The 57,671-nt window shown below is 60.6% G+C and carries 50 protein-coding genes and 4 pseudogenes (2 of these 54 only partly in view); 26 read left to right on the forward strand and 28 right to left on the reverse strand.

The window, feature by feature from the left end:
- Both O3W47_RS02090 and O3W47_RS02095 read left to right on the forward strand, forming a co-directional pair.
- Positions 1-524, forward strand: partial view of an iron ABC transporter permease gene (locus O3W47_RS02090; RefSeq protein WP_269312835.1) — the final stretch only. It extends 634 nt beyond the left edge of the window; only the last 524 of its 1,158 coding nucleotides appear in the window; the start codon falls outside the window, past its left edge; the stop codon is at positions 522-524.
- Positions 521-1,270 carry a siderophore-interacting protein gene (locus O3W47_RS02095; RefSeq protein WP_269312836.1) on the forward strand — a complete coding sequence of 250 codons (750 nt, stop codon included), beginning with the start codon at positions 521-523 and terminating at the stop codon, positions 1,268-1,270. Before O3W47_RS02090 ends, O3W47_RS02095 begins: the two co-directional genes overlap by 4 nt.
- A gap of 41 nt (positions 1,271-1,311) precedes the next feature.
- Here the strand turns inward: O3W47_RS02095 and purU are convergent, their stop codons facing one another.
- From purU to O3W47_RS02130, 7 genes are read right to left on the reverse strand one after another with little or no spacing between them, the layout of a single operon-like run.
- On the reverse strand, positions 1,312-2,196 hold the full coding sequence (purU, locus tag O3W47_RS02100; protein WP_137454354.1) for a formyltetrahydrofolate deformylase: 885 nt from the start codon (positions 2,194-2,196) through the stop codon (positions 1,312-1,314).
- Positions 2,197-2,217: 21 nt separating this feature from the next.
- On the reverse strand, positions 2,218-3,612 hold the full coding sequence (locus O3W47_RS02105) for an L-serine ammonia-lyase (protein WP_269312837.1): 1,395 nt from the start codon (positions 3,610-3,612) through the stop codon (positions 2,218-2,220).
- Positions 3,613-4,881, reverse strand: coding sequence for a serine hydroxymethyltransferase (glyA, locus tag O3W47_RS02110; protein ID WP_174024674.1), 1,269 nt, complete (start codon positions 4,879-4,881; stop codon positions 3,613-3,615). It abuts the gene before it with no gap.
- A 17-nt stretch (positions 4,882-4,898) separates the two neighbouring features.
- A complete protein-coding gene (locus tag O3W47_RS02115; RefSeq protein ID WP_269312838.1) occupies positions 4,899-5,453 on the reverse strand; it encodes a sarcosine oxidase subunit gamma in 555 nt (184 codons plus the stop codon).
- Positions 5,454-5,466: 13 nt separating this feature from the next.
- Entirely contained in the window at positions 5,467-8,457 is a 2,991-nt protein-coding gene (locus O3W47_RS02120) for a sarcosine oxidase subunit alpha (RefSeq protein ID WP_269312839.1), read from the reverse strand.
- A complete protein-coding gene (locus tag O3W47_RS02125) occupies positions 8,454-8,774 on the reverse strand; it encodes a sarcosine oxidase subunit delta (protein ID WP_137454359.1) in 321 nt (106 codons plus the stop codon). The genes O3W47_RS02120 and O3W47_RS02125 overlap by 4 nt, the downstream gene beginning before the upstream one ends.
- Positions 8,775-8,785: 11 nt before the next feature.
- Entirely contained in the window at positions 8,786-10,039 is a 1,254-nt protein-coding gene (locus O3W47_RS02130; protein ID WP_031234322.1) for a sarcosine oxidase subunit beta family protein, read from the reverse strand.
- Positions 10,040-10,140: 101 nt separating this feature from the next.
- Between O3W47_RS02130 and O3W47_RS02135 the strand changes: the two genes are divergently transcribed.
- The 10 genes and pseudogenes from O3W47_RS02135 to O3W47_RS02180 all read left to right on the forward strand — a co-directional run bounded on the left by O3W47_RS02135 (position 10,141) and on the right by O3W47_RS02180 (position 20,765).
- Positions 10,141-11,172, forward strand: a complete 1,032-nt coding sequence (locus O3W47_RS02135; protein WP_137454360.1) for a GlxA family transcriptional regulator — start codon at positions 10,141-10,143, stop codon at positions 11,170-11,172.
- Between the two features lie 283 nt (positions 11,173-11,455).
- Positions 11,456-12,166, forward strand: a complete 711-nt coding sequence (locus O3W47_RS02140; protein WP_059761131.1) for a GntR family transcriptional regulator — start codon at positions 11,456-11,458, stop codon at positions 12,164-12,166.
- Positions 12,163-13,074, forward strand: a complete 912-nt coding sequence (locus tag O3W47_RS02145; protein ID WP_269312840.1) for a dihydrodipicolinate synthase family protein — start codon at positions 12,163-12,165, stop codon at positions 13,072-13,074. The genes O3W47_RS02140 and O3W47_RS02145 overlap by 4 nt, the downstream gene beginning before the upstream one ends.
- Positions 13,067-14,584 carry an aldehyde dehydrogenase gene (locus tag O3W47_RS02150; protein ID WP_269312841.1) on the forward strand — a complete coding sequence of 506 codons (1,518 nt, stop codon included), beginning with the start codon at positions 13,067-13,069 and terminating at the stop codon, positions 14,582-14,584. The genes O3W47_RS02145 and O3W47_RS02150 overlap by 8 nt, the downstream gene beginning before the upstream one ends.
- On the forward strand, positions 14,581-15,927 hold the full coding sequence (locus O3W47_RS02155; protein WP_269312842.1) for an NAD(P)/FAD-dependent oxidoreductase: 1,347 nt from the start codon (positions 14,581-14,583) through the stop codon (positions 15,925-15,927). Before O3W47_RS02150 ends, O3W47_RS02155 begins: the two co-directional genes overlap by 4 nt.
- A gap of 78 nt (positions 15,928-16,005) precedes the next feature.
- Positions 16,006-16,856 (forward strand): annotated as a pseudogene (locus O3W47_RS02160) (glycine betaine ABC transporter substrate-binding protein).
- 97 nt (positions 16,857-16,953) lie between these two features.
- On the forward strand, positions 16,954-18,033 hold the full coding sequence (locus tag O3W47_RS02165) for a quaternary amine ABC transporter ATP-binding protein (RefSeq protein WP_442864600.1): 1,080 nt from the start codon (positions 16,954-16,956) through the stop codon (positions 18,031-18,033).
- Positions 18,034-18,047: 14 nt separating this feature from the next.
- Positions 18,048-18,896, forward strand: a complete 849-nt coding sequence (locus O3W47_RS02170; protein ID WP_269312844.1) for an ABC transporter permease — start codon at positions 18,048-18,050, stop codon at positions 18,894-18,896.
- Positions 18,893-19,755, forward strand: a pseudogene (locus O3W47_RS02175) (ABC transporter permease). Before O3W47_RS02170 ends, O3W47_RS02175 begins: the two are co-directional and overlap by 4 nt.
- An 11-nt stretch (positions 19,756-19,766) precedes the next feature.
- A complete protein-coding gene (locus tag O3W47_RS02180) occupies positions 19,767-20,765 on the forward strand; it encodes a 4-hydroxyproline epimerase (RefSeq protein WP_269312845.1) in 999 nt (332 codons plus the stop codon).
- Between the two features lie 28 nt (positions 20,766-20,793).
- On the opposite strand, the gene O3W47_RS02185 is transcribed toward O3W47_RS02180, so the two are convergent.
- From O3W47_RS02185 to O3W47_RS02215, 7 genes are all read right to left on the reverse strand, one after another.
- Positions 20,794-21,126 (reverse strand): cytochrome C oxidase subunit IV family protein, encoded by a 333-nt coding sequence (locus O3W47_RS02185; RefSeq protein WP_174024649.1) that lies wholly within the window; start codon positions 21,124-21,126, stop codon positions 20,794-20,796.
- A 14-nt stretch (positions 21,127-21,140) separates the two neighbouring features.
- Positions 21,141-21,866, reverse strand: a complete 726-nt coding sequence (locus O3W47_RS02190) for a heme-copper oxidase subunit III family protein (RefSeq protein ID WP_262532121.1) — start codon at positions 21,864-21,866, stop codon at positions 21,141-21,143.
- 12 nt (positions 21,867-21,878) lie between these two features.
- A complete protein-coding gene (locus tag O3W47_RS02195; protein WP_269312846.1) occupies positions 21,879-22,583 on the reverse strand; it encodes a cytochrome c oxidase subunit 3 in 705 nt (234 codons plus the stop codon).
- On the reverse strand, positions 22,580-24,358 hold the full coding sequence (locus O3W47_RS02200; RefSeq protein WP_269312847.1) for a cytochrome c oxidase subunit I: 1,779 nt from the start codon (positions 24,356-24,358) through the stop codon (positions 22,580-22,582). Before O3W47_RS02200 ends, O3W47_RS02195 begins: the two co-directional genes overlap by 4 nt.
- Before the next feature lie 54 nt (positions 24,359-24,412).
- On the reverse strand, positions 24,413-25,228 hold the full coding sequence (locus O3W47_RS02205) for a cytochrome c oxidase subunit II (RefSeq protein WP_137454372.1): 816 nt from the start codon (positions 25,226-25,228) through the stop codon (positions 24,413-24,415).
- 290 nt (positions 25,229-25,518) lie between these two features.
- The gene (locus O3W47_RS02210; RefSeq protein ID WP_137454373.1) at positions 25,519-26,334 is read right to left on the reverse strand and encodes a DUF2189 domain-containing protein; all 816 of its coding nucleotides are present in this window, start codon (positions 26,332-26,334) and stop codon (positions 25,519-25,521) included.
- Positions 26,335-26,983: 649 nt separating this feature from the next.
- Entirely contained in the window at positions 26,984-27,643 is a 660-nt protein-coding gene (locus tag O3W47_RS02215) for a hydrolase (protein WP_269312848.1), read from the reverse strand.
- Between the two features lie 150 nt (positions 27,644-27,793).
- Here O3W47_RS02215 and O3W47_RS02220 point away from each other — a divergent pair.
- A pseudogene (locus O3W47_RS02220) lies at positions 27,794-28,712 on the forward strand (LysR family transcriptional regulator).
- A gap of 35 nt (positions 28,713-28,747) precedes the next feature.
- Here O3W47_RS02220 and O3W47_RS02225 read toward each other — a convergent pair.
- Positions 28,748-29,101, reverse strand: a complete 354-nt coding sequence (locus O3W47_RS02225; protein WP_269313701.1) for an antibiotic biosynthesis monooxygenase — start codon at positions 29,099-29,101, stop codon at positions 28,748-28,750.
- 126 nt (positions 29,102-29,227) lie between these two features.
- On the opposite strand from O3W47_RS02225, the pseudogene O3W47_RS02230 reads away from it, so the two are divergent.
- Positions 29,228-30,112: pseudogene (locus tag O3W47_RS02230) on the forward strand (LysR family transcriptional regulator); the annotation flags it as partial.
- A 69-nt stretch (positions 30,113-30,181) separates the two neighbouring features.
- Here O3W47_RS02230 and O3W47_RS02235 read toward each other — a convergent pair.
- The 4 genes from O3W47_RS02235 to O3W47_RS02250 are packed head-to-tail and all read right to left on the reverse strand — an operon-like array spanning position 30,182 to position 32,772.
- A complete protein-coding gene (locus O3W47_RS02235) occupies positions 30,182-30,778 on the reverse strand; it encodes an NUDIX domain-containing protein (protein ID WP_269312849.1) in 597 nt (198 codons plus the stop codon).
- Positions 30,779-30,806: 28 nt separating this feature from the next.
- Positions 30,807-31,652 carry a PhzF family phenazine biosynthesis protein gene (locus tag O3W47_RS02240; protein WP_269312850.1) on the reverse strand — a complete coding sequence of 282 codons (846 nt, stop codon included), beginning with the start codon at positions 31,650-31,652 and terminating at the stop codon, positions 30,807-30,809.
- Between the two features lie 50 nt (positions 31,653-31,702).
- A complete protein-coding gene (locus O3W47_RS02245) occupies positions 31,703-32,332 on the reverse strand; it encodes a LysE family translocator (RefSeq protein ID WP_080820288.1) in 630 nt (209 codons plus the stop codon).
- A 35-nt stretch (positions 32,333-32,367) separates the two neighbouring features.
- Positions 32,368-32,772 carry a VOC family protein gene (locus O3W47_RS02250; RefSeq protein ID WP_269312851.1) on the reverse strand — a complete coding sequence of 135 codons (405 nt, stop codon included), beginning with the start codon at positions 32,770-32,772 and terminating at the stop codon, positions 32,368-32,370.
- Positions 32,773-32,908: 136 nt separating this feature from the next.
- Here O3W47_RS02250 and O3W47_RS02255 point away from each other — a divergent pair, with 136 nt between their 5' ends.
- The 11 genes from O3W47_RS02255 to O3W47_RS02305 all read left to right on the forward strand — a co-directional run bounded on the left by O3W47_RS02255 (position 32,909) and on the right by O3W47_RS02305 (position 46,754).
- Positions 32,909-34,255: an aminotransferase-like domain-containing protein gene (locus O3W47_RS02255; protein ID WP_269312852.1), complete on the forward strand. Its 1,347-nt coding sequence runs from the start codon at positions 32,909-32,911 to the stop codon at positions 34,253-34,255.
- A 51-nt stretch (positions 34,256-34,306) separates the two neighbouring features.
- On the forward strand, positions 34,307-34,927 hold the full coding sequence (locus O3W47_RS02260) for a nucleotidyltransferase domain-containing protein (protein ID WP_269312853.1): 621 nt from the start codon (positions 34,307-34,309) through the stop codon (positions 34,925-34,927).
- A 341-nt stretch (positions 34,928-35,268) separates the two neighbouring features.
- The gene (locus O3W47_RS02265) at positions 35,269-36,036 is read left to right on the forward strand and encodes an aspartate/glutamate racemase family protein (protein WP_269312854.1); all 768 of its coding nucleotides are present in this window, start codon (positions 35,269-35,271) and stop codon (positions 36,034-36,036) included.
- A 16-nt stretch (positions 36,037-36,052) separates the two neighbouring features.
- Positions 36,053-36,991 carry an ABC transporter permease gene (locus tag O3W47_RS02270; RefSeq protein ID WP_269312855.1) on the forward strand — a complete coding sequence of 313 codons (939 nt, stop codon included), beginning with the start codon at positions 36,053-36,055 and terminating at the stop codon, positions 36,989-36,991.
- Positions 36,991-37,794 (forward strand): ABC transporter permease, encoded by an 804-nt coding sequence (locus O3W47_RS02275; protein WP_080853733.1) that lies wholly within the window; start codon positions 36,991-36,993, stop codon positions 37,792-37,794. The genes O3W47_RS02270 and O3W47_RS02275 overlap by 1 nt, the downstream gene beginning before the upstream one ends.
- Positions 37,795-37,858: 64 nt before the next feature.
- Positions 37,859-38,962, forward strand: a complete 1,104-nt coding sequence (locus O3W47_RS02280) for an ABC transporter substrate-binding protein (RefSeq protein ID WP_269312856.1) — start codon at positions 37,859-37,861, stop codon at positions 38,960-38,962.
- 71 nt (positions 38,963-39,033) lie between these two features.
- Positions 39,034-40,092, forward strand: a complete 1,059-nt coding sequence (locus O3W47_RS02285) for an ABC transporter ATP-binding protein (RefSeq protein WP_137454385.1) — start codon at positions 39,034-39,036, stop codon at positions 40,090-40,092.
- A 96-nt stretch (positions 40,093-40,188) separates the two neighbouring features.
- Positions 40,189-41,730, forward strand: coding sequence for a hydantoinase/oxoprolinase N-terminal domain-containing protein (locus O3W47_RS02290; RefSeq protein WP_137454386.1), 1,542 nt, complete (start codon positions 40,189-40,191; stop codon positions 41,728-41,730).
- Between the two features lie 4 nt (positions 41,731-41,734).
- Positions 41,735-42,829: a DUF917 domain-containing protein gene (locus O3W47_RS02295; RefSeq protein ID WP_162936914.1), complete on the forward strand. Its 1,095-nt coding sequence runs from the start codon at positions 41,735-41,737 to the stop codon at positions 42,827-42,829.
- Position 42,830: 1 nt separating this feature from the next.
- On the forward strand, positions 42,831-43,919 hold the full coding sequence (locus tag O3W47_RS02300) for a DUF917 domain-containing protein (RefSeq protein ID WP_269312857.1): 1,089 nt from the start codon (positions 42,831-42,833) through the stop codon (positions 43,917-43,919).
- Between the two features lie 90 nt (positions 43,920-44,009).
- Positions 44,010-46,754: a LuxR C-terminal-related transcriptional regulator gene (locus O3W47_RS02305; protein ID WP_269312858.1), complete on the forward strand. Its 2,745-nt coding sequence runs from the start codon at positions 44,010-44,012 to the stop codon at positions 46,752-46,754.
- Between the two features lie 53 nt (positions 46,755-46,807).
- Here the strand turns inward: O3W47_RS02305 and O3W47_RS02310 are convergent, their stop codons facing one another.
- The 4 genes from O3W47_RS02310 to O3W47_RS02325 all read right to left on the reverse strand — a co-directional run bounded on the left by O3W47_RS02310 (position 46,808) and on the right by O3W47_RS02325 (position 51,726).
- The gene (locus O3W47_RS02310; protein WP_269312859.1) at positions 46,808-47,770 is read right to left on the reverse strand and encodes a hypothetical protein; all 963 of its coding nucleotides are present in this window, start codon (positions 47,768-47,770) and stop codon (positions 46,808-46,810) included.
- A gap of 81 nt (positions 47,771-47,851) precedes the next feature.
- Positions 47,852-49,537, reverse strand: coding sequence for an ABC transporter permease (locus O3W47_RS02315; RefSeq protein ID WP_269312860.1), 1,686 nt, complete (start codon positions 49,535-49,537; stop codon positions 47,852-47,854).
- Positions 49,534-50,631 (reverse strand): ABC transporter ATP-binding protein, encoded by a 1,098-nt coding sequence (locus tag O3W47_RS02320; protein ID WP_269312861.1) that lies wholly within the window; start codon positions 50,629-50,631, stop codon positions 49,534-49,536. Before O3W47_RS02320 ends, O3W47_RS02315 begins: the two co-directional genes overlap by 4 nt.
- 102 nt (positions 50,632-50,733) lie before the next feature.
- Positions 50,734-51,726 carry an ABC transporter substrate-binding protein gene (locus O3W47_RS02325; protein ID WP_142843072.1) on the reverse strand — a complete coding sequence of 331 codons (993 nt, stop codon included), beginning with the start codon at positions 51,724-51,726 and terminating at the stop codon, positions 50,734-50,736.
- Between the two features lie 291 nt (positions 51,727-52,017).
- Between O3W47_RS02325 and O3W47_RS02330 the strand changes: the two genes are divergently transcribed.
- On the forward strand, positions 52,018-53,151 hold the full coding sequence (locus O3W47_RS02330; protein WP_142843074.1) for an ROK family transcriptional regulator: 1,134 nt from the start codon (positions 52,018-52,020) through the stop codon (positions 53,149-53,151).
- A gap of 61 nt (positions 53,152-53,212) precedes the next feature.
- On the opposite strand, the gene O3W47_RS02335 is transcribed toward O3W47_RS02330, so the two are convergent.
- From O3W47_RS02335 to O3W47_RS02355, 5 genes are all read right to left on the reverse strand, one after another.
- The gene (locus tag O3W47_RS02335; RefSeq protein WP_137454392.1) at positions 53,213-54,136 is read right to left on the reverse strand and encodes a dihydrodipicolinate synthase family protein; all 924 of its coding nucleotides are present in this window, start codon (positions 54,134-54,136) and stop codon (positions 53,213-53,215) included.
- Positions 54,137-54,200: 64 nt separating this feature from the next.
- Positions 54,201-55,154 carry a phosphoglycerate dehydrogenase gene (locus O3W47_RS02340; protein WP_269312862.1) on the reverse strand — a complete coding sequence of 318 codons (954 nt, stop codon included), beginning with the start codon at positions 55,152-55,154 and terminating at the stop codon, positions 54,201-54,203.
- A gap of 25 nt (positions 55,155-55,179) precedes the next feature.
- Positions 55,180-56,247, reverse strand: coding sequence for an ABC transporter ATP-binding protein (locus O3W47_RS02345; RefSeq protein ID WP_137454394.1), 1,068 nt, complete (start codon positions 56,245-56,247; stop codon positions 55,180-55,182).
- A 4-nt stretch (positions 56,248-56,251) separates the two neighbouring features.
- Positions 56,252-57,085, reverse strand: coding sequence for a carbohydrate ABC transporter permease (locus tag O3W47_RS02350; RefSeq protein ID WP_020812374.1), 834 nt, complete (start codon positions 57,083-57,085; stop codon positions 56,252-56,254).
- Between the two features lie 17 nt (positions 57,086-57,102).
- Positions 57,103-57,671, reverse strand: the 3' portion of a protein-coding gene (locus O3W47_RS02355; RefSeq protein ID WP_020812375.1) for a carbohydrate ABC transporter permease. It continues 325 nt past the right edge of the window; only the last 569 of its 894 coding nucleotides appear in the window; its start codon lies off the right edge, out of view — the gene reads right to left on this strand; its stop codon occupies positions 57,103-57,105.

A 57,671-nucleotide genomic window follows, 5' to 3' on the forward strand; every position in this document is an offset into this window, starting at 1 on the left:
TCAGTTCCATCTCCGGTTTCGTCATGGCCATATTGATGACGTCGCAGGATCCGAGGCTCGGTCAGCTTCTCGCCTGGCTTTCCGGCTCCACCTATGCGGTCGCGCCGGGCGAAGCCATCATGGCGACACTCTTGCTCTCCGGAGGACTTGCCCTTGTCCCCCTCATCCGCCGTTGGCTGGAGGTGCTGCCGCTTGGCGAGGATATCGCCAGAAATACCGGCGTCTCGGTTGTGACGAGCCGCAACGGCCTCTATTCGCTTTCCGCCATTATCACGGCAAGCGCCACAATCCTCGTCGGCCCCTTGAGTTTCGCCGGCCTGATGGGGCCGCATCTGGCGCGGCTTGCGGGTTTCCAACGCGCCGGCACGCAATTGCCGGCGGCGGCGCTGATCGGCGGGCTTATCCTGCTCGTCGCCGACTGGCTGGGCCGCAACATTATTTTCCCGTTTCAAATACCCGCAGGCCTTCTGGCGACGGTGGTCGGCGGGCCGTTTTTGCTCGTACTGATCGGAAGGCGCGCATGACCATTCTCACGGATGAGAGTTTTCGGATACTGACGGTGGTCGACAGCCAGCGCGTCGCCCCTTTCATGCAGCGACTGCGATTTTCCGGCACCGGGCTTCAGCGTTTCGATACGCTGGAGAATCTGCATGTCAGGCTTTATTTTTCAAAGCGGAGCAACGACTTCATCGGCCATCTTCCTGCCGGTGAAAATATCGCGGCATCCGCCGATGCCTTCGATGTGCGCTATTATACGATCCGGGCGATCGACGCCGACAGCGGCTTTATCGACATCGATTTCGTCCTGCATGAGGATGCGGGGCCGGGATGTTCCTTTGCCCGGAATGCACGGCCCGGCGCGCTTTGCGGCATGTCCGGCCCCTGCGGCTTGGGAGTGAAGCCGGCAAAACAATATCTGCTGGCCGGAGACGAAACCGCCCTGCCCGCCATTGCCCGCATCTGCGAAAACCTGCCCGAAAATGCGACGGGCCGGATTTTCCTCAGGGCCGAAAATTGCCGATATGGCATCGCCGCCCCCTCCGGCATCCAGATATGCTGGCTGCCCCGCTCGACCGTTTGCCCCATGAGATTCGTTGAACGCGTTGGCGATGCGGCCTTGGAAACGGCCGCCTCCACCAATGAATATTTCCTGTGGCTCGCCAATGCCTTCTCGCAATGGCAGTGTTTCCGGGACAAATTGACGGTTTTGTCCAAAAAACGCTATCTCAACGCCTGCTACTGGCGGGACGACATGACGACGAGCCACTGAAAATTTTCTGAATGGACTGGCGTTTCGCCTTGGACCCAAATTCAGCCCATGCGCTCGGAGACATGCTCTCCCGGCGACGCGGGAAAGACAACCGTCCTGTTTCCGTTCAGAAAGACCCGGTGATGAATATGGGCGTGGATGGCCCGTGCGAGCACCTGGCTTTCAACATCCCGGCCAAGGCTGACATAATCCATCGCACTCTGGGCATGGGTCACGCGGATCGTATCCTGCTCGATGATCGGGCCTTCATCGAGATCGGCGGTAACGTAATGGGCGGTCGCGCCGATCAGCCTCACTCCGCGTTCATAGGCCTGTTTGTAAGGGTTGGCGCCCTTGAAAGACGGCAGGAAGGAATGGTGGATGTTGATGATGCGGCCAGACATTTCCTGACACAGCCGGTCCGACAGCACCTGCATGTAACGCGCCAGCACCACGAGCTCCGCCCCGTTATCCCGCACCACTTGCAGGATCGCGGCTTCGGCCTCGGGCTTCGTTTCCGGCGTGACGCGGATGTGATGGAAGGGAATATCCTCGTTCACCACCTGCTTCTGGTAGTCGAGGTGGTTGGAAATCACGGCGACGATCTCCACCGGCAGTGCGCCGATGCGGGAGCGATACAGCAGATCGTTGAGGCAATGGCCGAAGCGCGAGACCATGATGACGACCTTCGTCTTTCGCGAAAGGTCGTGAATATCATAATCCATATCGAAATCGGCCGCGACGGGACCGAAGCCGTCAAGCAGCGCCTCGCGTCCCGCTCCCTGTTCGGAAACGAAACTCAACCGCATGAAGAAACGGCCCGTCTCCTGATCGGTGAATTGCGAACTGTCGTTGATGTTGCAGCCGGACCGGGCGAGATAACCGGAGACGGCGGCGACGATGCCGCTGCGCGCCGGGCACGAGACTTTCATGATATAGGTGGTCAAATCCTGCTCCCCCTTGATGGATCAGCACTCAGGCAGGTTGACGGCGATGCCGCCCTGCGAGGTTTCCTTATATTTCACATGCATGTCGCGGCCGGTCTCGCGCATCACGGTGATGCAATTGTCGAGCGGCATGAAATGGGTGCCGTCGCCGCGCAGCGAAAGGCTGGCCGCCGAGACGGCCTTGATGGCGCCCAGCGCATTGCGTTCGATGCAGGGAACCTGAACGAGCCCGGCCGCCGGATCGCAGGTCATGCCGAGATGATGCTCCAGCGCGATTTCGGCGGCATTTTCCACCTGCGCATTGCTGCCGCCCAGAACCGCGCAAAGCCCGGCTGCCGCCATGGCCGCCGCCGAACCCACCTCACCCTGACAGCCGACTTCCGCCCCCGAAATCGAGGCATTGTGCTTGATGAGACCGCCGATTGCCGCCGCCACCAGCAGGAGATCGCGGATGCCTTCGCGGTGCGCGCCGACGCAATGGTCGAGATAATAACGCGCCACCGCCGGCACCACGCCCGCCGCGCCATTGGTGGGAGAGGTGACGACGCGGCCGCCGGCGGCGTTTTCCTCGTTCACCGCCATGGCGTAGACGCTCATCCAGTCATTGGCCTGATGCGGCTGGGTGAGATTGAGCCCACGTTCCGATTGCAATTGCTCGTGGATCGCCTTGGCCCTGCGTTTCACCCTTAGCCCGCCGGGCAGGATGCCCTCCTGCGTCAAGCCGCGCTCGATGCAGCTTTCCATCACCTCCCAGACGCGGTCCAGCCTCGCATCCAGTTCCGCCCCGTAAACAACCTCTTCATTCGCCCGCTTCATCTGAGCGATGGTCTTGCCGGATGCGCGGCCCATGCGCAGCATTTCCGCTGCCGTGCTGAAGGGATAGGGCACCGGCTGCTGCTTGCCGGCGCTCAATCCCCCGGCCGACCTTTGCAGCTCCGTTTCGGTGACGACGAAGCCGCCGCCAATCGAATAATAGACCTCCCGGTGATAGGTGTTGCCCTGACGGTCGCAGGCAATGAGGACCAGCCCGTTGGCATGGCCGGGAAGCGGCGGGCCATAATCGAAAACCAGATCCCTGTCCGGATCGAACCGCAGCGCCGGCAGCCCCGCGGGCTGGACAAGGCCGCTCCTGCGCACCTCCGCCTCGATCTCCTCCACCCGGTCGGGATCGAGCGTATCGGGCTTCAGCCCGCACAGGCCGAGGACGACCGCGCGATCCGTCGCATGACCCTTGCCGGTGAAGGCGAGTGAGCCATGGAGGCTCGCCCGCAGGCCGAAAAGGTCTCCGGCCCCCGGGAACTTGTCGCCGCCGCGCAGATCGTCCAGAAACCGGGCGGCCGCGACCATGGGCCCCATCGTATGAGAGGACGATGGGCCGATGCCGATCTTGAATATATCGAAGACCGACAGGAACATTTACGAACCGTAGATCGGGAAGGCGTCGCAAAGCGCTGCGACCTGCGCCCGCACATCGGCCTCGACTGCGGCGTCACCCTCGGCATTCGCCGCCAGCGCATCGATGACACGCAGGATCAGCGCACCGATCTGTTCGAATTCAGCCACGCCGAAACCGCGCGTGGTGCCGGCGGAGCTGCCGAGCCGGATACCCGAGGTGACGAAGGGCTTTTCCGGGTCGTTGGGAATGGCGTTCTTGTTGCAGGTGAGCCCCGCCCGCTCCAGCGCGATTTCGGCAACCTTGCCGGTCACGCCTTTCGGGCGCAGATCGACCAGCACCATATGGCTGTCGGTTCCGCCAGAAACGATCCCCAGACCACCCTGCGTCAGTACCTTCGCCAACGCCTGAGCATTGGCGATGACCTGGCCGGCGTAATCCGCGAAGTCCGGGCGCAGCGCCTCGCCGAAAGCCACGGCCTTGGCGGCGATGACATGCATCAGCGGACCGCCCTGATTGCCGGGGAAGACAGCCGAGTTCAGCTTCTTGGCGAGATCGGCATCATTGGTGAGGATCACACCGCCTCGCGGACCGCGCAGGGTCTTGTGGGTGGTGGAGGTGACGACATGGGCGTGCGGCACGGGGTTCGGATATTTGCCGCCGGCGATCAGCCCGGCATAATGGGCCATATCGACCATCAGATAAGCGCCTACCTCGTCAGCGATCTTGCGGAAGCCGGCGAAATCGATCTGGCGCGGATAGGCCGATGCGCCCGCCACGATCAGCTTCGGCTTGGTCTCCAGCGCGCGTGCCCGCACCTTCTCCATATCGATCAGATGAGTTTCGGCGTCGACCTCATAGGAGACCACATCGAACCATTTGCCAGACATGGTGACCGGCGAACCATGCGTCAGGTGGCCGCCATGGGCAAGCGAAAGCCCCATGATCCGGTCGCCGGGCTGCAGCAGCGCCAGAAACACCGCCTGATTGGCCTGCGCGCCAGAATGCGGCTGCACATTGGCGAATTCCGCACCGAAGAGCTGCTTCAACCGGTCGATGGCGACCGCCTCGACCTTGTCGACAAATTCGCAGCCGCCGTAATAGCGCTTGCCGGGATAGCCCTCGGCATATTTGTTGGTCAGCACCGAGCCTTGGGCCGCAAGGACATCGGCGGAAACGATATTCTCCGAGGCGATCAGCTCGATCTGCGTCTTCTGGCGGTCGAGTTCCTCGGCGATGGCGTCGGCGATCACTGTGTCCGAAACGGTATTATGCGACAGTCGGTTGAGCATTGTTTTATTCTCCCAGATCAGGCGATGTCCGCCGCAAGTTCCTTGCAGCCGGTTTCAAGCAGATGGCCAAGATGCGATACGAAACTGTTCCAGATATCCATGCGGAAACGGTTTTCCGCATCGCGCCAGAGCACCACGCTGACGCCGTCGAAAATCGTCCGGCGTCCCTCGCCGACGGCAATCGTGTCGATGTCGCGGGCGCAGCCCAGCGTCAGCAATTCGGCAGCCTGCGGACCTTCGATCAGGAGCGTCACTTCGCGTCCGGAAATATCGACGAGACTATGCGGATGGCTGGCGTAAACGCCTGCGCAGGCGGCGATCAGCCCGTCAACCGCGCTGACAGGTGCAAGCACGGTCCATTCGTCGGGGCCAAGGCGCAGAACTTCGATGTCGCCTGAAGCGGCGCGGAGGCCGATCCGGTCCGGCAGGGTAAGGCCAAGGGCGGCGTTGAGCGGGGCGAGATCGCCGCGCGCCCGCAGCGACAGCCGCGCCTGCGCTGCCAGAATGCCGACCCGGGCTGCTTTGCTCTCGGCCAGCATGCCGGGAGCGGGGGAGGAAACGCGCATGTTCATTGTCATCTCCAGGTCAAATCTTAAGGCGGGTATTTTCGGGATCGACAAAGACCATCCCGGTGATTTTCGCGGCAATGGTGCGGTCCAGCATCGGAATGTAGACGGTCTCGCCCATACGCTCATGCCCGCCTTCCACCAGCGCCAGCGCAATCGGCTGGCCTGCCGCATCCGAGTGATAGGACGAGGTAACGTGACCCACCATTTTCATCGGGATCGGCTGTTTCGGATCGAAGACGATCTGCGCGCCCTCTTCCAGCTTCGAGCGGTCTTCGGTCAGAAGACCGACGAGGTGACGGCGACCCTTGGCGACGAGATCGGGGCGGGCAAGGCCGCGTTTGCCGACGAAATCGGGCTTCGCCTTGCCGACGGCCCAGCCCATCGCCGCATCATAGGGCGTGACCGTGCCATCGGTGTCCTGGCCGACGATGATGTAACCCTTTTCGGCGCGCAGCACATGCATGGTTTCCGTGCCGTAAGGCGTGATGCCATATTGCTGACCGGCCTCCCACAGGATTTCCCACAGCTTGCGGCCGAGCGGCGCCGGCACATTGACCTCGAAGCCGATCTCGCCGGTGAAGCTGACGCGGAACAGCCGCGCCGGCATGCCGGCCACCGTGCATTCCACGCAGGACATATGCGGGAAGGCCTCTTCCGTCAGTTCGACACCTTCCACCAGCGGCGCTAGCAGCTTTGCCGCGTTCGGGCCGTTGAGCGCAATGGTCGACCATTGCTCTGTCGTCGACGTCAGCCAGACATTCAGGTCCGGCCATTCGGTCTGGAGGTAATCCTCCATCATGTTCAGCACGCGGGCGGCCCCGCCTGTCGTGGTGGTGACGTGGAAACGGTCCTCGGTCATGCGGCCGATGACGCCGTCATCGCGGATGAAGCCGTCATCGCCGAGCAGCAGGCCATAACGGCAGCGGCCGGCGGCGAGCTTCGTCCATGGATTGGTATACATGCGGTTCATGAACTCGACCGCATCCGGCCCGACCACTTCGATCTTGCCGAGGGTCGAAGCATCAAAAATACCAACGCTCTGGCGCACAGCCCGGCATTCACGGCCGACCGCCGCATCCATGTCTTCGCCCGGCTTCGGGAAATACCAAGCGCGACGCCATTGCCCGACCGGCTCATAAACCGCGCCGTGCTCCTCAGCCCACCCGTCGATCTGCGTCTTGCGCGTCACTTCGAAATGCGCGCCGCGGTGATAACCCGCAAACGCTCCGAAGGTCGTTGGCGTATAGGGCGGACGGAAGGTCGTCAGCCCCACCTGCGGCTGGCGCTTGCCCAGCGCTTCCGCCGCGATGTTGAGACCGTTGATGTTGGACATCTTGCCCTGATCAGTCGCCATGCCGTTGGTGGTGTAGCGCTTGACATGTTCGATGGAGCGCATGCCCTCACGCACAGCGAGCCGCAGATCCTTGGCGGTCACGTCGTTCTGGTAATCCACAAAGGCCTTGGTCTTGCCAGCATCGCGGTCGCTCGGAAGCTCCGTGTGCGAGACGCCGCTGCCGGTACGGTCATGTTCCACCGCGTGGGTGGAAGCGTTGGCGGCCTTGCCGAGTGCGGCGGCGACTTCACGGCCCCGCTCGGCACCGTCCTTCAGCGCGGCCTCGATGCCCCAGAGCCCGCGTCCGGCCCCGGCAATCACGCAATCCTCGTTGGTAACTGAAGGCAGGAAGGTGGTCCGCTCGTCGTCCCAGGCGATCTTGCCCTGCGTATGGGAAAAGAGATGCAGCGACGGCGTCCAGCCGCCCGACATCAGCACCGCGTCGCAGGCGATCTCCTGCCCCGCGCCGACCGACGCGCCATTAACCGCATTGACCCGGACGGACTTGACCCGCAGCCGACCCGAGGTCGCCGTGACCGTATGCGACAGCTTGACCGGAATGCCGAGCGCGCGCGCCTCGTTCACCAGTTCCTCGCGCACCTTGGCGCGGGTATCGACAATCGCCTGAACACGCGCGCCCGCACCGTGAAGATCGAAGGCCGCATACCAGGCGCTGTCATGGCTCGTCACCACCACCGGCCGGTTGCCGACCTTGACGCCGTAGCGGTTGAGATAGGTCTGGGCAGCACCCGCCAGCATCACGCCCGGCCGGTCGTTGCCGTGGAAGACCAGCGGCTTTTCCAGCGCGCCCTGCGCCAGCACCACCTGGCGCGCCCGAACGCGCCACAGGCGCTCGCGCGGCGTATCCTTCGGCACGGTTTCCAGATGGTCGGTCAGCTTTTCGCAAAGGCCGATCATGTTCTGGTGGTAATAGGCAATCGCCGTCGTGCGGGTCATGACCCTGACGCCGCGCTCCTTCAGCGCCTTCAACTCATCCGCAAGCCAGTTCCATGCGAGCTTGCCGTCGATCTTCGCCTGCGGCTCGGACAGCAGCGTGCCGCCGGCCTCGGCATTTTCATCGACCAGCACGACCTTAAGGCCATCGACCGCCGCCGCACGCGCTGCCGCAAGACCGGCAGGACCGGCGCCGACGATCAGCACATCGCAATGCAGGTTGCGCGAGGCATAGGTGTCGGGATCTTCCTCCGTCGGCGAAACGCCGAGACCCGCAGCCGCGCGGATGAAGGGCTCATAGACCTTGTTCCAGAAGCTCTTCGGCCACATGAAGGTCTTGTAGTAGAAGCCCGCCGAAAACAGCATATAGGCCATGTCGTTGACCGCGCCGATATCGAATTTCAGGCTCGGATATTTGTTCTGCGAGGTGGTTTCCAGCCCGTTCCAGATTTCCTGCACCGTCGCGCGGGTGTTCGGCTCGAAACGTCCGGCGCTGCGGCGGGTGCCGATCAGCGCATTCGGCTCCTCGGAACCCGCCGCCACCGGGCCGCGCGGGCGGTGGTATTTGAACGAGCGGCCCATCAGATGCACGCCATTGGCGAGAAGTGCTGAGGCGACCGTATCGCCCTTCACGCCGCGATAGGTCTTGCCGTCGAAAGTAAAGCTGACCGAGCGGGCGGCATCCACACGGCCACGGCCGGAAACGCGATAGGAGTTCATTTCGACACCTCGGAACTGGCTGGTGCGCTGGACAGGGAAGAAAGTTCAGGACGCGGCTCGCCCGCCCGGTAGGTCGTGAGGAAACGGTCGCTCACCGTGTCGCGCACGGCGTTGAAGAAGCGCCCGCACCCATGCAGATGCCGCCAGCGCTCGAAATGCGGACCTTTCACGTTTTCGCGGATGAACAGGAATTCTTCCCATTGTTCATCGGTCTGCGACGAGGGATCGGCCGCGCGGGTAATATGGGCCTGTCCGGCATAGGTGAATTCGGCTTCGGGCAGGGTTTCTTTGCAATAGGGGCAGCGGATCAGCAGCATGGTTCTTATCCTCAGTGCGCCACGGCGGCGGCGGCGGCCTCGTCAATCAGGCGGCCGGAGCGGAAACGTTCCAGCGTGAAGGGCGCGTTGATCGGGTGCGGTTCGTTTTTGGCGATGGTCCAGGCGAATGTGTGGGCAGCGCCGGGCGTGGCCTTGAAACCGCCGGTGCCCCAACCGCAATTCACATAGAGGCCGGCCACCGGCGTCTTGCCGAGAATGGCCGAGCGATCCGGCGTCACATCGACGATGCCGCCCCATTTGCGCAGCATCCGCATGCGGTTGAAGATCGGGAAGATTTCGACGATTGCGGCGATCGTATGCTCGATCAGCGGCAGGCCGCCGCGCTGGGAATAGGACGTGTATTGGTCCGTACCGGAGCCGATCACCAGCTCGCCCTTGTCGGACTGGCTGATATAGGCGTGGACCGCATTCGACATGACCACGCAGGGGAAGATCGGCTTGATCGGCTCCGACACCAGCGCCTGCAGCGGATAGCTTTCGAGCGGCAGGCGCACGCCGGCCGTGTCCATGACGACCGAGGTGTGGCCGGCGGCGGAAACCGCGACCTTCTTCGCCTTGATGAAGCCCCTCGCCGTCTCGACGCCCGCGACGGAGCCGTCGGCGTTGCGGCGAATGGCCGTGACCGGGCAGTTCTGGATGATATCGACACCGCGGGCGGCAGCCCCGCGCGCATAACCCCAGGCGACAGCATCATGGCGGGCCGTGCCGGCCCGTTCCTGAAGCGCGCCGCCCATGACGGGATAGCGGGCATTCGGCGCGATGCTGAGCGGCGGGCAATATTCCTTGCACTCTTCCGGGGTGAGCCAGCGATTATCCACGCCGTTCAGACGGTTGGAATGGATGTGGCGCTTGAAGCTCTGCACATCATGGACGTTATGCGCCAGCATCAGCACGCCGCGCCTTGAATACATGACGTTGTAGTTCAATTCCTGACTGAGATTTTCCCACAGATCGACGGCGTGATCGTAAAGACGTGCGCTCTCGTCATAGAGATAGTTCGAGCGGATGATCGTGGTGTTGCGGCCGGTATTGCCGCCGCCGAGCCAGCCCTTGTCGATGACGGCGACATTGGTGATGCCGTGCTGGCTGGCAAGATAATAGGCAGCGCCCAGACCATGGCCGCCGGCGCCGACGATGACCACATCATATTCGGCTTTCGGCTGACTGTCGGGCCATTGCTCGTCCCAGTTCTTGTGGCCGGTCAGGGCATTCCGCAAAAGATTGAAGGCATTAAAACGCGTCATGAGCGGGACCCAATGGTTGGAAAATCTCGTGTCGTAAAAGCTAGGAGCATTTGCCGCGCCCCGGCTGGACAATCGCGTCTGTTTGCGTGAATATTTGCGTCATGACCTCACACCGCGCCAGAAAACGCCTCAGCGTCGCCTTCCTGCTTGCCGACCGCTTCACGCTGTCGGCCTTCGCGAATTTCGTCGATGTGCTGCGTCTTGCGGCCGATGAGGCGGACCGTTCCCGGCCTATCCTGTGCGAATGGTCGGTGCTCTCGGCAAGTTTGAGCAGCGTGCAGTCGAGCTGCGGCGTGAAGGTGCAGCCGGATACGCGGCTGATGGATGCCGGGCATTACGACTATATCGTCGTTGTCGGCGGCTTGATCAGCGATCACAGCGCCCTGCCGCCGGAGGCTTTGCGCTTCCTGAAAGAACGGGCGGCGGCCGGCGTTCCCATCGTCGGGCTCTGCACCGGGGTTTTCATCCTGCACGAAGCGGGCCTGCTCGATGGTTATCGCTGCTGCGTGAGCTGGTTCCACCACCAGGATTTTCTCGACCGTTTCGATACCGTCCAGATGATCTCCGACCAGATTTTCGTCATCGACCGCGACCGGCTGACCTGTTCCGGCGGCCACGGCGCCGCGCATCTGGCAGCCTTCCTCGTTGAGCGTCATGTCGGACAGTCCGCCGCCATCAAAAGCCTCAACATCATGATGATCGACAGTGCGCTGAGCGGTGAAAAGCCTCAACCCGGCCAGCAGAGCGCCCGCAAGGCCAACGATCCCCTCGTCAAAAAAGCGATCCTGCGGATGCAGCAGAATATCGAGGTTCCGAGAACCGTGCTGGAACTGGCGAATGATCTCGGCCTTGGCCGCCGCAGCCTCGAACGGCGTTTCCTGAACGACCTCAGCGCAACGCCTTCCAAGGTCTATCTCGAGCTTCGGCTGGATCGCGCTTTGTCGCTGCTGCGCACGACGCGTGACAGCATCACCCAGATTGCGCTCGCCACCGGTTTTTGCGATGCGCCACACCTTTCCCGCACGCTACGAGCCGAGCGCGGTTTCACCCCCAGCGAATATCGCAAGACTCAGGCCGGCCACGTCGCAACCGACGAAGAATTCGCCGTCGGCGTGCTGCTTCCACAATCCTGAACATCCTTCAGTCACCGGTGTGAACAGGCCTTCTGCCGCACGGCAGGGGATGCAACGGGACAGGACCACCCAGCTTTCGCAAACAACAAAATTTCCTTAAAGCGCAATATATTCAATCTATTGCACGTCTTCCGACGTGGGAATTTCCCAAAATGAATAATTTTCTTATAAGCAATGTATAACGAGATTATACAATTTCATTGACTCATTCGGCGACCCGTGTCAGCTTTTCATCGTCGACACGAATGGAATGCGCCCGCACCGGTTTGGGCAGGAGGTTTGGATGAAGAACGGCAAGAATGGCTTGTACGAAGATATCAAGCACCAGATTCTGACGATGGAACTCGACCCCGACCAGGATCTGGATGAGGTGAGCCTCGGCGCGCGCTATGGCCTTTCGCGCACCCCTGTCCGGGAAATCTTCCGCCGTCTCGAGGGTGAAGGTTATATCGATATCCGCGCCAATCGCGGTGCACGCGTCATTCCGATGAACCACCAGACGCTGCGGCACTTCTTTCTCGTCGCCCCGATGATCTATGCCGCGATCGGCCGCCTCGCCGTGCAGAATTTTCGGCCGAAACAGCTGGGTGAACTGAAGGACACGCAGGAACGGTTCCGCAAGGCGAGCGCAACGGGCGATGCTCCGTCCATGGTGGTGGAAAACAATCATTTCCACGCGCTGATCGGCGACATGTCCGGGAATGTCTACCTTCAGGCAAGCCTCGGCCGCCTGCTGATCGATCACGCCCGCATCGGCCACACCTTTTATCGGCCCCGCAATGACGACATGCGCGAGCGCCTGAAACTCGCCGTGGAGCACCATGACGGCTTCATCGCCGCAATTGAAAAGCATGACGAGGACGCCGTCGTCGATCTGGTCTTCGAACATTGGGAATTGTCGCGCGAGAACATGGAGATGTTCATCGCACCACAGGGAATGAAGGCGGATGCCCTCGTCGAGGTGCCCGTCGCAGCGATGGAGAAATCGTCTTGAAGTTCGAAGGCATATACACCCCGGCGATCACGCCGCTTACGCCGGAGGGAGAGATCGACCGCGAGGGTTTCGCCGCCGTTCTGGAACAGCTGATCGAAGCGAAGGTGCATGGCATCATCGTCGGCGGTTCCACGGGCGAATATTACGCACAGACGGCGCAGGAGCGCTTCGATCTTGCGGCTTACGCAAAGGACGTTATCGGCACACGGCTGCCGCTGATCGTGGGCACCGGCGCCACGCGCACCGAGGATTCCATTGAATATGCCAGGGCCGCAAAGGACATCGGGGCCGACGCCATTCTCGTCTCCTCCCCGCCCTATGCCCTGCCGACGGAGCGCGAAAACGCGGTCCACGCCCTTGCCGTCGACCGCGCCGCCAACCTGCCGATCATGCTTTACAATTACCCCGCCCGCATGGGCGTGATGATGGGCGAGGACTATTTCGCCCGCGTCGGAAAATCGAAAAATGTCGTCGCAATCAAGGAAAGCTCCGGCGACATGGGCAATCTGCATCGCCTCGCCCGCAAGTTCCCGCATATCGCGCTCTCCTGCGGCTGGGACGATCAGGCGCTGGAATTCTTCGCCTGGGGCGCGCGGAGCTGGGTCTGTGCGGGCTCGAATTTCCTCCCGCGCGAACATGTGGCGCTCTATGAGGCCTGCGTTCTGGAAAAGAACTTCGACAAGGGCCGCGCGATCATGACCGCGATGCTGCCGCTGATGGATTTCCTCGAATGCGGAAAATTCGTGCAGTCCATCAAGCACGGCTGCGAGATCATCGGCCTGCAGGCAGGTCCCGTCCGCGCACCGCTCAGGCCGCTCAATTCCGAGGAAAAACGCACTCTCCAGACTGTCGTCGCCACCTTGAAGCGCACCGTTGCCCAGATCACGTCGGGAGCCAATCATGCATGAACCTTTGACCGCCGCCGAATACCGGGCGATTGCCGCCGATCTTCAATTGCCCGCCAACGCCTTCATCGACGGCGCTTTCGTGCCGGCCAAATCCGGCAAGACATTTGTCTCGACCAACCCCGCCACCGGCGAAAAACTCGCCGATATCGCGGCCTGTGACGCAAGCGATGTCGACCACGCGGTCGCCAAGGCGCGTGAGGCCTTCGAGGACGGCCGCTGGCGCAATCTTGCGCCTGCGGAGCGCAAGGAAATCCTGCTGGACTTCGCCAAGCTTCTGGAAAACAACCGGCACGAACTGGCCGTCATGGAAAGCCTCGACAGCGGCAAGCCGATCCGCGAGTGCCAGACGGTCGACGTTCCCGATACGATCCATACCATCCGCTGGCATGCCGAACTGATCGACAAGCTCTACGATAATACCGCCCCGGTCACCGGCAACGCTCTTGCCATGATCGTCCGCGAACCCGTCGGCGTCGTCGGCTGTGTCCTGCCCTGGAACTTCCCGCTGCTGATGCTGGCATGGAAGATCGGTCCCGCACTTGCCTCCGGCTGCTCGGTGATCGTCAAGCCGGCTGCGGAAACGACGCTGACGACTTTGCGTGTCGCGGAACTCGCCCATGAGGCGGGCATTCCCGCCGGCGTCTTCAACGTCGTCACCGGCGGCGGCAAGGAAGTCGGTGAGCCGATCGGCCTGCATATGGATGTCGACATGGTGGCCTTCACCGGTTCGACACCGACCGGCCGACGGTTCCTGCGTTATGCCGCCGATTCCAACCTCAAGCGCGTCGTGCTCGAATGCGGCGGCAAGAACCCGGCGGTTGTGCTGGACGATGCCGAAGACCTCGATCTCGTTGCCGAACAGGTCGTCAACGGCGCATTCTGGAACATGGGCGAAAATTGCTCGGCCTCCTCGCGGCTGATCGTCGATGCGAAAATCAAGGACGAGCTGCTCCAGCGGATCGGCGCTTACATGCGCGAATGGAAGATGGGCGACCCGCTCGACCCGGAAAACCGTGTCGGATCGCTGGTCAGCAAGGCCCATTTCGATAAGGTGCACTCCTTCCTCGACGATGTGAAGACCGAAAAGCTTTCCATCGTTCACGGCGGCAAGACCGAAAAGGGCATCTTCATCGAACCCACTGTGGTCGATGACGTCACGCCATCAAGCCGTCTTTTCCAGGAGGAAATCTTCGGCCCGATCCTGTCGGTGACGAGCTTCAACACGCTCGCCGAAGCGGTGGCTCTCGCCAATGACACGAATTACGGCCTCGCGGCCTCCGTCTATACCGCAAGCCTTCGCAAGGCGATCCGGCTGTCGCGCGAAATCCGCGCCGGTATCGTAACGGTCAACTGCTTCGGCGAGGGCGACGCCACGACGCCCTTCGGCGGCTACAAGGAATCCGGTTTCGGCGGGCGCGACAAGTCGATCTTCGCGCACGACAATTATTGCGAACTCAAGACGATCTGGATCGACATATCGGATCGTTCCGTGGACGAGACGGTCAGATGACGAGCCGGTCCGTCAAACGTTTGCCGGTCGAAAACGGCATCTCGGGCTGGGAGGCGATCAGCAAACGTTCGTTCCCGGTCCGCAGCCTGGAAGGCGACGTCACGGCGGACTGGTTGATCGTCGGCGCGGGCTTTGCCGGTCTTTCCGCCGCCCGCCGCCTCACGGAGCTTTGCCCCGGCGACAGGATCGTCGTTCTCGATGCAAGCGAGGTGGGCAAAGGCACCTCGGGCCGCAATTCGGGCTTCATGATCGACGTCCCGCACAATCTCGCATCCGGTGAATATTCGAGTGGTGCTGCCGATGCCACCAAAGTCGAGATGGAACAGAACCGGTCGGCGATAAAATTCGCCGCCGAGGCAGCCTCGGAATACGGAATGTCGCGCCAGACATTCGATCCGGCCGGAAAGATCAACGCCGCCGCGACTGCGCGCGGCATGAAGCTCAATGAGAGTTTCAGCCTGTCGCTGAAAAACGCCGGCGAGAAGCACAGTTTCCTCGACGCCACGCAGATGCGCGCGCTGACCGGATCGGATTATTATCTCGGCGGGCTTTATACACCGGGCGCGGTGCTGATCCAGCCGGCGGACTATATCCGCGAATTCGCCGCCGGTCTTTCGCGCAGGGTGGACCTGTTCGAACATTCGCCGGTGACCGCCCTGAAACGTGAGGGCAGCGTGTGGACCGCCATTTCCCCGCGCGGCAGCGTCACCGCTCCGAAGGTCATTCTCGGCGTCAACGGGCACATCGATGATTTCGGCCACTTTGAGGGGCGGCTGATGCACATCTTCGCCTATGCCTCGATGACGGCGCCGTTTCCTGCGGAGGACTTCGGCCGCAAGACTTCCGGACACGACAATTGGGCGCTGCTTCCGGCCGACGCCATGGGGGCGACCGTCAGGAAGATCACCTCCGGCGGCCAGTCGCGCATCGCAATCCGCACGAAATATACCTACGACACCACCCTTTTACTTACAGAGCAGCGGCACTCGAGGATGGTGGACGCGCATCGGCGCTCGCTCGACGCCCGCTTTCCAGGTCTCAAGGGCATAGCGTTCGAGCATAGCTGGGCCGGGCGCATCTGCCTCAGCCGCAACCATGTGCCCGCCTTCGGCGAGATCGAAGAAGGGCTCTTTTCCGCCTGCTGCGAAAATGGTCTCGGCACGGTGAAAAGCACACTCGCCGGCATGATGGCGGCGGAACTGGCGACCGGCAACGCCTCCCGGCACCTTCAGGAATACATGGATCACCCTCAGCCGTCCCGGCTGCCGCCGGAACCGTTCGCGTGGCTGGGCATCAATTCGGTGATCCGTTTGCAGGAATTGCGTGCAGGCCGCGAGGGATGAACCCTCCCGCGCAATGGGAAGACCGGGCCGGCGGCAGGTCTTCGAATAAGAATGGGAACAAAAACTAGGAGATATACAATGAAGACTTTATGGAAGGCGCTTTGCGCGGCCGCGATGGTCGGCATGACGGCATTCTCCGCTCACGCGGAAGAAAAGACCATTACCATGGGTACGATGTCCTGGGAGGATCTCACACCCATCACCGGAATTACCAAAAAGTGCTGGAAGACGCTGGTTACAGCGTCAAGGTCGTTTCCTTTTCGGAATGGGGCATCGCCTATGCCGCGCTGACCAAAGGCGACATCCAGATCATGGCCTCGCAGACGGACTATGCCGCTCAGGACTACTGGGACAAGAACAAGCGGCGTCTGGAGAAAATTTCTCCCGTTTCGCATGGCCTCTATCAGGCGATCGCGGTTCCGAAATACGTGACGATCGATTCCATCGATCAGTTGAACGACAATGCCGAAAAATTCGGCGGCAAGATCGTCGGCATCGAGCCCGGCTCCGGCCTGATGCGGGATGCGGCCAGCGCCGTGAAGGAATACGGTCTGAAACTTCCCCTCGTCGAAGGCAGCACGGCCGCGATGACCGCCGCGCTCAAATCGGCAATCGACCGCAAGGAATGGGTCGCCGTCGCCATCTGGGAGCCTTCCTGGATGATGTACAAATACGATCTGAAATTCCTGAAGGACCCCAAGGGCATTTTCCCGCCGGCGCAGGGCTATTACTGGATCGGCCAGAAAGGCTTCTCCGCGGAATATCCGCATGCCCGCGAAGTGATCGCCAGCGTCTACGTGCCGCTCGCCGACATCACCGCGATCAACGGCGCGGTCAATGACGGCAAAACGATGGATCAGGCGGTCAAGGACTGGACCGACAGCCATGCCGAACTTCTGAAGCGCTGGGAAAACATCAAGAGCGAATGACCTTGAACGTGCGGGCCGCGAGGGTGGCCCGCACGCGGATTTCCAAAACTTGAAGGCCGGCCCGAGCAGGCCCGTGGGGAACGCAATGGATGCTATGATGAATGATTCCAACGAAGTGTTGGTTGATTGCCAGAACGTCTGGAAGATTTTCGGTGCGCGTGCTCAGGCCGCCGTCAAGGCCGTCTCCGAACGCGGATTGTCGAAGAAGCAGGTGCTGGAGGATTTCGACTGTGTCGTCGGCGTCTCCGACGCCAGTCTCCAGGTGCGCCGTGGCGAAATCTTCTGCATCATGGGGCTTTCCGGCAGCGGCAAGTCGACCTTGATCCGTCTTCTCAACCGTCTTATCGAGCCGAGCGTCGGCAAAATCACGGTCAAGGGCAAGGATATCGCCAGGCTCAACGCCGGCGAACTGCGTGAATTGCGCGCCCGCAACATCGCCATGGTCTTCCAGAGCGTGGCGCTGCTGCCCTATCGAACCGTGCTGGAAAATGCCGGTTTCAGCCTTGAGGTGCGCGGCGTCGCGAAGGACGAACGCAACCGCGTGGCGCGCGAAGCCCTTGAGAAAGTCGGGCTGGCCGACTGGACGTCGCGCTATCCCGCAGAATTGTCGGGCGGCATGCAGCAGCGTGTCGGCCTTGCCCGTGCGCTGGCCGCCGATCCCGAGATTATCCTCATGGACGAACCGTTCAGCGCGCTCGATCCCCTCATCCGCCGTCAGCTGCAGGATGAGTTCCGGCAGCTGACGAAGTCGCTCGGCAAATCCGCCGTCTTCATCACCCATGACCTTGAGGAAGCCATCCGCATCGGCGACCGCATCGCCATCATGAAGGACGGCGTCATCGTGCAGGTCGGGACCGCCGAGGATATCGTCACCAAACCGACCGACGACTATGTCGCCGACTTCGTCGCGGGTATCTCCAGAATTCATCTGGTGAAGGCGCATTCGGTCATGCAGCCGGTCACCGAATTCGCAGCCTCGCAGCCGCAATGCGATATCGGCACGCTGCTCAAGGCCTCGCCGGAAGCCGACATCGGGGCGCTGATAGATCTCACCATGCAGTCCGATCAGGACGCGGTGGCGGTGGTCGAGAACGATGCCGTGATTGGTGTCGTCACGACACGCGGCTTGCTGCGCGGCGTCGCCGGAACGCCTGGCGAAGAATTCGCGGCGGCTTAGGTGGAGGGATGGTAATGGACACCTCGATCATCACGGACCGTTTCGACACCTGGACGGAGGATGCGCTTGGCTGGATCGGCGATAACGGCGAAGGGCTGTTCGATTTCGTCAGCCGGTTGCTGGAGGGCAGTTATGACGGTATCCTCTGGTTTCTTGAGCTTGCCCCACCGGTCGTCATCGCGCTTGTCGCGGCACTGCTCGGCTGGCGGCTGATCAACCTGACGGCCGGCATCCTTGCCGGCGTCGCGCTGCTGTTCTGCGCGACCATGGGACTGTGGACGGAAACCATGAGCACGCTGGCGCTCGTCGCCACGGCGACAATTCTCGCGCTGCTGGTCGGAATACCGGTCGGCATCCTCGCGGGCTTCGCCAAATCGCTGGACCGGGTGCTCGAACCGGTACTCGACCTGATCCAGACCATGCCGCCTTATATCTACCTGCTGCCCGCAATCGCGCTTCTGGGCTATGGGCCGGCGACCGCGCTCATCGCAACCTTCATCGTCGCCATGCCGCCCGCCATCCGGCTGACCTCGCTCGGCATCCGCATGACGCCCCGGGAATTCATCGAACTGGGGCACGCAAGCGGACTGACGCCCTGGCAGATGTTCACGAAAATCCGCCTGCCATTCGCCATTCCGAGCGTCATGGCCGGCATCAACCAGAGCCTGATGATGGCTTTTGGCATGGTCGTCATCGCCGGCATCGTCGGTTCCGGCGGCCTCGGCGAGACGATCTACGGGGCCGTGCGCACGCTGGATGTCGCCACCTCCATCAATGCCGCAATCGCCATCGTTATTCTGACCATGGTGCTGGACAGGCTCACTCAAAGCGCGGCCCGCCGCGTGAAGGCAGGTGCAAGATGAATTTCGATCTCTTCCGGTTTTCACCGGGCACCTATCTCGCGCCCGCAGTGGATTGGCTGAACACCAATTTCCACCCGTTTTTCGCAGAGGTGACCAATATCGTCGAGGCGGTTCTCGGTGCAATCGAAGCCGCATTGCTCTATCCGCCCGCCTTTGCCCTAATCGCTGCGGCGACCCTGCTTGCATTCTTCGCCATTAATCTCAAGGCGGCGATGGTGACGGTGTCTGCACTGGCATTCTGCTTTTTCGCGGGCCTGTGGCGGAGTCGATGCAGACGCTGGCGCTGGTGACCGTCGCCGTGGCCATTTCGGTATCGGTCGCCTTCCCGCTCGGCATTCTGGCATCGCGCTACAAGCGGTTCGAAACATATCTTCGCCCGGTGCTCGACATCATGCAGACCGTGCCACCATGGGTCTATCTGATCCCGGCCGTCATGATCTTCAGCCTCGGCAGTGTCCCTGCAATCATCGCGACCATCGTTTATGGGGTCCCGCCCATGCTGCGCCTCACGACGCTCGCCTTCAACCAGGTGCCCAAGGACCTTCTGGAGCTTGGACAGGCAACGGGCGCTTCGCCGCGGTCCATCCTGTTCAAGATCGAAATCCCGTCGGCCACGCCCACGCTTCTGGTCGGCCTCAACCAGTGCATTCTGCTTTCTCTTGCCATGGTCGTACTCGCAGGGCTTGTCGGAGCCGGTGGGCTGGGTGCGGAAGTCACACGCGGTTTGACGCGCATGGAAATGGGTCCGGGCCTGAGGGCCGGCCTTGCCATCGTCGCCATCGCCATTTTCCTCGACCGCCTGTCCAGAGGGGCGTTGCAAGGCCGCCGGACATCGGTTGCAGGAAGCGGCGCGCACTAGGAAGAACACCCATGCGCAAGAGCTTCTTCTGCATCGATGCCCACACCTGCGGAAATCCGGTTCGCCTCGTGGCTGGCGGCGGACCGCTGTTGCCGCATCTCCCCATAGCCGAACGTCGTGACATATTCGTCCGGGACCATGACTGGATCCGGCAAGCTTTGATGTTCGAACCACGCGGGCACGATGTGATGTCGGGCGCGATCATCTATCCGGCCCACCGGCAAGACTGCGATTTCGCCGTGATCTTCATTGAGGTCAGCGGCTGCCTGCCGATGTGCGGCGCCGGCACCATCGGGCTCGTGACGGCGGCAATCGAGGAGGGTCTGGTAACCCCGAGGGTGCCGGGAAGACTGTCGATAGAGACCCCTGCGGGAAAGGTCGACATTGAATATGAGAAGCCGGGAGAGTTCGTCGAATCGGTCCGCATGTTCAATGTCGCGAGCTACCTTCACGCCGCCGATGTGAAGGTCGATGTTCCCGGCCTTGGCAGGCTCGTTGTCGATATCGCCTATGGCGGCAATTATTATGCGGTGGTCGAGCCGCAAGCCGCCTGGGCCGGTCTGGACGGCATGTCGGCCAGCGATATCGTCGATCTCAGCCGCAAGCTGCGGACCGCGCTTTCTCAGCTTTGCCATCCCGTGCATCCAGAAAATGAAAGAATAAGCGGCGTGCATCACGCCATCTGGTGCGACCAACCGGTTTCCGCCAATGCGGATGGGCGTGGCGCGGTGTTTTACGGAGACAAGGCCATCGACCGGTCACCCGGCGGCACCGGCACCTCGGCCCGCATGGCGCAACTCCATGGCAAGGGCCGCCTGAAAGCCGGGGAGAAATTTCGTCAGGAAAGCCTGATCGGCACGATCTTCGAAGGCAGGATCGAGCAGGAGACGGAGATCGGCAGCTTCAGGGGAATCCTGCCGAGCGTCTCCGGCTGGGCGCGGATCATCGGGCACAACACGATATTCGTGGATGACCGCGACCCGCTGGCCCACGGATTTCAGATCGGTTGAGGCCCGTGCATTCCGGCGCAAATGGGTCTCAAGAACCGGCACCCATGAAGGTCACCCGGGTAAGAGCCGTATAGTTGGATTCCGAGGCCATCAGCGCGGCGAAGACAAGCACGAGGACCGGGGGAAGCAGGATGACGTAGATCAGGACCAGCCGTTCCCAGGCCAAATGCATGAAAATCGCCATGATCAGCCCCGCCTTCAGGATCATGAACAGGATGATCAGAGACCACCTCGGATAGCTCTGAATGCCGAGATAATCGACCATGTAGGAGAAGGCGCTGAGGACGAAAAGCAGTCCCCAGACCACCATGTAGAGTTTTATCGGATGCTGCTGTCCCTGTTGTGACTGTTGCTGTGCCATGATGCCATCCTCACTCACCACAGATAGAAGAATGCGAAGATAAAGACCCACACCAGATCCACGAAGTGCCAGTAGAGCCCGGTTATCTCGACGATCTCATATTGCCCCTTGCGGCTGGTGAAGAACCCCCGCCTTTCCTCATCGAAATCTCCCCGCCACACCTTGCGCGCGACGATGAGAAGAAACAGCACGCCGATGGAAACATGGGTGCCGTGAAAACCCGTGATCATGAAGAAAGCCGAACCGAACTGCGCTGCACCCCACGGGTTTTCCCAGGGGCGAACGCCTTCCTCGATCAGCTTGCTCCATTCGAATGCCTGCATTCCCACGAATGTCGCGCCAAGCGCTGCCGTCGCCACCATCAGCGCTGCGGTTTTGCGACGGTCGCGGCGATATGCGAAATTGACGGCCATGGCCATCGTGCCGCTGCTGCTGATGAGGACGAAGGTCATGATGGCAATCAGGATCAGCGGAATGTGCCTGCCGGCAATCGTGAGCGCGAAAACCTCGCTCGGATTGGGCCAGGCAACGGTGGTGGACATGCGTGCGGTCATGTAGGCCAAAAGAAAACAGCCGAAAATGAAGATATCGCTCAGGATGAATATCCACATCATCGCCTTGCCCCAGGAGACGTTCTTGAACGCCCGCTGGTCCGATGACAGATCGGCGGCGACGCCGCGCAGTCCCGCTGGCCGCAGATGCGGATCACGTACCGGTCTTTCCTCCATGGATGCGGCCATGATCGACACTCCTCAGGTGACCAATTGACGGCAGAGATCGACGAAACTGTTCGCCCAGCCGGCGAAAAGCGCAAAAAGGACCAGCCAGACGACCAGCATGAAATGCCAGTAGATGGCGCACAGCTCCACACTCAGGCGCATTCTTGCCGACAAGCGCTCGCTCCGGGCACGGATTGCGGTGCGTCCAAGCACGAAAAGCCCGCCCAATATATGCAGGCCATGCAGGCCGGTGATCATGTAGAAGAAGCTGTTCGATGGGTTATCCGCCAGAACATAGCCCGCGGAGATGAGTTGCCGCCACGCCAGGAATTGACCGCCGACGAAGAAAACAGCCGTCGCAAAGGCTGTCACAAGAGCCGCATTCAGCCTGTCGCGATGATCTGAACGGATTTCGGTTTTCGCCCATTCCAGCGCCAGACTGCTGGCGGCGAGCGCCGCGGTGTTCACCCATAACAGTCCGGGGATCGGGATACCCCACCAGTCGGCGCCGCCCATGCGGCCGAGATAGGCGCTGATGAGCAGGGTGAACAACGCGCCGACGACCGCCAGAAATATCCCAAGTCCGACTTTCGCAATCGTCGCCGACGATCCCTGCATCTCCGGCGCATCGCCTGCCAGACCGACTTCCAGCCAGGGCTTCGAGGCCAGCCGCTGCCGCGCCATCCACCAGCCGATGATGCCGGCGATCCCGGCCATGAAGACGAGGATGGCGCTCATGACAGGGCCCTTTCGGACGGCCCGGCCGCCGCCGGCTGGTTTTGCGGCAGGAAGTCCTCAGCCGCGCCGGGCACGCTGTAATCATATGGCCAGCGATAAACGACCGGCAGTTCCTTGCCCCAGTTGCCATGAACCGGCGGGGTCTGCGGCGTCTGCCATTCCAGCGTCGTCGCCCGCCACGGATTGCCGACCGCCTTTTTGCCCCAGCGCAGGCTCCACTCGAGATTGAACACGAACAGCAATTGCGCCGCACCGACGATGAGCGCGGCCCAGGTGATGAACATGTTCAACGTGTGCGCCGAATCTGGAATGAAAGCCGTTTCGCCCAGCTCGTAATAGCGGCGCGGCACGCCCATCAGCCCGAGATAATGCATCGGGAAGAAGATGGCATAAGCACCGAGAAAGGTGACCCAGAAATGGACGTGCCCCATCGCCTCGTTCAGCATCCGGCCCGTGACTTTCGGATACCAGTGGTGAATCGCACCGAAGATCACCATGATCGGCGCGACCCCCATCACCATATGAAAATGGGCGACCACGAACATCGTATCCGAAAGCGGCACATCGACGACGACATTGCCGAGGAAGAGACCGGTCAATCCGCCATTGATGAATGTGACGATGAAGGCGAGCGCAAACAGCATCGGCAGGGTGAGATGGATATCGCCGCGCCAGAGCGTGAGCACCCAGTTATAGACCTTGATCGCCGTCGGCACCGCGATGATCAGCGTCGTGGTTGCGAAAAAGAACCCGAAATTCGGGTTCATGCCGCTGACATACATATGATGCGCCCAGACGACGAAGCTCAGCGCCGCGATGATGACGATCGCCCAGACCATCATGCGGTAGCCGAAGATGTTCTTGCGCGCATGGGTGCTGATCAGATCCGAGACGATGCCGAAGGCGGGAAGTGCGACGATATAGACTTCCGGATGGCCGAAGAACCAGAACAGGTGCTGGAACAGGATGGGACTGCCGCCCTCCTGCTTCAATTGTTCGCCCATTTCCACGATGGCCGGCATGAAGAAGCTCGTGCCGAGCAGCCGGTCGAACAACATCATGACGGCGGCGACGAAGAGCGCGGGGAAAGCGAGCAGCGCCATGGCGGTCGCCGTGAATATGCCCCATATCGTCAATGGCATGCGCATCAGCGTCATGCCCCGCGTGCGCCCCTGCAACACGGTGACGACGTAATTCAGCCCGCCCAAAGTGAAGCCGATGATGAACAGGATCAGCGATGACAGCATCAGGATGATGCCCCAGTCGCGCCCTCCCGGCGTTCCCGAAAGAAGCGCCTGCGGCGGATAGAGCGTCCAGCCGGCGCCCGTCGGCCCGCCGGGTGCGAAGAAACCGGCCACCAGCACAAGGACGGCGGAGAGGTAGAGCCAGTAGCTCAGCATATTGGCATAGGGAAACACCATGTCGCGCGCGCCGAGCATCAGCGGGATCAGGTAGTTGCCGAAACCGCCGAGAAACAGCGCGGTGAGCAGGTAGATCACCATGATCATGCCATGCATGGTGATGAACTGATAATAATGTTCCGCATCGATGAAGGAGAAATAGCCGGGAAAACCGAGCTGCAGCCGCATCAGCCAGGAAAGCACCAGCGCCACCATGCCGATTGCGATGGCTGTCAGGAAATATTGAATGGCAATGATCTTGGCATCCTGGCTGAAGACATATTTCGTCCACCAGCTTTTCGGGTGATAAAGCTCGACGTCTTCAACTTCAGCGGGCTGAATGACCTGCCCGGCGTCGGATCCAATCTCGACCATGTTCCATCCTCCCTGTTCCCCCGATGCGGTCTTCCCTTCCAATATGCACGGCGCTCATCTGGCCGCCGACGTTTCCGCCGAGGCCAGCAATTTCGAGAAAGTCGGCTGCTGCTGCAGCCAGACTTGATAGTCGGTTTCGGTATCGACGATGACGGTGCCGCGCATCTGCGGATGGCCGACACCGCACAGTTCCGCGCAGAGAACCTCGAAGGTTCCCGTCCGGGTCGGCGTGAACCAGTAATAGGTGACCGAGCCGGGGATCATGTCCATCTTGGCCCGGAACTCCGGCACATAGAAATCATGCACGACATCGACCGCCCGCAGCAGCATTTTCACCGGCCTGCCGGCGGGCAGATGCAACTCGGCGCCTTCAACGATGACATCGTCCATTCCGGCGGGATCGTTCCTGTTCAGGCCGAGCGGATTGTCGGGTGCAATAGCGCGCGTATCCGCCCGCCCGAGCCGTCCATCCGCTCCCGGCAGCCGGAACCTCCATTGCCATTGCTGACCGACGACTTCCACTTCGCTCGCACCGTCCGGAACGGTCACGAACTGGTTCCATACGAAGAGGCCCGGCACAAGCATCGCAGCCACCCCAACCCCGGTCCCGCCCGCCAGCCACCATTCGAGGCGCTTGTTTTCAGGCTGGTATGCCGCCCGGTTTCCGGCGCGGTGCCTGAAGCGGAACACGCAATAGGCGACGAACAGCACGACGGCCGAGAAAACGAAGCCGGTGATCCAGAAAGTGATGATGATCGTATTGTCGATATAGCTCCAGTTCGAGGCTATCGGCGTCCACCACCACGGGCTCAGCAGGTGGAATACGATCGATCCCACCACCAGCAGAACGAGAATCACAACGACAGCCATCGTCTCCTCCCGTGACCCGGCCACGAATACTTCTACAACTCAATCGCGAAGTATATTAGAATTATCTCATAAATTGATCGGGCGAGCAATTATGGTGGCGCCTGCGGCAGCGTCCCCCTCCTGTGCTACGGCCTCAATCGGGAAGGCAATCGCGAAAAGCAGACAGATCGGAAGAAAACGATACCACATGGCGTCCCCGCACTCTCCATGGCCGTCCCAACCGCCGCGGCTCCCTCAGCGGGGCCGCAACGGCAGGGAGAATGATCTGCGGATAGATTTCCTCTATGAATTCAGGGCATACGGCTTGGATAATCGGAGACGATCAGTTTTCGATAGAGGTGCCAGGTCGAGTGGCCGAGGATGGGCATGACGACCGCGAGGCCGATAAATACCGGGATCGTGCCAACGACGAGCAACGCCGCGACGATCAATCCCCAAAGCGCCACCGGAACCGGGTTGGCAAGCGTGGCGCGGATGCTCGCATCCACCGCCGCGACTGCGCCGATATCCCGGTCGAGCAGCAGCGGGAACGCCACCACCGTTGTCGCCAGCACCACGACCGCGAAAACGAAACCGGCCAGATTACCCCAGATGATGAGGGAGAGACCTTGCGAGGTCGTCAATACGTCCGACAGAAAGGTGGAGAGCGAAACCGGACCGGTCGCATCGAAAGTCGCAGTGTAGATGCTCTGCGCAACAATCAACCAGACGACGAAAAGCACGAACAGCATGACGGCGACCGCGATGATCGACGGCAGGGCCGGAGAGTGACGAACCTCCAACGCGTGCCGCCAGGAGCTATCCAGCCCCTGCTCGCGCCGCCGGCTGATTTCATAAAGCCCGATGGCCGCGATCGGACCAATCAGTGCAAAACCCGACATCAGCGGATAAATAACCGGCAGCAGATTGGCGCCGGAACTCCACATCACCAGAAAAACACCGGCGATCGGATACATAAGACAGAGAAAAACATAATGGGACGGCTTTTCTTTAAAGTCCTCAAGTCCCAGTTTCAACGCATCCACAATATCCGGGATGCCAATCTTGCGGACTTCCGGGCGGGCAAATTCACCACTCGCACCGGCCATGACATGGAATGCCGTCATAGCACTTCTCCTCCTGCGCCATGATCCGGCTGGCGGTACAGGAACGCTCGGTGACTTCTATCGACGCGTCAAACCGCAACCGGCTGTTTTGTAATTTATCAAATTCTGTCGCCTTTGTCGCCTGTTCTTTAAATTGGTGAAATCAGATGCCCGCTGCCGGCAGGGTCGACAGAACCGCACTTGTGCAGGTTTTGGATCGTTGCCAGCTCTTAATGGTGTGGTGATGACACCGCCCCAGCAGGCGTGGCGTGTATCACCGCAACGGTCGGTGAGAACGATATCGCCCGGGCGCACGAGTTGCGTCAGGTAGTGGAGCTGCTCGAGTGGGCATTCGGAATACGCAGGGTGACAGCAGTGCCCGCCACGCGCTTGCCCGGAAGAACGTCCCGGAGTTCGGGATCGACAAAGCCGGAGTGAAGCACGTGGCTGATCGTTGCGACTTCGACCTTTTCAAGAAGCTCGATGACCGGCGCCGATCTTTTCCGGCACGGGATTGACGATAAATATGCGCGCGCCCATTGGCAAGCGATCAAAGCCGGCGCCTCCCTTTCTTATCGGGATCGCGCCGGCGTCGTTTGCAGGGTGGGAGAATAGCCTTGAGGCGACGGGATGGCGGGAGCCAACAGGCGCCCGCCGTCCCTGCCCGGCCCTAGTGACCGCCCTTTGTGGCCGGCACTGGCGTGTTGAGAAGCTGCTGTTCCCAGAGATAGGCGATGCCGCTGCCGCCGAAGTGCTGGATGAGGATTTCGGTCAGTTCCTCGATATGCTCGGTGCGCGCCCAATCGCGCTGCCATTCGCCGGCGAGCGCCATCACGGTCATCGGGTTCGCGCCGGCCGCGATCATGCGCTGGATGGCAACTTCGTGAGATTCCTTCGAAATCCCGCCCGACGCATCGGTGATCACGGTCACGTCCCAGCCTTCGCCGGCGGCCTGGATGACGGGCATCGCGACGCAAACCTCGGTCCACAGGCCGGCGATGATCAGTTGCTTGCGGCCGGTCGCCTTGACGACGTTCACCACATTCTCGTCCTGCCAGGTGTTCACCCAGGTGCGATCGATGACTTCCTGGCCGGGAAACACGTCGGTGATCTGCTTGAAGAGCAGTCCGCCGCGCGCCGCGATCACGCTGGTAAGAACGGTCGGAACATTGAAGGCCTTTGCCAGCTTTGCCAGTGCGGTCGTGAGGTTGACGACAGCCTGCGGATCGTGGCTGTTCAGGTTCGCGAGCTGATAGGGCTGATGATCGATCAGAACGAGGACGGAATCTTCGGGGCGGAGAAGTGAATCGAGGCCGTTACGAAAGGTCATGGGTTCATCCTATGTTGGCGGTTTATTGAAGCGCTTGCGCAAAGACATGCGCCCCTTCGGGCGTTGCCGCGGGACGAAACTTGTCATTCCTGTTTATGATGCGGTAGTCCTTGTCAGCGCTGAGCTGTGTCGCAGAATGAGGAACGCTGAGTGGATATCGAAGATCTTCGGACATTCGTCGAAGTTGCAGATGCGGGAGGCGTCACTTCGGCCGCGCTGCGGCTCGGCATCTCCAAGTCGATGGTCAGCCGACGGCTCTTGCGGCTTGAAGCCGAGCTTGGCGTCCAGCTTCTGGCCCGATCCACACGCGGCGCTTCCCTGACGGAGGCGGGCGCAACCTTCAGGGACTATGCGGCAAGGATTTCAGCCGAAATTGATGTTGCGAGGGAGACAATTCTTCCGGCTGGCGAGCTCCGCGGGCGTCTGCGGATTGCTGCGCCGCTTTCTTTCGGCCCGACGCATTTTGCAATGGTGATTGCGCAAATGGCGCGCCGCTATCCCCAACTCCAGATCCAGACCTGTTACACGGATCGTTTCGTGGATCTGATCGTAGAAGGGTATGATTGTGCGATCCGGGTCGGCCACCTTCAGGATTCCAACCTTGTCGCCAGACGTGTCGGCCCCCTCTACGGAAGTTTCGTCGCCAGCCCGGACTATATCAGGGCCCATGGTTCTCCGGAGACACCGGAAGAGCTCCTCACCCATCAGGCTCTCATGCAGGGAACGGAAACCTGGCAGGTGATGGATGGAGACAGGGTGACAAACATTCGCCCACAGGGACGTTTCAAGGCCGACAACGGAGCCGCCCTCGCCGTCGCAGCAGTTGCCGGTTTGGGGATCGCCGTGTTGCCCGACGATCTTATCAAGGATCATCTGGACTCGGGCGAGCTGGTCCGCGTCATGAAACGCTATCCGCCGCCGCCGGCGGGAATATTTGTCGTCAGACCGCCCGGCCAGCATCCGGCAAGAAAAATCCGGGTGCTGACCGAAATGCTGATCGAGTGCTTTGACCATGGCCCGGCGACGGTGTTCCGTTCCAATGCCGGGGAAGCCCCCGGCCGCCACCTGACCGGCGCGTTTTCAAAAACGAGTGCGCTCCATCCGTCACTCAGCAATGGGCTTCGGGAGAACCAGATCGCCGACGGTATATGTGTGGAACTCGCTTCTGGAGACGGTGTCCAGTTTCCGGAATTTTTTGACGAATTGCGGATCGGAAAAGAACTCGTCGACATTGCCGGTTCCCTGAATGGCCTCGACGTTGACGACCGTCTCTCCGTCGGTGCTTTTCGCAAGGCTGCTCCAGAGGAACCCTTCTTTCCGTTCGGCAACATAGTGAACGACATCCTGAATAATGGCGAAGGCTTCGTCCTGCTTTCCCGGATGCGCATGAATGACGTTGACAACGAAGGTCGTGGGAGCGGGGGAACCCGCAAAAGCTGCGATAGGTTTGGTTTCCATGAGTTATCTCCATTTGAAGCTCGAGCCATTTCGGCCGCGACGACATCTGGATATCGGAAGCAAAATAGCGGATAAACGAGCTGCTATTCTTAACATACCGGACAAAAATTCTTTAATCGCGGCGTCATGGACAAGCTCGGAACACTCGGCATATTCATTCAGGTGGCGGAAGCGGGAAGCTTCGTGGCCGCCGGGCATCGCCTCGGCATCTCGGGATCCGCCGTCGGAAAAGCCATTGCGCGTCTGGAGGAGGAACTCGGCGTAAGACTGTTCAATCGCTCGACGCGCAGCATGGCCCTGACGGAGGATGGAAGTTTCTTCCTCGATACATGCCGACGCATCCAGTCCGAATATGAGACCGTGCAGGCGCAACTGTCGAGATCGCAGGCCGTTCCGCGCGGGCAACTTCGGGTGAGCCTTCCGCTTGCGGGCATGCTTCTGATGCCGACGATATCCGCCTTCATGGAGGTATATCCCGAAATCAGCCTCGACCTCGATTTTACCGATCGTCTGGTTGACGTCATCGAAGAGGGATTCGACGCCGTCATCCGAACGGGCGAGATCAGGGACACACGGCTGATGAGCCGCAAGCTCGGCACCTTCAGACACAGCGTCGTGGCGGCGCCCGACTACCTCAAGGCGCATGGACGCCCGGAGGTCCCGGAAGATCTTGTCCGGCACCGCTGTCTCCATCATCGCTTCGCCAATTCCGGAAAGCTGGAGCCATGGCCGCTGGTTCGCGAAGGACGCGAAATCAGGATCGATCTTCCGGTCGCCACCGTTGCGAGCACGCTGGAACCCCTGATCTACCTTGCGGAACGATCATTCGGGATAACATGTCTGCCCTCATTCGCAGTGACATCCGAAGTCGCTCAGGGAAAACTGGTATCGTTGCTGGACGATTATATGGCCGACACAGGGACCTTCCGCGTCCTCTGGCCGACCAATCGATATCTCTCTCCAAAAGTCAGAGCATTTGTAGACTATATGGCCGCCAATCTTTTCGCCCGGTTATCGAACCGGGGCATAGAGAACCACACGAACTCCCCATGCGCCGGGCCGGAAGCATCGTTGCGGGCATCAGCCTGCCGTGATCTTTTCCTGCAAGAGCCGGATGGCGAGATGCTGGAGCAGAATGATCGTCTTGGCATCGCGAATATCGCCGCGGCCGATCATCCGCATCGCCTCGGGCAAGGCGATTTCCAGCACGTCGATGTCTTCACCCTCGTCCGCTGAACCGCCGCCTGCCCCGACCTTATGTTTCTCGGCATATTCACCGTAGAAAAAGGCGAGATATTCCGTGACCGATCCGGGGCTCATATAGATATCGAACAGATGCGTAAGTTCGGAAACCTCATAACCGGTTTCCTCGATCAGTTCCGCGCGCATTCGCGTCGCCGGGTCAGCGCCTTCCAGCAGCCCCGCCGGTGTCTCGATCAGCGATTCCAGACCGCCATTCAAAAGTGCCGGCAACCGGAACTGGCGGGTCAGCAGCACATTGTCGCTTGCCGGATTGTACAACAGGCATGTCGCACCGTTGCCGCGATCATAGGCCTCCCGGATCTGCCGTTGCCAGCTTCCGTCCCTCAGTTGAAGTTCATACTCATACTTGGTCAGCCGTCCCCAATCATCCGCCAATACACGTTCGGAAATGGGGCGATAAACACTGCTACTCATCAAAGTCACCTCGTTTTCGCCTGTCTTTTCAAATGCCTTGCAGCTGGCCTTCGACATGCGTGCGCGTTTCGCCGCCAACCCATATCTGGCCGGCATCGTCGCGGGTCAGGTAGATGCGGCCGTGGCGGCCAAGGCGCGTTCCCTGCGCCGCGACATAGTCTTCGCCAACCGCGCCCGTCGCGAACAGCCATTGCGCCAGCGAGGCGTTGAGGCTTCCGGTGACGGGGTCTTCGACGATGACGCCCAGATGATCGCTGAAGAAGGCGCGAACCTCAAAGGCGATCTCGCTGCCTTGCGCATGAGGGCCAACCACACCGATATCGATACGGCCGGGCCAATTGCGGGCCGGTTCGAGGCCAAGCACCTTTTCGGCCGATGCCAGCCTGATTCCCAGCCAGCCGGGACCATTATCGATCCAGGCGGCATCGATGATATCGCAAGCCTCGATCCTCAACAGCTGCCGCGCTTCTTCCAGTTCGGCCGGCGTCGGTGCGCCGGAACGGATAAGCGGCGGAGCGGCAAAACAAAGTCGCCCATGCGAGCGCCGGATCGTGACCAGTCCCGCACCGCATTCCTGAACAATAGCGGTTTGATTTTCTGGCATGCCGTTGGCGCAGAGCCAGGCATGGCAGCTGCCCAGTGTGGGATGCCCGGCAAAGGGCAACTCCCTGTCCAGCGAGAATATCCTGACCCGGTAATCAGCCTGCGGATGGGTGGGTTGCAGCAGAAAGGTGGTTTCGGAAAGGTTGAACCACCGCGTCAATCGCTGCATTTCATCCGCCGACAAAGCATCGGCGCCGATGACGACCGCCAACGGATTGCCGGAAAGCGGCCCGGAGCCGAACACGTCGATCATATGGATAACAAAACTCATGGCATGGCTCTTTCAGTTGGGATTGATCGGCAACGCCGATGGTGGGGCTCTCAATTCTGCGAGAGAAGCAATTTCAGTCCCGCAACGGCAAATACCGCAGAAAGCACGGATTCGATCCAGCGCCGCAATCTGGTGTAGAGCGAAATCATCGAGGCGGTGGAAAAGAGAAGCGCATAGCTGCCGAATACAATGACGCCGAGAAGGGCGCAGCCGCCAATGATCGCCGGCAACATGCCCGCAGGCGCGTCCTCGCGAAACCCCAGCGACATGATCGCTATCCAGGCCATGATGGCTTTCGGATTTCCGATGTGCATGAGGAGACCCTGCCGGTAGAGCGCCCGATAGGGTGGCGTCGCACGCCCGGTATTCATCCCCACAAGGTCGGAGACCGGCTTCAGGGCCGACCTGCCCGCTCGAAAGGCCAAATATAGCAGGTAGACGCCGCCAAATATCTTGATGATGAAAAGCGCCTGGGCATAGGCGGCCAGCACGGCGGACATGCCCGTCGCCGCAAGGATCGCCCAGAAGAGCGAGCCGGTGATGACACCGGCCGCCAAAGCGAGGGCGGGCATACGGCCGTCACGCATCGCCGTGCCCATGATCGCCATGTTGCTTGGCCCCGGGCTGGCGGTGGCGACGATATAGGTGCCGTAGACGAGGGCGATCTGGCTGGCGATCATTCCGATTTCTCCAGAAGCAGGACACTTCCCCAGCACTATTGCTGGAGGTCTCCGCGATGAACGATGTGAACCTTGTTACCGTCAGGGTCACGCAGATAGGCGCCGAAATAGCCGTCTCCGTAATGCGGGCGTGGCCCCGGACCTCCTTCATCCGTGCCGCCATGCGCAAGGCCGCCGGCATAGGCCATCTCCACCGCCTCTTTCGACGGCGCCAGAAAGGCGACCATGCCGCCGTTGCCAACCGTGGCCGGCTCGCCGTTGAAAGGACAATAGACATAAAAGCGGGGCAACGGGGAGTGTGCTGCCACCCAGCAAAGCGCCGCAGGCCCGCCATCCGGGGTAACGACCCGCCGCGTCAGGCCGAGCGGGACAAGCACCGCATCGTAGAAGCGTTCCGCCCGCTGAAGATCGCGTGTTCCGACGGTTACATGGCTGAACATTCGATCCTCCAGGCGCCGGCATCATGGCCGATCGCCCGCCGTAAAGTGTGGATTTCAATCAGCGTCGTCATAGCCTATGTTACACTTGGTGTTTATTGAAATAGTGTAACGTGACACTTTTATCGAAGGTACGACCGTGCTGCTGCAATCCCCCTGGACTCCCCGTCTTGCAGATATTGAGGCGAATGCCGCAGAACGGCTGGTGCTTGCGCTTGCCGATGACATCATCGAGGGGCGGCTGACGGGCGGCGACCGTCTGCCCGCCCATCGCGATCTTGCATGGAAACTGGGGGTGGGGCTTGGCACCGTGACAAAAGCCTATTCAGTTCTCGAACGGCGCGGACTGACACGCAGCGTCAAGGGCCGTGGAACATTCGTGGCGCTTCAGGAGGCGCACAAGGATCGGCAGTTCGACCTCTCCTCCAATGCGCCGCCGGCCACGCTTAACGCCCGCATTCTGGCTAGGACGCTAACGGGGATCGCCCGCAGGATCGATGCGGATCACATCAATCTTTACGCCCCGCCCGCCGGACATCTGGAACACCGCCGCCTTCTGGCCCACTGGCTCGAAACGCTGGGTCTGACTGTCGATCCGTCACATCTGGTGCTGACGAGCGGCGCGCGCCAGGCGCTGGCCCTGGCCTTCGATCTCGCCTGCGGCCCAAAGGGCCTGCTCCTGACCGAACGGATCACCTATCCCGGCGCGATCGCACTGGCCCGGCGTAAAGGATACCGGATGCAGGGTGTTGAAATCGATGCCGAGGGCATGGTGCCGGAAGCGCTTGCCGCAGCGCTCGCCGGCACGGCGTCGCGTGATGGCACAGCAGTCTACGTGACGCCGACGCTGCATAATCCGACAACCGTCACCATGGGCGCGGCGCGGCGACATATCATTGCGGATATTTGCCGCCGGGCTGGCGTATGGATCATCGAGGACGGTGTTTATGCGGCATCGGCCGAGGCCCTGCCGCCGCTCGCCTCATTGGCCCCTGAAATCTCGTTTCATGTGAACGGGCTCTCCAAATCCCTTGGTCCCGGCCTGCAGATCGGCGTGCTTGCATTGCCGGCCGGGCTGCACGACACCGCGGAAGACCTTCTGCAGGACATGCCGATGGCCCCATCCGCACTCTCCTGCGCGGTGGTTGAAGATTGGCTGACCTCCGGCATCATCTCGTCAATCCAGCGGGATTTACGCCACGAGGCCCGACGGCGCTCCAGTCTGGCGGTTTCACTGCTCGGCACGAACCAGCTTGGCTCGCATCCCGATGCATACAACGTCTGGCTGCCGATGGAACGTGACGCCGCCAATCGTTTCGCATTCGCCGCTGCGGCGATGCGTATCAAGTTGACCCCTCCGAAATCCATGCTGGTGAATCCCGGCGATCCGGCGAGCGGTATTCGGCTTTGTCTCGGCGGCCCGTCATTCGACGATCTCACGGAGGCGCTGACGCTTCTGGCGGGGCTGCTGAAGCGTTGGCCTTGAGGCCATCGGCAAATAAACAACGATACGAAAATTGCATGGAAGCGACCGTATATGATGAGTGATCACCCGCTTGTGCCGGACCAGAATGCGTGGAACCCCTGGAGCCCTGCCGAACTGTCCCAGCGACTGGACGGCGTATCGCTGCCATGGTGCGTTGTCGGCGGCTGGGCTCTCGATCTGTGGCAGGGGAGCAAGACGCGAGAGCATGACGATCTCGAATTCACGGTCCTGCGCGAAGATCTGAGTATTTTTCGCCGGAAACTGGGTGACATGGAGTTCTATACCGTCAACGATGGCACTATCGAACCGCTGCCGGCGGACCAGCACCCGGCTCCCGAGATTTTTCAAATATGGTGCTTCGATCGCCCTGCCGGGTGCTGGCGCGCCGATATGATGATCGAGCCGGGGACGAATGACACCTGGGTTTACAAGAGAAATCCGGAAATAAGGCGGCCGCGGATCGAAATGGTGTCGCTGACCGCAGACGGCATCCCTTATCTCAATCCCTCCGCCGTGCTTCTGTTCAAGGCAAAGCACAGGCGCCCCAAGGACGAGGACGATTTCGCAAGAGCCCAGCCAAAATTACCTCTTTCGGAAAGCCTCTGGCTGCGAGACTACCTCGAGCGCCTGCACCCGGGTCACGACTGGGTACGGGCGCTGCGCCTCCCGTAAAGCCCGCTTGCGGTTAAACCGTCCGCAAAACGCCAAAAGCGCCTCATTTTACGACTTTGATCGCCCAATGTTTAGTCAAACATCGCAGGCGCATTTGTTTTATGCAGCAGCACCTATCTAAACGGATAGGTGCTGCACTTTCAAACCAGCCATACTACCCACCCAAAAGAGTGAAGCCCCTATTCGCCTAAGCTCTTTCGTCCGGCGGCAAGCCGATGCACCGTAAGGCATCGGAACAAGCGGCGCAGTCACCGGAGGCTCGGCAAGCGTCGGATACGCAACTTCAGGCCTGGTTTTGCCCGCATATGCAAGTCGTTGCGGTGCTGAAGGAGATATCGAGAATGCGTGACGTCCATGTTCGTGTCGTATCCCCCATCGTAACGCGCGGCTTTCGCAAGCTGGCGGATCTCAAGGCGCTGGAATATCCAGGCATCAGCCTTTCCCACGCCGAAATAGCCACCGGGCCGGGCTCGATTGAAAGCGAGTTCGAGGCGGCGATGTCCGTTCCCGGCACCCTGCTTGAAATAGCCCGCGCCGAACGTGAAGGCGTCGATGCCGTCATTATCGATTGCATGGGCGATCCCGGCCTGCGCCCGGCCCGGGAGATTTCCGGCATGGTCGTTCTCGGGCCATGCCAAACCGGCATGCATGTTGCTTCCATGCTGGGACACAAATTCTCCGTCATCACCGTCATGCGCCGCCTGATCCCGTCTTTTGAAAACACCGCCGCCCTTAGTGGCCTTTCCAGCAAGCTGGCCTCGGTGCGCAGCGTCGATATTCCCGTGCTGGATCTCGAGGCGGACCTTGCCGCCACCGCCCGCCGCCTCGTCGAGGAAGGCAGGAAGGCGGTGGAGGAAGACGGCGCGGAAGCCCTGATCTTCGGCTGCACCGGCCTGATGGGATGCGCCGCCGGCTTGCGTGAAGGGCTGCTTGCCGAGGGCATCGACGTTCCCGTCGTCGATCCCATCCCGACAGCCGTTTCCATTGCCGCCGGCCTCGTCCGCGCCGGCCTTTCCCAGAGCAAGACGACCTATCCGGCGCCACCGGAAAAGGAACTGATCGGCTACGACGCACTGCACACGGCCATGTTGCCGCAAGCGGCCGAATGACGGGAGATCACGCAACATGGCGGTATCCGCAATGACGACAACGGACAAGCAGATGGACGGCCTGCCCCTCGCTCAGGTTTCGCCGGCGCGAAAACGCTTGAGCGACGGTTTCGGCTTCTGGCTGCTCCTGCTGCCCGCCCTGATTTTTTTCATCGCCTTTTTCGTCGTGCCCACCGCCTCGCTTTTCGCCCTCGCCTTCAACAAATCGGTGGCCGGCGTCATCACATTGTCGAGCGCGATCACTTTCGACAATTTCGTGCGCATCTTCACCCGCGCCATTTATTACGAGGCCATCCTGCGTTCCGTCGGCATTGCCGCCGTGGTGGCGCTCGTCTGCCTGGTGCTCGGATATCCGCTTGCCTATGTCATCGCGAAAACGGTCAATCCCGGCCGTAACACCCTGCTGATGATCCTCGTATTATCGTCCATGCAGCTCGACATGGTCATCCGGCTCTATGGGCTGATGGTACTTCTGGGCGATAACGGTCTCATCAACGGCGCACTCATCCGCATGGGCATCGTTTCGCAACCGCTGCCGCTGATGTACAACATCTTCGGTGTCGTGGTCGGGTTGGTGCAGATCACGCTGCCTTTCATGATCCTCTCCCTGATCGGTATCATCAAATCCATCCATCCGGCGCTGGAAGAAGCAGCCAGATCGCTCGGTGCCTCCCGCACAAAGGCCTTCTTCTCCATCGTCCTGCCGCTTTCCATGCCGGGAATTCTGGCGGGCACGCTGCTGGTCTTCGCACTCGCCATTTCATCCTATGTCGTGCCGGCGCTGATGGGCGGCTGGAAGGTCATGGTCATGCCGATCCACATCTACCAGCAGGTGGCGGAAACCGGACGCTGGCAATTCGGCGCGGCAATCGCCGTGGTCCTCTTCGTCACCAGCCTGATGGCGATCGCCGTCTATCACCGCGCTGCCATGCGCACCACGGGAGGGCGCAGCTGATGCGTGAGGAATCATCCATTCCGCTTGTTTTCAGGCTTCTGTCGGTCCTGACACTGACCGTCCTGCTGGTGCCAGTCATCATCGTCATCCTGTCCGGCCTGAATGCCGGCGACTACCTGACCTTTCCGCCGCAGGGTTTTTCCCTGCGCTGGGTCTATGCCTTCCTGACCTCGCCGACCTTCCTCTCGGCCTATGGCGTTTCCTTCCTCGTTGCCGGCATCTCGACAGCGATTTCGACGGTACTAGGCACCATGGCGGCCCTTTTCCTGACACGGTCGTCCAGCCGGCTTGTCGCACCTTTGCGCGCCTTCTTCATGATGCCCATCGTCCTGCCGGGGGTGGTGCTTGGCCTTGCGCTCTATGTGTTTTACGTCACCACCGGCATCGGGCTCGCGCGGAGCATGACCGGGCTTATCATCGGCCATGTCATCGTCACCTGCCCCTTCGTCATCGCCACGGTCACCGCCGCCCTCGTCGGCTTCGACCGCAGCCTGGAAGAGGCGGCGCGCTCGCTCGGGGCGTCTCCCTTCACCGCTTTTCGCCTCGTGACGCTGAAGATCATTTCACCGGCCATTTCGGCAGGCACCATCTTCGCTTTCATCATTTCCTTTGGCCAGTTCGAGGTGACGCTCTTCCTCTCGACGCCAAACCTGCAAACCTTGCCGATGGCCATGTATGTGGCGCTGCGTTACGCCTTCGAACCCACTGCGGCGGCGGCAGGCATCTTCGCCATCCTCCTCGTCGTCGTCTCGATGGTGGCGACCTCCAGGCTCATCAATCTGAAGCGCATTTTCGGCGGCTAGGCCCCCGCCGGACATTCAATGAAATACCCGTATCCATAGATTCAAAAACAAGGGGAACATGGACATGACAGGAATGACATTCGATCCCGGCCGCCGCAGGCTCCTCAAGATGGGTGCTGCAGCGGCAACCTTGCCGCTCTTCAACATCAACCACGCCTTCTCGCAGGATGTGACCTATGACGGTTCCGTTTTCGATGCCGGCGGGGCGGTGTTGCGTATCGGGGAATGGGGCGGCCCCTGGGGCGAACTGGTGCACAAATATCTGCTGACCGACTTCGCGAAAGATTTCAACTGCAAGATCGAATATGATTCCACCTGGCCGTGGTTTCCGAAATTCGTCGCCAACGGGCCGAAGAAACCACCGCTCGACATCACCAACTGGAACCTGCCGGAAATGTTCAAGACGGCGGCGGCGGGAGATTTCTTCCACACGATCGACGAAATCCTTCCCAATGTGCCGAACGGCAAAAATCTCTGGCCCTTCGCCACCGCGAACGGCGTCGGCGTCACCTGGGCCTTCAACCAGTATGTGCATGCCTATCGCACCGACCTCGTTACCCCGCCGCCGACCAGCTTCAAGGACATGTGGAAGCCGGAATTCGCCGGCAAGCGTGGTACCTACATCACCTCCAACACCCTGCAGATGGACTTCTTCCTCGTCGCCTGCTCGCTCTTCGGCAAGGACCAGTACGATCTCGACGCCGGTTACAAGGCGATGAAGGAATTGATGCCCGCCAAGATTTCGGATTTCACCGGCAACATGCAGACGCTGATGGATCGCGGGGAAGTGGTCATGGCCGTGCAGAGCGATGCCGAACCGATGCAGGCCCGCGACAAGGGTGCGCCTTTTGCCGTGATGTACTGGAAGGAACTTCAGCCGATCCTCACCCAGACCTACACGGTCAGCCGCTATTCCGAGCCGACCCAGAAGAAGCTTGCCTATGCGCTTCTCAACCGTGCGCTGGAGCCGTCCTTCATGACCAACATGGGCAGGGAATTCTACCTGCGTCCCACCGTCTCCAACGCCGTCCTGCCGGATAATCTCGTCAAGGCCGGCATCGTCAACAGCGCCGACGCCACCAAGGATTTCTGGCTGCCGAACTGGAAGGCCTATCTCGAAAACGAAGACGATATCGTCGAGACCGTGAACGAAATCTTCGCGGGCTGACCCTCGCACCCGCAGAACGTCGTGGCCGGCCCCGCCGGCCACGCCCCAGAGGGAAAGGACAACGGAAGCCGATGTCGGATATTCAACTGAAAAGCCTCGTCAAATCATATGGCGACAATGTCGCCGTCGCGGGCATCGATCTGCACATAGAGCAGGGCGAGTTCTTTTCGCTGCTGGGACCTTCCGGCTGCGGCAAGTCCACGACATTGCGCATGATCGCCGGCTTCATCCGCCCATCTTCGGGACATATCCTGATCGGATCGGACGATGTCACCCATCTGCCGCCGGAAAAGCGCGACATCGGCATCGTCTTCCAGAATTATGCGATTTTTCCGCATATGAGCGTGGCGGAAAACATCGCCTTCGGTCTGAAGCTGCGAAAGAAATCCAGGGAGGAAATCGACAGCTCCGTCGCCTTCGCGTTACGCCAGGTCGGGCTGATCGGATATGAAAATCGCTATCAGCGCCAGCTCTCCGGCGGCGAGCAGCAGCGTGTGGCCCTTGCCCGCGTGCTGGTTACCGAACCGCGCATCCTGCTTCTGGATGAGCCGCTTTCGGCGCTCGACAAATCGCTGAGGGAGGAGATGAAATACTGGATCAAGGACCTGCAGAAGAAGCTCGGCATCACCACCGTTTATGTGACCCACGATCAGGATGAGGCGCTCACCATGTCCGACCGCATCGGCGTGATGCAGAAGGCCAAAGTCGAGCAGGTGGGCACGCCACAGGAAATCTACGAAAGGCCGAAGACGCTTTTCGTCACCACCTTCATCGGTCAGTCCAACGTCATCGATGCCACGGTGAGAGGCCGCGAAGGCGAAAGACTCGCGGTCCGCTTCGGCGACAGCACGGCGCTAACCAGGCTTCCATCCGACAATTTTGCCGAAGGCAAGGCCGTCAAGCTGGTGGTCAGGCCGGAAAACATCATCATCGGCGAGGCCGGCACCGGCCTTGCGGCAACCGTCGTTTCGGAAACCTATCAGGGTGCGCTTGTCCGCTACCATCTTTCGGTCGGCGGGCAGGATATCGTCGCCGAGCGGCAGAACCAGTCCCATCTCGCAAAGCTGTCGCCCGGACAGGCGATCGGCGTGACGTGGGACCCGGAACGATCCGAAGTGCTGGTGGCCTGAGGCCCGGCCACCGGAACCAGAAAATCGGGAAAGGATGCAATGTGCGGCGACAGGCCGCGCAGGCGCCCTTCCCTTGTCAATCGACAGGAGAAAGACATGCGTATTGGCATTGATGTGGGTGGCACGAATACCGACGCCGCCCTTATGGATGGGGCAGCGGTCATCGGCGCCTGCAAAAGCCCGACAACGGCCGATGTCGGCTCGGGCATCGTGACGGTGCTGAAAAAGCTTCTCGGCATGACGGGCGCATCCGTCTCGCAAATTCAGGCGGTGATGATCGGCACGACCCATTTCACCAATGCCGTGGTCGAGCGCAAGCGCCTGCTGGAAGTCGCCGCCATCCGCCTCGGCCTGCCGGCCACCAAGGGCCTGCCGCCGCTGACCGACTGGCCGAAGGACTTGGCCGACACGCTTGGCCGCCACACATTCATGCTGCGCGGCGGACATGAATTCGACGGGCGCACCATCGCGCCTCTCGATGAAAAGGGATTGATGGAGGTTGCCGCCACCGTGCGCGAACGCGGCCTGAAGACGGCGGCCATCACCTCGGTTTTTTCGCCGGTCACGCCGGAAATGGAGCTTCGCGCCGCCGAAATCCTGCGCGACGCGGTTCCTGACGTCGCCATCTCGCTCAGCCATGAAATCGGCAGGGTCGGCTTTCTTGAGCGCGAAAACGCCTCGATCATGAATGCCTCGCTGGCCGAGCTCTCCCGCAAGGTTGTCTCCTCCTTCCGCAGCGCGCTGAAGGAACTGGACATCAAGGCGCCCTTTTTCATCAGCCAGAACGACGGAACGTTGATGTCTCCCGACTATGTGGAGCGTTATCCCGTCCTCACCTTCGCCTCCGGCCCCACCAATTCCATGCGTGGTGCTGCCATGCTGGCGGGCGTCAAGGAAGCCATGGTGGTGGATATTGGCGGCACGACATCAGATGTCGGCATGCTCGTTCACGGTTTTCCGCGAGAATCGGCGGTTGCGGTTGATATTGGCGGTGTGCGCACCAATTTCCGCATGCCGGACGTGCTGGCCATCGGGCTTGGCGGCGGCTCGCTGGTGCGTGACGAGGGTAAGCGCATCGGTCCCGATTCCGTCGGTTACGAGATCACCAGCAAGGCGCTGGTTTTCGGCGGCGATACGCTGACTACCACGGATATCGTCGTGGCGGCCGGTCTGGAGGATATTGGCGACCGCTCCCGCGTTGCGCATATTCCCGCAAAAACCATCGAAACCGCACTGGACACCATGCACCGCATGGTCGATGAGGCCGTGGACCGCATGAAGACCAGCGCCGATCCGCTCCCCGTCATTCTGGTGGGCGGCGGTTCCATTCTGGTCTCGCGCGACCTGCCTTCGGCATCGAAAGTTCTGAGGCCAGAAAACGCCTCCGTCGCCAACGCCATCGGCGCCGCCATCGCACAGGTGGGCGGCGAGGTGGATCGCATCTTCTCGCTGGAAGGCACATCGCGCGACGCCGTTCTGGCAAGCGCAAAGGCCGAGGCTTCTGAACGGGCGGTAAAGGCGGGGGCGACTGCAGCCTCCGTCAAGATCATGGATATCGAGGAAGTTCCGCTTGCCTATCTGCCAGGCAGCGCCACCCGCATCCGCGTCAAGGCGGTTGGCGACCTGGTGATCGGTTGAGGACATGGCGATGAAACTCACACGTGAACATCTTGCCGATCTTGCCGTCGGCGCGGCCTTTCTCGGAACCGGCGGCGGCGGCGACCCCTATGTCGGGCGCATGATGGTGCAGCAATGCCTGGACGAAGGCTGCGAGGTCGAGCTGATCGACCCCAGCGAGTTGCCGGACGACAGTCTCGTCATCCCGACAGCCATGATGGGTGCGCCGACCGTGCTGGTGGAGAAAATCCCGTCTGGCGAAGAGGCCATCTTCTCGCTCCGTCGCCTTGAGAAACGGCTCGGTAAAAAAGCCGGCTACACCATGCCCATCGAGATAGGCGGCATCAACTCCACCATTCCGCTGGTCGTCGGCGCCCGGCTCGGCCTGCCCATCGTCGATGCAGACGGCATGGGGCGCGCCTTTCCCTTTCTCGAAATGGAAACATTCGGCGTTTACGGCATATCCGGCTCCCCCATGGCGGTCAGCAACGAATGGGGCGATTGTGCGCTGATCGAAGCCGTCGATAACAGGCAGATGGAATGGCTCTCCCGCGCCGTCGCCATTCGCATGGGCGGCTGCGCCTATATTGCGGAATATGCCATGAGCGGCGCGGAGGTGAAGCGCACGGCAATTCCCAATACGCTGACACTGGCGATCCACATCGGCAAGGTGTTGCGCAAGGCGCAGGAGGACCACATCAATCCCATCGAGGCGCTTCTCGGCTTCCTGCCCTCCACGCTTTACCGTTATGGCCGCGTCATCTTTCAGGGAAAGATCGTCGATGTGATGCGCGAAACCAAAGCCGGTTTCACCATCGGCCGCGCCCGCATCGAAGCCGTCGCGCCATTTACCTCGCAGATGGAAATAGAAATCCAGAACGAGAACCTGATCGCCAGGCAGGATGGCAGGGTAAGAGCCATCGTGCCGGACCTGATCTCGATCATGAACACGGAAACCGCCGAGCCAATCACCAGCGAAAACCTGCGTTACGGCCAGCGCGTCACCGTGGTCGCCGTCTCGGTGCCCGAGATCATGCGCACCCCGGAAGCGCTCAACGTGTTCGGCCCGGCCTGCTTCGGCCTGAAGGAACCCTTTACCTCCATCGAGGAGATCGACTGACATGGCAATCATCACGGAGCAGGACATAGACGATCTGGCCGTCGGCGCGGCCGTTCTCGGCACCGGCGGCGGCGGCGATCCCTATATCGGCAAACTTCTGGCCAAGGCCGCCATTGAAAAATACGGGTCGGTGGACCTGATCTCGCTCGACGCGGTGCCCGATGGCGCAGCCGTTGTCGCCTGCGGCGCGATGGGAGCGCCCACCATTCTGATCGAAAAAATTCCCTCGGGCGAAGAAGGCGACCTTGCGCTTGAGACCTATGAGGACCACACCGGTATCGATGTCGGCGCCATCATTCCCTTCGAGGCGGGCGGCATCAATTCCATGATACCCATCGTGCTGGCGGCCAAAAAGCGCGTGCCGGTCATCGATGCGGACGGCATGGGCCGCGCCTTCCCGCAGCTCGAAATGGAAACCTTCAACGTCTACGGCGTGCCGGCAAGCCCGGTGGCGGTGGCCGATGAACGCGGCAACCGCGTGCTGATCGAGACCGAAGACGCCGCAAAGGCCGAGTGGCTGGCCCGTGGCGTAACCATCCGCATGGGCGGGCAGGCCTATATCGTCAATTACGGCATGGATGGCGCAACGGCAAAACGCGTCTCGGTGCCGGCCACCATGTCGCTTGCCGTCGGCATTGGCCGGACCCTGCGCGAGGCGGTCGCAGGGCATCTCGACCCGGTCCGGGCGCTTGTCGATTTTTTTGCGGGCACGCATTACGGCCATGCCGAAATCATCACCTCCGGCAAGGTCTGCGATGTCGCCCGCAAGGAAGAAAACGGCTGGTCGGTGGGGATTGCCACCATCGAACCCTTCGACACCTCGAAACCGAAGGTCAAAATCCGCATCCAGAACGAAAATCTCGTGGCCGAGGAGGAAGGCGGCCGCGTGCTGGCGATCGTTCCCGATCTCATCACCGTGCTCGACATAGACACGGCCGAAGCCATCACCACCGAGAGGCTGCGTTATGGACAACGCGTGAACGTGCTTGCCGTGCGTGTACCGCCCATCATGCGCACGCCGGAAGCGCTTGCCGTCTTCGGTCCCGCCGCCTTCGGCCTGCCGCAAGCCTACCGGCCACTCGGCTCTTGACGAACGCCCGGCATCAGGCGCTGATAATGCCCTGCCCTTTCCGGACATCATTCCGGCCGGGGCCGGTCGTTCAGTGACGAAAGAGGACCGATGCCGAGCCGTGTCTTGCGTGAAAAGCCGTTGCATGCCGTAAGAACCTTTACCGGCGCCGGGTTGCGCGTCAGCCCGCCGCGCATGCTTTTTTCAGGCATCGAAAGACCCTATCTGCTCTCCAAGCTGGCCGCAGGGCTTGCCAGACAGATCGTCGTTCTTCGCGCCCCGCCCGGTTTCGGCAAGACCGCCCTGATGAAAGCGGCCTATGAGCGTCTGGTGGACGGCACCCTTACTTTGCCGGGCATGCGCGATACGGCGGTTTCCCATTGCTCCTGGCTCAACGCATCCGGCATTGCATCCCCTGAGCGTTTCGTCGGTGAATTGCGTCAATCGCTTGGCCTTGCCGCAATGGCGGACACGCAGGATGCGATGACGGACGCCATGGAAGCGGTGGCTCGGCGTGAGGGCCTGACCATTCTTTTCATCGACAATGTCGACGAAATCGACACCGGCAGCCGATACCGGCTTCTGGAGCAGCTCATTTTTTCCGCGCCCGATACGCTCCGTATCGCCTGCTCGTCCTGTTCTCCCGCGCAATTGCCGCTTGCCCGGCTGAAGGCACGCGGCGTATTGACGGAGGTGACCGCGCGAGAGCTCGAATTCGGGCGATCCGACCTGCGGCGGCTGCTGGCCCGTGGCGCGATGGCGGCGCTTGTCGACCCCCTGATGGAAATCACCCGTGGCTGGCCCGCGTTGGCGCAACTCGCCGCGGGCATCGTAACCGGAGGCCCGACGGAAGAAGAGCGGCGCCTGTTGCTCGCCGGAACCCATGCCGATTTGATGGACTACACGCGCGAAACCGTCATCAACCGGCTTTCTCCGGCGCTCCTGTCCACCCTGCGCCGATTGTCGCCTTTCTCGGAATTTCGTCTTGATCTCGCCTCCGACCTCGGTTTGCCCGGCTTGACGGAAGAGGATCTGGCCATGCTGGAGGCCATGCATCCCATTATCGAAAACGGGCCGAATGGCTGGCTCTCCCTGCACCCCGTGCTTCGCACCTGCCTCGAACGGGACACCGCCTTCGTTTCGGAAACGGAAAAGAAGGCGCTGCATCGCCAGGCCGCCCTCTGGTTTGCAACCCGCGCCCATCTGGAACGCGCCGTTTCCCACGCCGCCCAGAGCGGCGATTTCCATATGGCGGAAGAAATCATCGGCAAGGCCGGCGGCGTCGATATTTTCCTGCGGGCCGGGCATCAGGTGCTGGAGCACCTCATCGATAATTTTCCGCCGGAAATCCTGCATGCATCGCCCGGCCTGATGGTCTGTTATGCCGTGGTGCTCTCCAAGCGCGGCAATGCGGCGGCCGGACGCGAACGGCTCGATATTCTGAAAGAAAACGGCGAATGGTCCGCTGCCGCACTTGCCGCCGTCGACCGTAGCGTCCTCGACCATATCGACAGCCTGATCGATGTTTATGAAGACCGCCGCATGAGCCCTGCCGAGGCGCAACGGCTGGAACGGGCCGCCGCCGCCCTGCCGCCGCATGCCACATGGGAACTCGCCTGGCTCTTCAACCACCTCTGCATCATTTACACCCGAACCGGCGAGCTTGAGGAAGCGCGGCGGGCAGCGCTGAAGGCGCTCGGCTATTACCGCGAGGAGAAAACGCCCTATGCACAGGTCTTCATGCTCATCCACCTCGGCCTCGTCAGCACGCTGACCGGTGAATTTTCCGCCGCCCTGCAGTTTTGCCGGGAGGCCGAAGAACTGGTGGAACGGGTGCACTGGACGGACCGGAACCTGCTCGCCATCGTCCGCCTTGCAACAGCCGATGTGCTTTATCAGCAGGGTGAGGTGCTTCACGTCGAGCAGACGCTCACGGAATGCGTGGAGCCGCTGATACGCGGCGAAAGCTGGGTCGACCTTTTCATGCGCCTGTTCTGGCTGCTGGCCCGCAGCCGTCTTCAGGTAAGCGGCTTCGACGCCGCCGCTGCCGCAATCGACAAGGCGGAGGAAGTGGCGGTGGAGCGCAACCTGCCCCGCCTGAAGACCGCGGCTGCCATCATGCGTGTCGATCTGCTCGTCAGGGCCGGCATGATCGAGTCGGCAACGCAGGCGATGGAACGGGTGGAAACCCTGAAACAGGCGGGCGGTCCCGGCAACTGGACCTGGCGCGAGGCCTATGATTTCGACATCGCCAGCGCCCGGTTCGCGCTTGCGCAGGGGCAGGCGCCGCAGGCATTGCTAAGGCTCGAAGCTCTGATCCTCTCCGCCAAGGCGTCCGGCCGCGCCTATCACCGCATGCTGGCCGAAATCATGGCGGTACAGGCCTCGTGGAAAGCAGGCCGACAACAACAGGCCTTCGCCTATCTGCAATCGGCCATCGCCCTTGCCCGCGCTCACGAGGCGACCCAGCTCTTTACCGATGAAGGGCACGATCTTGCCACCACATTGCGCGCCATCGTGCGCCGTTTCGGCCTGAAGGTATTCAGCCCGAACGCGGTGGAATTCATGAGCCGCATCGTCGGACACGGTCTTGGCCGCCAGCCACGCATGGTGATGCCGCTGGGCGGCAATGACGACGGCGCAACACATGCCGCCGGACTGCTGAGCGGGCGGGAAACCACCGTTTTGAAACTTCTCTCCGAAGGCCGCAGCAACAAGGAAATGGCCCGCGATCTCGGCCTTTCGGAAGCGACCGTAAAATTCCACCTGAAGAACATCTACGCGAAGCTTGGTGTCAGCCGGCGCGGCATGGCCGTCTCCGTCAGCAAACATCTCAAGCTGACCGACCGCGAATGACGCCGACACCGATATGCGATGTCGGCCGGTTCACATGAGGTTCGTAAACTGGACTACCCTTGAACCAGGTTGAGGCAAATGACGGTCCTGTCATCACTGAATTCCGCCGTTGTCGAACCTTTGACGGACGGATACTCACGCAGCTTGTGAAAATCCACCGCCTCGACACGCGCGAATTCCGCTTCCCAGGCCGCAACATCCGTCCCCGCCGGCAGGGACAAATAGCCGTCGGAGAATATTTCAACGCTCGAGAGCCCGTCTTTGGCGATGCGGACGTCAACCGTCCCCTCCTGCATGACGGTTCCGCCATTCACCGAGGCGTAACCCAGTACATGCCCATGCCGGTTTGCGAATTGCGGCTGAACACGGATTCCACCCATCAGGAATTCCTCGACCGTTTCAATGTCGTTCTCAAGGCCGCTCATCCCGGCCGCGGCAATGACGACATTTTCCGCATCCCGCGCCGTCATGATACCGTTTGCGACCGCTGAACGCAGGCCGGAGAAAATCGTCGCACGCGTGCGCGCCTCTGCCGCATTGCCATCGCCGATGGCGGCAAGAAGCTGTTTGAACACGAATATACGCGCCGAAGTGCTTACCGTATCGATCAGCTTTGTGTGCTGAAACAGACGCGTGCCGTTGATCCTGACGCCGGAATCGCCGGCAAGCAGTAGGCGGAAGCTGTCGCCCATATCCGCCACGATCGCCAGGGTGGTCGATGGCGGATGGCCGGCATTGATGCGCTGCGCCTCCTTTTTCAGAATATCGCTGATATTCTGAAAAAGCGCGGGCGCGGCGAGCGTTTCCAACCTGCCGTCAAGGCTCATCTCAGCAACGGCATTGGCGGCGGCAAGGGCTGCGACGCGGCCGGAACTAAGCCCGCTGTAACTTGCTCCGGTCGGATCGGTCGCGCCGTCGAAAACGGCCAGAACCCGTCCGGGAATGAGAAGTGCCACATCGTCCCCCGGCTTTGCGGCGTTCTTGTATTTCGATTGCGAAAAGCTCGCGATATTCATCTTTCTGGTGTCCTTGCAGAGGGAGGCTGGCGGCGACACATGGGTCGCCGCTGCTGCAGTTTTGAATGATATTTGATGGTTTCAGACGAAAGAGGCTTCCTTGTCTTCCGAAAGCCGGAAGACGACGAAGACGCAAAGTCCGGTGCTGACGAGAAGTAAGGTGGAAAGTGCCGCGGCCGTGCCGAACTCGCCGTCAATCACCTGAATATAGATCAGGACGGGCATCGTGATCGTCCGCGCCGTGTAGAGGATCAGCGTCGAGGACAATTCGTTGATGGCGGTGATGAAGCTCATTAAGGAACCGATGATGAGTCCCGGCAGCATCAGCGGCACCGTCACCGATATGAACGTCTTCGCCGGCGAAGCGCCGAGATTGACCGCGGCCTCCTCGATGGACGGCTTGATCTGCCGCAGGATCGAGGTCGTGGAGCGCACGCCGTAAGGCAGGCGACGGATAAACACCAGCAGGATGATGATGAGTGCCGTGCCGGTAATGTCAAAAGGCGGATAACGGAACGTCGTGACATAGCCGATTGCCATGACGACGCCGGGTATCAGGTAGGGAACCATCAGCAGAAGATCGAGCGAGCCTGATACTGCATTGTCCCGCCTGACCACGATGAAAGAGAGCAGGCCGGAAACGATGGCGATCAACACCACAGCGGCAAGCGCAAAGGTGAAGCTGTTGGCAATCGCCTGCGGTGAATCGCGAAGAATGCGGGCATAGCTGTCCAACCCGAAGCCGCCTGTGAAGACGGGACCGTTTGTTGCGAGGAACGATGTGTAGATGACCGTAAGGGACGGCAGCATGGCGACAAAGATGACCAGATAGCAGAAACCGTGCACGATGAAAGATTTCAGCGGGCGCATGGAGAGCTTTACCGGCCGATTGGTCAACGAGCTGGCATAACGGCGCTTGGCGAGAATGTGCCGCTGCAACAGAAGTGCGGCCATGGAAATGGCGATCATCACCATGGAAATCGTGACTGCCATGGTCGGTGTGCCGGCCATTTCGGAGGTATATTGCGCATAGGCGATGGTCGAGAGCGTCCTGATGCCCTTGCCGAGGATTGCCGGCGTTCCGAAGTCTGCAATGGACAATACGAAGCAGATGATCGCGCCGGTGCTGACTGCCGGAAAGACCAGCGGCAAGGTGATCTTGCGGAACCGTTGGAACGCCGTGCAGCCGAGGTTTTCCGCCGCATCCTCATAGGATTTGTTGATGGTGTTCAGCGCATTTTCCGTCATCAGGAAGATATAGGGAAAGAACTTCAGGCTGAAGACCATGACGATACCCGGTATCCCGTAGATGGTCGGCAGTGAAATGCCGGCGAAAGACAGGAGATTGGTGACCGCACCGTTGGCGCCGAACAGCATGATCCAGGCATAGGCGCCGATGAAGGGCGGCGCGCACAGAACCAGCACTGCGAAGGTGGCAATGAAGGTGCGGCCCTTGATGCGGTATCGCGACGTGCAGAAGGCAAGCGGAATACCGAGCAGGCAGGCCCCCAACATGCCGAGCACGCCGATGACGAGCGTATTCCACAATGCCACGGTATAAAAACGCCGCGTCAGCACCTGAACATAGTTGCCGAAACCGAAAGCACCCGTCTTGGCGTCGAAGAAGCTGATGAAGAACACGCTGAAAATCGGCAGGATCAAAAAGATCGCCAGCATTACAACGGCAAATGCCGTCACGCTGGTCCAGAAGCCCGGCAGTCTCAGGCGGAAGCCGCCCGTGGTTACGGTTGCGGTCACATCCGTCATGACAGGCGCTCCCCGGTAACGCCCTCACCGAAGAGCTTGGTATCACCCGCAGACCAGGAGAAAACCGTTTTCTGGCCGGGCTGGAGGGCGATGATATCGGGCGACGGCTTGGTGATCGCCTCGATTTCCTCTCCCGACGACAGCACTGCGGCAACATTCATCTCGCGACCGGTGAAGCTCACCTGTCTTATGGTGACAGGTAGCTCGATGCGGTCTTCATCTTCGTTCGCAGGCGAGCCAACGGTAATCGCTTCGGGACGGATGGCGGCAACGACCGTTCGTTGCGGCGCAATGGCGTCGACCTGCGGCAGCCCCACTTTGTGCCCGGAAATGGATATCTGCCCACCCGAACGATCCAGCGTCAGGAAGTTGTTTGCCCCCACGAAGGAGGCGACGAAACGGTTGGCGGGGTTGTTATAAACTTCCCAGGGCGCTGCGGCCTGCTGGATGACGCCGCCATACATCACACAGACCAGATCGGACATGGCAAGCGCCTCCTCCTGATCATGGGTCACATAAACCGTGGTAATGTTCATGGCCTGCTGGATTTCGCGCAACTCGCGCCGCAGATCGACGCGCAGTTTGGCATCGAGGTTGGATAGTGGCTCGTCCATCAACAACACTTTCGGATTGATGACGAGCGCTCGCGCCAGGCCGACGCGCTGCTGCTGACCGCCGGATAATTCATGCGGCATGCGCTTGGCGTAGGGAGCGAGCTGCACGATATCGAGAATCTTGCCGACACGTTCACGAATCTCGGCGGAAGACGCCTTGCGCTGCTTCAAACCGAAGGCGATGTTGTCGAAGACGGAAATATGCGGAAATACCGCATAATCCTGAAAAACCATGCCGACATCGCGCTTATGTGCGGGCACATGCTCGATCGCCTGTCTTTCGATACTGATACTGCCGCTGTCCTGCTGGTGAAAACCGGCAATCGTGCGCAGGAGGGTCGTCTTGCCGCATCCGCTCGGACCGAGAAGCGTAAAGAACGATCCCGAGGGGATGGAGATATTGATGTCGGAAAGGGCAACGACATCCCGGTAGCTCTTTTTTATGCTGGTAATTTCCACGGCGGCCATGTGCTGCTCCATGACAGATCCTGCACGGCCGGTGACCACGCTGGACAAACGAAAAGCGAATTGTGAATGGGATAAAGGGGGACGGCCGCTTCTGCGCCGTCCCCGGCAATTATCTTACTGAACGTCGAGCAATGTCTCGTTCCACTTTTCCATCAGGCGCGCGCGATTGTCCGCAGCCCATTTGAAATCGTATTTCGCGTCTGGAACATCGGAAAGCGGAACGAGTGCCGGATTGGCGGGAACATCGGTTCGAACCGAACGACGACCCGCCTTCACCACGATTTCCTGCGCTTCCCTGGAGACGATGAAATCGATGAAGGCCCTGCCATTGCCGGCATTCGGCGCTCCCTTCACGAGCGCCATGCCGTCAGGCGCGATTGCCGTACCCTCTTTCGGATAAACGATTTCGACCGGCGCGCTGCCAAGCTTGTAGCGCAGTGCGGCATCTTCCAGCGTAATGCCAACGGCCTGTTCGCCATCGTTGACGAAACGCGGCACCGCGCCTGAAGAGGTGGAAAGAACCGAGTTGCCGAGGATGCCGGTATAAATTTCCCAGCCTTTTTCCTCGCTGTCGAAATCCTGCAATACCGTTGCCATCTGAATATAGGCTGATCCGGACTGATCGGCGCGGGCCGACGAAATCAGGCCCTTATATTCCGGCTTTGCGAGATCGGCCCAGGACGTCGGAACGGGAGCGCCTTTCAGGGCCTCCTTATTGACGATAAAGGCCGTGACGACAGCCGTGAAAGGCACCCAGTTCGCGCTCGGTGAGAAGGCAGGGTTGATCGACGCAGCCTCAACCGGCTTGTATGGTTCGAAAAGTTCGGCGGAGAAATCGATGACCGTCCCATCGACGCTCCAGATCACATCGCCCGCCGCCTTGCCGCTCTCCGCCTTGATGCGGTTCATCAGCTCCCCGGACCCGGCTTTGACAAGCTCAACCTTGGTGCCGGTTTTCTTTTCGAACATGGGCAATAACTCGTCCATGAGCTGCTGCGGGGCAGCGGAATAGACCACGACGGTACCTTCGGCATGAGCGAAAGCCGCGCTGGCAAGGAAAGTGGCGCCGGCAAAAAGGCGCGCGAAAATAGTGCATGATTGACGCATAAGGGGTCTCCGTTTTTTTGTTCCCTGACAGTCCGGCCCTGCGACATGATTTCTTTTTGGTTTTGCCTGTCGCCACCCGCTGTCTGTTATTTATTTTCTTTACGTAAATTAATTAGTCAAGCCGAAATTTATTTCGAATATAAAAATAAAATATCCGATTGAAAAAGCACAATTCTTTATGATTTTCATTCACAGGCCTCCGATCTCTACGGCGGATTTTCCGGCAAAGCGCGGTGTACAATCGCGTAATTTTCGCTAATCATCCGGCATGATTTCTCGCGGGAGACTTTTTTGATCGATCTCGGCTACAATGAGCGGCGTCTGCTCGAGATTTTGCGCGGTAAGGGAGGCATGTCGCGTATCGAACTGGCGCGGGAGATGGATGTTTCCGCACCGACCCTTACTCGCCTGACCGCCAATCTTCTGGAATCCGGCCTCATCGTCGAAGCGGAGGAAGCCCGCAATGACGGTAAACGGGGCAAACCCTCCACCGCCATCGAAATCAACCCGAACGGGCTTTTCACACTTGGGGTCTACTTCAATCCAGACGATCTGCGTGTCTGCGTGGCCGATCTCAACGGCACGATAAGGCAGGAAATCAGGTCGGAACTGGAGGGGCACAGTTTTGAGCATATCATGGAGATGGCCGAGGCGTCCGCCCGGCAAGTGCTTGAAAAAGCGAAGATACGAAAGAAAGATGTGCTGGGCTGTGGCATCAGCTTTCCCGGCCATTTCAGGCGGGATCGCGGCCATGTCTTCCGTATCAAGCAGTTCGAAAGCTGGCGCGACATCGACGTCGACAAGGACTTCCAGCCCTATTTCGACTTCCCGGTCTTTCACGAAAATGACGGCAATACCGTCATTCTTTCCGAGCTCTATTATGGTGCAGGCCGCAATATCCGCAATTTCGCGATGATCTGGCTGACATATGGCATTGGTGGCGCCGTGGTGGTGCAGCGCCATCTCTATCGCGGCACCAATGGCAATGCCGGCGAGTTCGGCGGACTGTTTCCAAAATCCCATCCCCGCCCCTCGGGACAGGACCTGTGCGACACTCTGGCTGCTCAGGGCATCGGCATTCGACGCCTGAAAGACATTGACGAAAGTTATGCCGACCATCCTGCCGTGGCATCCTGGCTGGAACGGGCAACGGATCAGCTTCGCCTTCTTTCATTGACGGTCGCCCGCACGATGGATCCGGCAGCCATTATTTTCGGTGGATCGCTGCCGGACTGGATTCTCGAACATATCGTGCGGCGTATCGGTTCGCTGGACATACTCGGCGAAGATTTTTTCGTCGAGCCGCCGGAAATACGCAAATCAATCATGAGCGACTCGCCTCATCTCGGCGCCGCCAGCATACCGATCTACCGTGCCATCACGCCCAGCTATTATTCCGGGCGGGCGCTGAAAGGCTGGGCATGACACGCCATGGCCACCAGAGCGTTTTCCCCATTGGTCTGTGTGTTGATGACAGGGGACGCCGCTATCTGGATATGCGCCGCCGGAATTGCTCCGTGCCCTGCATGATCTTGTCCAGAAGAGCCTCTATCGCCCAGAAACGCTCCTGAATATCGAACGTCACCGCGCGGCTTTCGATGTCGCTTATGGTGCCGAGACGTTGGTGATAGAGCTTCGCCAGTTTGGGATACCCCATGGGCTCCGCCATGGCGGCGAGCGCCAGATAGACCGACAGCTCGTCAGCCAGTTCCGGTTGCCGGCCGGCTTCCGTCAGCAGCCATTTGTAGAGATCGGGATGGAAATTGGTGAAGACCCCGGTGAAACCGCGCGATCCCGCTTTCATGGCGTCGAATGCAATTGCCGCATTGGCATTGACGATGGCGAGCGGCGTATTCGCGGTGAGCGCTACACGCCGCTTGACCGTTTCAAGATCACAGGAGACATCCTTGAGGATAACGAAGCGACCGCTATTGGCGCAGAAGGAAATTTCGGCATCGGTCATGAGACGGCGATAGGGAGCCGGGCATTCGTAGAGACCAAGCGGCAGGTCGGAAGGCAGACGCTCGAGAAGCCAGCCGAGATCATCGAGAAACTTCGAGCCGCCCTCCTCCCGGGCATCCAGCCGGTTGGTGACAAGCACCATGCCGTCAACCCCCGTCTGCGCGATGGCGTTGAGCTCTTTCTGCTGATCCTCAAGCGCCTCGCTGATATGGCCCGAGGCAATGACGGGAATGCGGCCGGCTGCGGCCTTCTTGACAAAAGCAGCCAGTTCCACCCGCTCCTCAAGGGTGAGGAACATCATTTCAGAAGACTGGCAAACGGCAAACAGCGCGTCCGATCCATTGGCGATGTACCATTCCACGAGATTGGCGACACCTTCGAAATCTATCTTGCCGCCCCTGAAGGGGGTGATCATCACGGGAATGATGCCTTCGATACGCTTGGTCATTGTTTTCGTCCTGTCAAACATATGTGGTTCCGGTATTCCAATGCGGAAGCCTTGCCGGCGTGGGTCAGAGCTGGTTGCGTGGCTGGCGGTTCGCGAGCACATCGATCACGGCCTCGGCGGTAATCCGGCCGATGGAGGTGTAGGTTTCGTAGGTTTCCGCTGCCGTATGCGGCGTAGTGACGATCTGCGGCAGGGTGAAGAGCGGATTATCGGGCAAGGCAGGCTCCATCTCATAGACATCGATCGCCGCTGCCTGAAGATGGCCGCTGACGATGGCGTCGTAAAGCGCCTTCTCATCCACAAGGGCGCCACGCGCCGTGTTTATGAAAATCGAGCCGGGTTTCATCCGGGCAAAACGGCCGGCATCCATGAGGCGGCGTGTCTCCGGCAGGCTCGGCATCATCATCACGAGAATGTCGGAAGACGAAAGCACCTCATCCATCTCGCACATCCGCACACCAAGCTTCGTTGCGGCAGTCTGGTCGGGAAACTTGTCGTAAGCGATCACCTCCACCTCGAAACCGGAGAGTTTGCGCGCGATCTTGCGGGCGATGTTACCGAAACCGAGGAGACCGACACGACGGCCGATCAGTTCCTGCCCGACGAACCGGTCCCACGCGCCACCGCGCAAGGCATCGTGCAGATAGGGTATCCGGCGCATTGCCGAAAGGATCAGCCCGAGCGTCAGTTCGGCCACCGCATTGGCATTGCCGCCCGGCGCATTCGTCACCGCAATGCCATGCTGGTGGGCCGCATCGATATCGATATTGTCGACACCGACACCAAAACGCGCGATCGCCTTCAGTCGCGGGGCAAGGTGGAAAACACGGTCGTTCCATGTGTCGACACCGGCGATAACGGCATCGACATCGCCAAGTCTTGCCGATAATTCGTCAAATGTCATCGGCCGCCCGAAGCCGTTTTCAACGACGTCGATACCTTCCGCCTCCAGCATCGCCTTGGCGTCCGCGCAATAGCGGGAATAATTCGTTGCCGTTACCAGTACGGTCTTGCTCATTTCAGTGTCTCTCGGAAAATCGGAATTAAATACGTGCACCGGCCTGATCGAACAGAACGCAGCGATCGGGATCGAAACTCACGGTCAGGATCTCGCCCGGCGCAGGCGCCATATCGCCCGGCAGGCGGCAATTCAGCCGGTTGCCGGCAATATCCAGCAAGGCGAGCGTGTCGGCCCCCAATGGTTCGATCAGTTGAACGGGACCGGAAATCGTGGCGGACGACGAAGCCCGATGGGCCGAATCCAGCGAAAGATGTTCTGGCCGCACGCCGAGTTCCGCTGCGCCTTCATAGTCCCGGCGTTCGACAGAAACGGGGATGCGCGTGCCATCCGGCAGGGTTGCGACCCCATTCGAAAGCTGCACGGGCAGGAAATTCATGGCCGGCGCGCCGATAAAACCGGCGACGAAGCGGGTTCTCGGGTTGCGGTAAAGCTCCTGCGGCGCACCGATCTGCTGGATGTGACCGTCTTTCAGCACGACGATACGATCGGCCATGGTCATGGCTTCCACCTGATCGTGGGTGACATAGATCATGGTGCTGCCGAGCCGCTGGTGGAGCTGCTTGATTTCCGCACGCAGATCGACACGCAGTTGCGCGTCGAGATTGGAGAGCGGCTCATCAAAGAGAAAAACCTTCGGTCCGCGCACCATGGCGCGCCCCATCGCCACACGCTGGCGCTGGCCACCGGAAAGTTCGCGCGGGCGTCGCTTCAGCAGATGGGTGAGCTGCAGGGTGCGCGACACGTCTTCGACGCGCTGCTTCACCTGCGCCTCCGGCACACCGTTCATCCGCAGGGCAAAGCCGATGTTCTTTTCCACGGTCATATGCGGATAAAGCGCATATTCCTGAAACACCATCGCCACATCCCGTTCCCAGGGACGAAGCCTGTTGACGACCGTTCCGTCAATGGAGATCGAACCTTCCTGAAAATTCTCGAGGCCGGCAATCATGCGCAGCAGCGTCGATTTTCCGCAGCCGGAAGGACCGACGAAGACAATGAATTCGCCATCGACAATATCAAAGGAGAGGCCATGGATGACACGGTGCGCGCCGTAAGCCTTGACGACGTTCTGGATGGAAAGAGTGGCCATGGAATTATCCTTTGACTGCCCCTGCGGACAGGCCCGCGACAAGGCGGCGCTGGACGAGCAGGGTAAGAATGAGCGGCGGAAGAGCGATCATGGTTGCGGCGGCCATCAGCGCGCCCCAGTTGGTGACGCCCTCGCCGATGAAATTGAACGACGCGACGATGGCGGTCTTGGTGTCGAAGCCGGAGAGCGCCAGAGCGAACAGGAAATAGTTCCAGGTGAAGATGAAGCAGAGAATGGATGATACCACCACGCCTGGCATGACCACCGGAAGAACGATGCGCCAGAGCACCGACAGCGGACGGCAACCGTCCATCTGGGCGGCTTCCACCAGTTCGCGCGGCATGGCGTCGAAATAGGGCAGCATCGTCCAGAGAGCGACCGGCATGGCGATGACGGCATGGGTCAGGATCAACACCGTGTAGGAACCGACAAGCCCGAGTTCGGAAAAGATGATGAACCAGGGCAGCAGGAACAGCGTGCCCGGCGCCATGCGTGAAAACAGCGCCAGTGTCGCGGGCCATGTGGTGCGATGCCAGGAGACCGCAAAGGCCGCCGGAAATGCGAGCAGGATGCCGAGCAATGTCGCACCCGTCGAAACGATGAGCGAATTCAGTGTATTGGAGAGAAATTCCGTGCGCTCGAAAAGCTGGCGGTAATTGTCCAGTGTGGGTGTGAAAAAGAGGCTCGGTGGCAGCTTCGTCACCTCATAACGATCCTTGAAGGACGACAGGATCATCCAGAGGATCGGGGTGATCGCGGCGATGACCAGAATGGCGGTGCTCAGGCCGCCGCGCAGTCTTTCGGCAAGGGAAGGCTGATATGCCTCGTGTTCGTGCATGAAAATTCCTCCTCGATTTACCAGGTGACGGCCTGTCGCAGCCGGGAAAAGGCGACGACGGTGACCATGACGACGGCCGCGAGCGTGATCATGCCGGCCGAGGCGTAGCCGAAACGGGAAAACTCGAAACCCTGCTGGTAGGCATAGATATTGAGCGTAGTCGACGCGTTGCCCGGCCCGCCGCGCGTGGTGATGTAGATCACGTCGAAGAAACGCAGCAGATCGACCGACCGCAGGATCGCGGCGGACAGCAGCGTCGGTGCAAGCAACGGCAGGGTGATGTGAACGAGCCTCTTCCAGCCGATCACGCCATCGATCTCCGCCGCCTCGAACACCTTTGTCGGCAGGGATTGAAGGCCGCCCAGAACCAGAAGTCCGATCAGCGGCGACCATTGCCAGGTGTCGACGGCGGCAACCGTCAGAAGGACCCACTTGGGATCGGCGAGCCAGAGGCTCGGGCCGATCCCCACCTCCCCGAGCAGCCAGTTCGCAACGCCGACGGCCGGATCGAGAATGACGATAGCCATCATGCCCACGACCACCGGCGGCATCATGAAGGGCATGACAGCCACCGTGCGAACGAGAT

The sequence above is a fragment of the Agrobacterium sp. LMR679 genome (assembly GCF_027157905.1).
GTDB lineage: Bacteria > Pseudomonadota > Alphaproteobacteria > Rhizobiales > Rhizobiaceae > Agrobacterium > Agrobacterium leguminum.

What these genes read in the sequence shown, in the direction of transcription:
- glyA (WP_174024674.1), bottom strand. Translation starts at nt 4,881, where the DNA reads ATGCTCAACCGACTGTCGCATAATACCGTTTCGGACACAGTGATCGCC.
- O3W47_RS02275 (WP_080853733.1), top strand. Translation starts at nt 36,991, where the DNA reads ATGCGTGAGGAATCATCCATTCCGCTTGTTTTCAGGCTTCTGTCGGTC.
- O3W47_RS02325 (WP_142843072.1), bottom strand. Translation starts at nt 51,726, where the DNA reads ATGCGTCAATCATGCACTATTTTCGCGCGCCTTTTTGCCGGCGCCACT.
- O3W47_RS02155 (WP_269312842.1), top strand. Translation starts at nt 14,581, where the DNA reads ATGACGAGCCGGTCCGTCAAACGTTTGCCGGTCGAAAACGGCATCTCG.
- O3W47_RS02135 (WP_137454360.1), top strand. Translation starts at nt 10,141, where the DNA reads ATGACCTCACACCGCGCCAGAAAACGCCTCAGCGTCGCCTTCCTGCTT.
- O3W47_RS02265 (WP_269312854.1), top strand. Translation starts at nt 35,269, where the DNA reads ATGCGTGACGTCCATGTTCGTGTCGTATCCCCCATCGTAACGCGCGGC.
- O3W47_RS02115 (WP_269312838.1), bottom strand. Translation starts at nt 5,453, where the DNA reads ATGAACATGCGCGTTTCCTCCCCCGCTCCCGGCATGCTGGCCGAGAGC.
- O3W47_RS02290 (WP_137454386.1), top strand. Translation starts at nt 40,189, where the DNA reads ATGCGTATTGGCATTGATGTGGGTGGCACGAATACCGACGCCGCCCTT.
- O3W47_RS02125 (WP_137454359.1), bottom strand. Translation starts at nt 8,774, where the DNA reads ATGCTGCTGATCCGCTGCCCCTATTGCAAAGAAACCCTGCCCGAAGCC.
- O3W47_RS02200 (WP_269312847.1), bottom strand. Translation starts at nt 24,358, where the DNA reads ATGGTCGAGATTGGATCCGACGCCGGGCAGGTCATTCAGCCCGCTGAA.
- O3W47_RS02150 (WP_269312841.1), top strand. Translation starts at nt 13,067, where the DNA reads ATGCATGAACCTTTGACCGCCGCCGAATACCGGGCGATTGCCGCCGAT.
- O3W47_RS02285 (WP_137454385.1), top strand. Translation starts at nt 39,034, where the DNA reads ATGTCGGATATTCAACTGAAAAGCCTCGTCAAATCATATGGCGACAAT.
- O3W47_RS02225 (WP_269313701.1), bottom strand. Translation starts at nt 29,101, where the DNA reads ATGGAAACCAAACCTATCGCAGCTTTTGCGGGTTCCCCCGCTCCCACG.
- O3W47_RS02345 (WP_137454394.1), bottom strand. Translation starts at nt 56,247, where the DNA reads ATGGCCACTCTTTCCATCCAGAACGTCGTCAAGGCTTACGGCGCGCAC.
- O3W47_RS02245 (WP_080820288.1), bottom strand. Translation starts at nt 32,332, where the DNA reads ATGATCGCCAGCCAGATCGCCCTCGTCTACGGCACCTATATCGTCGCC.
- O3W47_RS02315 (WP_269312860.1), bottom strand. Translation starts at nt 49,537, where the DNA reads ATGACGGATGTGACCGCAACCGTAACCACGGGCGGCTTCCGCCTGAGA.
- O3W47_RS02340 (WP_269312862.1), bottom strand. Translation starts at nt 55,154, where the DNA reads ATGAGCAAGACCGTACTGGTAACGGCAACGAATTATTCCCGCTATTGC.
- O3W47_RS02120 (WP_269312839.1), bottom strand. Translation starts at nt 8,457, where the DNA reads ATGAACTCCTATCGCGTTTCCGGCCGTGGCCGTGTGGATGCCGCCCGC.
- O3W47_RS02260 (WP_269312853.1), top strand. Translation starts at nt 34,307, where the DNA reads ATGATGAGTGATCACCCGCTTGTGCCGGACCAGAATGCGTGGAACCCC.
- O3W47_RS02170 (WP_269312844.1), top strand. Translation starts at nt 18,048, where the DNA reads ATGGACACCTCGATCATCACGGACCGTTTCGACACCTGGACGGAGGAT.
- O3W47_RS02215 (WP_269312848.1), bottom strand. Translation starts at nt 27,643, where the DNA reads ATGACCTTTCGTAACGGCCTCGATTCACTTCTCCGCCCCGAAGATTCC.
- O3W47_RS02300 (WP_269312857.1), top strand. Translation starts at nt 42,831, where the DNA reads ATGGCAATCATCACGGAGCAGGACATAGACGATCTGGCCGTCGGCGCG.
- O3W47_RS02310 (WP_269312859.1), bottom strand. Translation starts at nt 47,770, where the DNA reads ATGAATATCGCGAGCTTTTCGCAATCGAAATACAAGAACGCCGCAAAG.
- O3W47_RS02205 (WP_137454372.1), bottom strand. Translation starts at nt 25,228, where the DNA reads ATGGCTGTCGTTGTGATTCTCGTTCTGCTGGTGGTGGGATCGATCGTA.
- O3W47_RS02280 (WP_269312856.1), top strand. Translation starts at nt 37,859, where the DNA reads ATGACAGGAATGACATTCGATCCCGGCCGCCGCAGGCTCCTCAAGATG.
- O3W47_RS02235 (WP_269312849.1), bottom strand. Translation starts at nt 30,778, where the DNA reads ATGAGTAGCAGTGTTTATCGCCCCATTTCCGAACGTGTATTGGCGGAT.
- O3W47_RS02240 (WP_269312850.1), bottom strand. Translation starts at nt 31,652, where the DNA reads ATGAGTTTTGTTATCCATATGATCGACGTGTTCGGCTCCGGGCCGCTT.
- O3W47_RS02130 (WP_031234322.1), bottom strand. Translation starts at nt 10,039, where the DNA reads ATGACGCGTTTTAATGCCTTCAATCTTTTGCGGAATGCCCTGACCGGC.
- O3W47_RS02335 (WP_137454392.1), bottom strand. Translation starts at nt 54,136, where the DNA reads ATGACCAAGCGTATCGAAGGCATCATTCCCGTGATGATCACCCCCTTC.
- O3W47_RS02180 (WP_269312845.1), top strand. Translation starts at nt 19,767, where the DNA reads ATGCGCAAGAGCTTCTTCTGCATCGATGCCCACACCTGCGGAAATCCG.
- O3W47_RS02165 (WP_442864600.1), top strand. Translation starts at nt 16,954, where the DNA reads ATGAATGATTCCAACGAAGTGTTGGTTGATTGCCAGAACGTCTGGAAG.
- O3W47_RS02195 (WP_269312846.1), bottom strand. Translation starts at nt 22,583, where the DNA reads ATGAGCGCCATCCTCGTCTTCATGGCCGGGATCGCCGGCATCATCGGC.
- O3W47_RS02305 (WP_269312858.1), top strand. Translation starts at nt 44,010, where the DNA reads ATGCCGAGCCGTGTCTTGCGTGAAAAGCCGTTGCATGCCGTAAGAACC.
- O3W47_RS02105 (WP_269312837.1), bottom strand. Translation starts at nt 3,612, where the DNA reads ATGTTCCTGTCGGTCTTCGATATATTCAAGATCGGCATCGGCCCATCG.
- O3W47_RS02140 (WP_059761131.1), top strand. Translation starts at nt 11,456, where the DNA reads ATGAAGAACGGCAAGAATGGCTTGTACGAAGATATCAAGCACCAGATT.
- O3W47_RS02350 (WP_020812374.1), bottom strand. Translation starts at nt 57,085, where the DNA reads ATGCACGAACACGAGGCATATCAGCCTTCCCTTGCCGAAAGACTGCGC.
- O3W47_RS02250 (WP_269312851.1), bottom strand. Translation starts at nt 32,772, where the DNA reads ATGTTCAGCCATGTAACCGTCGGAACACGCGATCTTCAGCGGGCGGAA.
- O3W47_RS02185 (WP_174024649.1), bottom strand. Translation starts at nt 21,126, where the DNA reads ATGGCACAGCAACAGTCACAACAGGGACAGCAGCATCCGATAAAACTC.
- O3W47_RS02320 (WP_269312861.1), bottom strand. Translation starts at nt 50,631, where the DNA reads ATGGAGCAGCACATGGCCGCCGTGGAAATTACCAGCATAAAAAAGAGC.
- O3W47_RS02295 (WP_162936914.1), top strand. Translation starts at nt 41,735, where the DNA reads ATGGCGATGAAACTCACACGTGAACATCTTGCCGATCTTGCCGTCGGC.
- O3W47_RS02210 (WP_137454373.1), bottom strand. Translation starts at nt 26,334, where the DNA reads ATGACGGCATTCCATGTCATGGCCGGTGCGAGTGGTGAATTTGCCCGC.
- O3W47_RS02095 (WP_269312836.1), top strand. Translation starts at nt 521, where the DNA reads ATGACCATTCTCACGGATGAGAGTTTTCGGATACTGACGGTGGTCGAC.
- O3W47_RS02190 (WP_262532121.1), bottom strand. Translation starts at nt 21,866, where the DNA reads ATGGCCGCATCCATGGAGGAAAGACCGGTACGTGATCCGCATCTGCGG.
- O3W47_RS02270 (WP_269312855.1), top strand. Translation starts at nt 36,053, where the DNA reads ATGGCGGTATCCGCAATGACGACAACGGACAAGCAGATGGACGGCCTG.